Source organism: Amycolatopsis coloradensis (assembly GCF_001953865.1).
In the GTDB taxonomy this organism is placed as follows: Bacteria; Actinomycetota; Actinomycetes; order Mycobacteriales; family Pseudonocardiaceae; genus Amycolatopsis; species Amycolatopsis coloradensis.
On the sequence record NZ_MQUQ01000021.1, the window covers coordinates 55,340 to 109,378 of the forward strand.

Below are 54,039 nucleotides of genomic sequence, written 5' to 3' on the forward strand. Positions count from 1 at the left end.
CGCTGCTCGCCGCGTTGCCCGGCGGCGTCGCCCAGCGCACGGCGGTCGACCGCTGAGCGACGGAATCCCCGTGCCCGAAGCGGGAGACACCCATTGCCGCGCACACGCACAGGCGCGGTGTGTAACCTCCAATCTCGAAATGGCGACCACGACAGACTCCCCGCAGATGCCCTCGGCCGGTTCGCTCGGCGAGCGGCTCCGGGTGCCATCCCGGTTCCCGTACCGCACGATCGCGATGGGAACCGTGGGCAGCACGCTGCTGATGCTGGCCGCGCTCGGCGCGGGCGGCATCCTCATCCGTGACCCCATCCTCGGCCACGGGCCGTTGTCGTGGATCCGCTACGGTCACGGCCGCATCCTGGCCGACGTGATGCTCTACACGGGCTTCGCGCTGATCATCTGGGCGTGGGTGCGGCTGGGCCGCTACGCGCTCGCCGGCCGGATCGGCAGCCGTCCGATCGTGATCGCCGCGGGCTGCTGGATGGCTCCGCTGCTGGTGTCGCCGCCGCTGTTCACCCGCGACGTCTTCTCCTACCTCGCACAGGGCGCGCAGCTGCTGAACGGACTCGACCCGTACGCCAACGGCCCGGCCGAGCTGGACGTGCTGCCGGACGTCGTGCAGAACGTCCACCCGCTGTGGCAGACCACCCCCGCGCCGTACGGCCCGCTGTTCCTGTTGGTGGCGAAGGGGATCGTCGCGGTCACCGGCAACGACATGATCTCCGGGGTCATCGCGACCCGCCTGGTGCTGATGATCGGCCTCGTCGGGATGCTGTGGTCGCTGCCGCGGCTGGTGAAACACCTCGGCGGCAAGCTGCCGATCACGCTGTGGCTCGCCATCGCCAGCCCGATGACGGTGATCCACCTCGTCGGCGGTCCGCACAACGACCTGCTGATGCTGGGCTTCCTCACCGTCGGTGTACTGGCCGCGTTGGAGCGCAAGCACGTCGTCGCGATCGTCCTGGTCACCATCGGCATGCTGATCAAGCCCACCGCGGCCTGGGCGCTGCCGTTCCTGGTCTGGGTGTGGGCGAACCACCTGCCCGGCGACCGCAAAGTGGCCAACTTCTTCCGCGCGGGCGCCGCGTCGGTCGGGATCTTCCTGCCGGTGTTCGTCGCGGGCACCTGGCTCTCGCTCGGCTCGGTCAACCTCGGCTGGCTGACCGGCCTCAAGGCGCCGACGCTGATCGCGAACTGGATGAACTTCCCGACCGGCATCGGTGAGGTCTTCTACTCGCTGGTGAACCTGGTGATCGACGTCGAGGTCTCGCCGTTCGTCACCGTGTTCCGGGCGATCGCGATGGTCGGCCTGTTCGTCTTCGCCGGCCGTCAGTGGTGGCTGGCCCGCGACGGCGGCAACCCCGCTATCCATCGGATGGCGATCGTCCTGCTGGCTGGTGCGATCGTCCCGCCGCCTTCGCTGCCGTGGTACCTGACCTGGGGTTTCGTGGTCCTGTCCGCCTTCGAATGGCGGCGCCGGAACCTCGCGGTCGTCGTCGCGGTCTCGGTGTTCGTGACGCTGGTGTACTACCCGACCGGCGAACAGGCACTGTACGACTGGTGGTTCATGGCCGGTGTCGTCGCCGCGAGCGTGTACGCGGCGGCTTCGCTGCTGCGGCCGGACCCGTTGGGTGTCATCGCGGCTTGGCGGGGGAAGCCGGTGGAGCAGTTCCTGCCCGCCGAGGCTCCGCGCCCCTGACTTGGGGGAGGGTGGTCGTTTCGCGTGTCCGGTCGGACGACACGCGTGTGCAGACGGACGACACGCGTGACGGGGTGGACGACACGCAGCGCAGCCGGGATCACGCGAGATGTCCATCTGGACACGCGTGTCGTCCACCTGATCACGTGTGTCGTCCCGCTGATCACGCGAAATCGCCACCCGCGCACCGCAGCAGGACTTCAAACTGTATAACGACCTATACGGCACGGCGAAGGCGCTGTTGCCGTAAAACGGCAATAGCGCAAAACCGCTAGGAAGCCCGCCACCCACTCCAAGAGTGAACCCACACGCTGACCACGGCATGCGGAGGAGGCTGCGCCTCGTACTGCGGATACTTCTCCCGCAGCAGCCGCATCAGTGGCGCCTGCTCCTCAGGATCGGCCAGCACCCGGGCGACCCCGTCGGCTCGCGCCCACCAGAGCCCGGCCCAGTCCTCGTCGTAACGGTCGGCCAGGAAGCTGACCGCGGGGTTCTCGGCGATGTTCTTCAGCCGCCGCAACGCCGTCGTGCTCTTCGGCTTGTGATCGATCGCGAACGCGACCGAATCACCCTCGACGACGAACGTCACCGGCACCAGGTGGGGCACGCCGTCCGAACCCGCCGACGCCAGTCTCGCGATCCGCTCTCCCTCGAACCGGGCGCGGGCTTCCGTCGGCGTCAACCGCATGCCCGCAACGGTACCTAGACCGAACGCCGGACGCGGAGCACGTTGTCCGAACGTGTTCCCCGCTGTCCTTCCGGGCCGGGGAAGTCGCGGGTGATCACTTCCTGGACGTCGACGGTCCATTCGCCGTCGGCCAGTGCCAGTGCTTCGAGTACCTCGGCGGGGGTCGGGAAGTGGACGTGCTCGTGTGGCGGCTCGTCCATCCACGTCGGCCAGCCCGCGTGGCCCGCGACCACCAGGGTGCCGCCAGGCGCCACGGCTTCGGTGGCGCGGCGGAGTGCCTTGTCCCGTTCGCCGTCCTCGGCGACGGGGGAGTGGAAGAACTGCGCGGAGACGAGGTCGAAGCGCCCCTCCGGGAACGACTTCGCCAGGTCGTGACGCTCCCAGACGATGCCGTCGACACCGGCTTCGGCCGCGTGGCCCGCGGCACGCTTCAGCGCGGTGTCGGAGATGTCGACGGCGGTGACGCGCCAGCCCTGCTGGGCGAGCCAGATCGCGTCGCCGCCCTCGCCGCATCCGAGGTCGAGTGCGGTCCCCGGCGCCAGCTCGGCGACTTCGCGCACGAGGAGCGGGTTCGCGTTCCCGCTCCAGACCTGGTCCTTGTCCCGATAGAAGTCTTCCCAGAACTGCTGTGTGGAATCCATGACCGTAAGATGCCTTCGATGCGGCCGAATCCGCCAGTTCCGTTGCCGTTATGGCAAAATCAGGAGCGTGCCCGCGTCCGCGTCGAGGGTGGCCCGCGCGCCGAGGGGGATGGTCGGCGACGCCGGAACATGACCGAAACCGAAGTCCCACACCATCGGTACCCCGAGCGGGCCCAGCCGGTCGAGCATCAGGTCACGGATCGCCTCGGGGGCACCGCAGTGGTTCCACGAGCCCAGCGCGACCCCTCGGACGCCGTCCAGCCAGCCGGAACGCAGCAGCTGGGTGAGCATCCGGTCGATCCGGTACGGACTTTCGGTGACGTCCTCCAGCAGGAGGATCGCCTCACGCGCCGAGCCCTGCTCCGGAGTGCCGAGACCGGAGGCCAGCAGAGCGAGGTTGCCGCCGATGAGGGTGCCGGTCGCGGTGCCCGGAACCAGCGTCGACGCCGTCGGCGAGGCGATCGTCCGTATCCCGTCCGGCTCGAACAACGACAGTCGCAGGTGCTCGGCGGCCACCTCGTCGAACAGTGTGGTCATGGGCAAGGGGGAGAACAGCGTCTCCAGTCCCAAGTGGACGTTCACGGCCCGGTGCAACGCGGTCACATCGCTCGACCCGGCGAACACCTTGGGACCGGCCGCGCGCAACTCCGCCCAGTCGACCAGGTCGAGCATTCTCTGCGAGCCGTAGCCGCCGCGGGCGGTGAGGACGCAGGTCACCCCCGGATCCAGCCAGGCTTGGGTGAACTCGGCGGCCCGCGCCTCGTCGGGTGCCGACAGATAGCCCGTGGACGCCGCCCGGACACACTCGCCGACGCGGATCTCGACACCCCAGCCGTGCAGCACCGGCAGCGTCTTCTCGAGGAGGTCCGCGGGGACCGGACTCGCCGGAGCGACCAGGGCGATCGTGTCGCCCGGACGTACTTTCGGTGGCCTCACCGGCTCAGCCGGAGCTTCGGAACGCCGGGCGTCTCGAACTCGAAAACCTGGCCATAGAACGAAAGTTCCGCTTCGAGTGCCGCCACGATCGTCTCCGCTTTCCGGAAGCCGTGCTGCTCGCCCTCGAACCTCAGGTAGGCGTGGTCGATGCCGCGCCCCGCCAGCCCGGCAACGAACCGGTCCGCCTGCTCCGGAGGGCAGATCTCGTCCTCCAGGCCTTGCAGGAACAACAGCGGGCCGGCGAGGGTGCCCGCGTTGTTGATCGGCGAGCGGTCCCGGTACCGCTGCTCGGTCTCCGGCAGCTGCCCGATCAGCCCGTCGAGGTAGCGGGACTCGAAGTCGTGCGTCTCGCCGCCGTCGCCGGTCCACTGGGAAAGATCGAGGATCGGGTACATCACGGTGCCCGCGCGGTAGGTCGTCGTGGTGGTCAGCGACGCGGCGGAGGTGTACCCGCCCGCGCTGCCGCCGCGGATCGCCAGCCGGTCACCGTCGACGGTGCCTTCGGCGGCGAGCGCTTCGGCGACGGCGACGCAGTCCGCGACGTCGACGACGCCCCACTGCTCTCGCAGCCGTTCGCGGTAGGCGCGGCCATAGCCGGTCGAGCCGCCGTAGTTCACCGTGACGACGGCGATGCCGCGGCTGGTGAAGTAGGCGATCTCGAAGTCGAGGACCGCGCTGTCCCGGCCGGTGGGCCCGCCGTGCGGGTACACGAACAGCGGCGGAAGTTCTCCGTCCGGCGCGGTGAAGTCCGCGTTCGCGGGCAGGTAGAGGAAGGCCGGGACCTGGTCGCCGTCGTCGGTCTTGAAGATCCGCTCCACGGGCGTCGACAGGTAGGCGGGCGACGGCGGTTCGGGCGTCGTCGCGAGTTCGGTCACCGTCCCGGCTTCGAGATCGACCTTCACGACAGCGCCTTCACGTTTCGGGCCTGCCGCGACGCCGACCACCTCGCCTTCGTGGATGGCGAAACCGTTGGTGGACCACGCGGTCAGGTCGGCGGCGGCCGTCACCGGGACCACTTCCCGGCTCGTTTCGTCGAGGATGGCGAGCTTGCCCGACGCGAGGACGGCGAACCGGCCGTCCCCGAGCGGCGTGAACCAGCGTGCGCCGAGTTTCCACTGTGCGCCGCCGATTTCCTGCTCCGTCGGCGCCAGATTCGTGATGCCGCCGTCGAGTCCGACGCGGTGCAGATTCCACCAGCCGTCGGGGTCGAGCAGCGCCAGCAGGCTGTCCGCCGACTCCCATGCGAACTGGCAGACGGCGACGTCCGCCGCACCCGCGAGCACGCGGTGGGGTCCGAACGTCCCGTCCTCGCGGAGGTCCGCGACGCACAGTTCCGTGCCGTCCCACGGCATCGCGGGGTGATTCCAGCCGACCCACGCCGCTCGCGCGCCATCGGGCGACAGCCGCGGCGCGGTGAGGAAGTGGTGGCTGGCGGTCAGCACCCGTTCCGGGCCGCCGTCGAGGGGAACCGCGATGAGGTCGCGGGCGATGTCGACGCGCCTGGCGCCGGTGCTGCGTTCGCGCACCAGCCACACTTCGCCGTCGCGGCCGGGTGTGAGGTCGCTGTAGCGGACGCCGTGCCGGGTCGCCGGTTCGGGGGTCAGGGGTGTCGTTTCGCCGGTGGTCAGATCGCGGAGGTAGACGCGCTGATCGGCCCAGTGGGTGAAGACGAGGACGTCGCCGAGCACGAGCCAGGGGCGGCCGCCGTACTCGTGGACGCGGTTCCGGACGTTCCAGGGAGCGGGAAGCACGTCTTCGACAGTGCCGTCGGCGCGTGACCTCACGAGGGTGACGCGGCCGCCTTCACCGGTTCTCGCTTCGGCCCACCAGACCTCGTCTCCCACCGTGTCGAGCCATTGCGCGCTGACTCCCGATGCCGCGACGTCAGCGGCCGACAGGGGAGACGTCCAGGTGCCGTAAGGGGCGATCTCAACCACGGTTGAAGACTAGGATCGGCTCTTTGCCCGTGGTGGCCCGGGGCACACCTGGCCCCGGCGGAGTTTCGCCCTTGGCGGAACCGTGGGGCAGTGGATGCCGATCAAGGGGCGGTGGCCTAGGGTCAAAGGTGCCATGTCTCGCGTAATCCACGTCTTCCGCCAGCCCGACCGGTTCGTTGCCGGGACCGTCGGTGAGCCCGGCGACCGCACGTTCTACCTCCAGGCGTCCGAGGACGTCCGCACGATCAGTGTGACGATCGAAAAACAGCAGGTCGTGGTCTTGGCCGAAAGGCTCGGCTCGCTGTTGGAAGAGGTCGCCAACCGGTTCGGCGCGGACGTACCGGACGACGCGCCCGACGAGCTGCTCGACGTCGACCCCCTGACCGTTCCGGTCGAGGAGGAGTTCCGCGTCGGCACGATGGGCCTCGGCTGGGATGCCGACAGCAGCGCCGTCGTGATCGAACTGCTCGCGATGACCGAGGGCGAGGTGGACGAAACGGTCGTTCTGGACGACACCGAGGAAGGGCCGGACGCCGTCCGTGTGTTCCTGACCCCTGGCGCGGCGCGCGCGTTCGCCGAGCGCGCCGACAGGGTGGTCAACGCCGGCCGCAAGCCGTGCCCGCTGTGTGCCGAGCCGCTCGATCCGGCGGGCCACATCTGCCCGCGGCAGAACGGGTACCGGCGCGACGTCGACGTCCTCGAGGACTGATCAGGTGGCGGAGACTTCGCTGGAGCTGGTGACGCGCGGCAAGATCGACGTCGAAGGCAGGCTCGTCGACGCCTCCAACGTCACGCTCTTCTGCAAGATCGAACTCGACGGAGTGACCGGCGACGTCGTATACAAGCCGGTGTCGGGCGAGCGGCCGCTGTGGGACTTCCCGGACGGGACGCTCGCCGGACGCGAGGTCGCGACGGCGATGGTCGCCGAAGCGTCCGGGCTCGGCGCGATCCCGCCGACTGTGCTGCGCGACGGGCCGTTCGGTCCCGGCATGGTGCAGCTGTGGATCGAGACCACCGAAGAGGAACTGGTCGACGTCCGATCCCCGGAGAGCCTGCCGGACGACTGGCGCGTCGTGCTGCACGCGCACGATCGTGACGGCGAGCCCGCGGTGCTCGCGCACGCGGACCGCCAGGGCATGCGGGAACTGGCCGTGCTCGACATCGTCGTCAACAACACCGATCGCAAGGGCGGGCATCTGCTCGCCGGCGTCGACGGCCGGATCTACGGCGTGGACCACGGGATCTGCCTGCACACCGACCCGAAGCTGCGGACGGTGCTGTGGGGCTGGATCGGCGAGCGGCTCACCGAGGCCGAGGTCGGCAAGCTGCGCGGCCTGCGTGAACGGCTGGACGGTGAGTTCGGTGAGGCGCTGAGCGAGCACCTCACCGGATTCGAGATCCGCGCGCTCGCCGAGCGCACCGACGCTCTTCTGACCGAAGGTGTCTTCCCCGCACCTGGTGACGACTGGCGCGCGATTCCGTGGCCGTTGTTCTGATCGACGATCAGGCGCGTGCACGCCTGATCACGCGATTCGGTGACGACGTCGCGAACTGGTGCGACGCTCTGCCCGCACTCGTGGCGCGGCTGGCGAAGCGATGGGGTCTCACCGTCATCGACGTGAAACCGGGCAACACCGGGCGCACCCTGGTCTGCGTCGGTGACGACGGTGCCAAAAAGGTCCTCAAGCTGACCCCCGAGCACGCGATCGCGGAATCCGAGGCCGCGGCGTTGCGGGCGTGGGACGGCTGCTCTCGCGTCGTCCAGGTACTCGCCACGGAACTCGCCGATGGGGCGATCCTGTTGGAAGGCATCGATCCGGGTACGCAGCTGCGGGAGTCCGGGGCGAAGGTCCCATGGGCCGAGGTCGGCGACCTGCTGACCCAGATTCATTCGGTGACCCCGCCCGCCGGCTTCTCGACGCTCGAGGACCGCGTCACCTTCATGTACGGGCTCGCGGAGCGGGGGCTGCGCGGCTCGGTGGCCGAAGCCACCCTCTCGCTGGAGACCCTCGACCGTGCCCGCCTGCGTGCGCTCGACCTCGCGACCAGCGGGGAAGGGAACTCGATCGTGCACGGCGATCTGCATCCGGGCAACGTCCTCGACGGCGGACCAGCCAGGGGAGCGGTCGCGATCGACCCGCGCCCCAGCGTGGGCGACCCGTCCTTCGACCTTCCCGACTGGGTCACGTTGCCGATGCGTGAGGGTGGCACGCTCGAAGACGGCTTCGACGCGATCGCACCGCATTTGCCGGGCTTCGACGCCGAGCGTGTCCGCGCGTGGTGCGTCGCGCTCTCTCCGCTGTTCGTGATGCCCCCGCTCGAACGCGGTGAGCGGACTCCGTTCGTCGAAGCGATGCTGTCTTTCTGTTGGCGAACCTGAGTCCGCGATCGACGTCGGCAGGGCGGTGGATGGCCGCTTGACCGGCGTGGCGGGGAGACGCTGACCCCCGGCCACCGCTAGCGTCGTCCGCCGTGCGCTCCCATTCGTACGACGACGTGCTGTCCGGCCCGCGTAAGCGGAAGATCCCCGAGGTGCCTGCCGAACCGGGCCTCGTGGTAGAAGACCCTGCCAGCGGGTACTGCGGCGCCGTGGTGAAGATCGAGTACGGCAACGTGGTGCTCGAGGACCGGCACGGCAAGCACCGGGTGTTCCCGCTGAACCCCGCGGGCTTCCTGCTCGAAGGGAAACCGGTCACGCTGGTGCCCGCGAAGGCGGCCCCGAAGACCCCTGCCCGGCGAATCTCCGCGTCCGGGTCGGTGCAGGTCCAGGGACTCAAGGCCCGGGTCGCGCGCGATTCGCGCATCTGGGTGGAAGGCAAGCACGACGCCGAACTCGTCGAGCGGGTTTGGGGCCACGACCTGCGCGTCGAAGGCGTGGTGGTCGAACCACTCGATGGGGTGGACGTGCTGTCCGATCGCATCGGCGAGTTCGGCACCGGACCCGGTCGCCGCCTCGGTGTGCTGGTCGACCACCTGGTCGCGGGCAGCAAGGAGTCCCGGATCGTCGACGGGATCCGCGACGAGAACGTGCTGATCACCGGGCATCCGTACATCGACATCTGGGAGGCGGTGAAGCCGTCGGTCGTCGGCATCCGCGCCTGGCCGAAGATCCCGCGTGGCACGGAGTGGAAACAGGGCATCTGCGCCGCTCTCGGCTGGGGCGAGCCGTACGAGGGCTGGCAGCGCGTCCTGGCGGCGGTCGGCAGCTACCGGGATCTGGAAACGCCGCTGATCGGAGCCGTGGAACGGCTCATCGACTTCGTCTCCGACCCGGGCGATGAGTCCTGAATGACCGGTTCGCGCGAGGTCACTCAAGGTCACGCGTCGGTCACGTCGGTTTCGCTTCTTCGGTATGAATCGGCGCGATCTGGGAGCATGAACGCATGACAGGCGCTCTCATCTGGCTGATCGCCGGCATCCTCTTGATCATCGCCGAGCTGCTCTCGGGTGACTTGTTCCTGCTCATGGTCGGAGCCGGAGCCCTGTTCGGGGCGGGCTCCGCCGCGCTGACCGGGAACCCGTTCATCGACGTCGCGGTGTTCGCCGTCGCCTCGGTCGGGATGCTCGCCCTCGTCCGTCCGGCCCTCAAGCGCCGGTTCCTCTCGGGACCGGACATCAAGACCAACACCGACGCGCTGATCGGCGCGCGAGCGGTAGTAGTGTCCACTGTGGACGTCGAAAGCGGCCGGGTGAAGCTGGCAGGCGACGTCTGGTCGGCACGATGCATGATCGATGGGGAACCGATCGCGCCGGGGACATCGGTGACGGTCGTCGAGATTTCGGGCGCCACGGCGGTCGTTTCGGCTGCGCTGTGAGCCGGACGGCCGTACAGCAAAGGGTTTCTACGTAAGGGGAAGGTAGTTGTCAGAGACAGTGGTGTTCATCGTCGTCGGACTGCTCGCGTTGTTCGTGGTCGTCGTCGTGGTCAAGGCGATCATGGTGGTGCCACAGGCGCAGTCCGCCGTGATCGAACGGCTGGGCCGGTTCCGGACGGTGGCTTCTCCCGGCCTGACGTTTCTGGTGCCCTTCCTGGACAAGGTGCGGGCGCGGATCGACCTTCGTGAGCAGGTCGTCTCCTTCCCGCCCCAGCCGGTGATCACCGAGGACAACCTGACCGTGTCCATCGACACGGTCGTATACTTCCAGGTCACCGACTCGCGGGCAGCGGTCTACGAGATCTCGAACTACATCGTCGGTGTCGAGCAGCTGACCACCACGACACTGCGAAACGTCGTCGGTGGCATGAGCCTCGAGCAGACGCTGACCTCGCGTGACTCGATCAACAGCCAGCTGCGCGGCGTGCTCGACGAGGCCACCGGCCGCTGGGGCATCCGTGTCGCGCGAGTCGAGCTGAAGGCGATCGACCCGCCGCCCTCCATCCAGGACTCGATGGAGAAGCAGATGCGCGCCGACCGTGAGAAGCGCGCGATGATCCTGACCGCCGAAGGTCAGCGCGAATCGGCGATCAAGACCGCGGAAGGTCAGAAGCAGAGCCAGATCCTCGCGGCCGAAGGGGCCAAGCAGGCCGCGATCCTGAGCGCCGAGGCCGAGCGGCAGTCGCGGATCCTGCGGGCGCAGGGTGAACGTGCCGCCCGGTACCTTCAGGCACAGGGGCAGGCGAAGGCGATCGAGAAGGTCTTCGCGGCGATCAAGGCGGGGCGTCCCACCCCCGAAGTCCTGGCTTATCAGTACTTGCAGACTCTGCCGCAGCTGGCGCAGGGCGACGCGAACAAGGTCTGGATGATCCCGAGCGACTACGGCAAGGCCCTGGAAGGCTTCGCCCGCGCGCTCGGCGCCCCCGGCGACGACGGTGTGTTCCGCTACGAGCCGCCGAAGGAAGACCCGGTGGAGAAGCCGGACCTGGAGGACGAAGAGGTCCAGGGCTGGTTCGACACCTCCAGCGACCCCAAGGTCGCCGAGGCCGTCGCGGCCGCGGAAGCCGTGGCGCGCAAGGAGGTTCCGGCGCTGGGTGTCGCGACACCGCGGCAGGAGCCGCCCGCTCCGCGACAGGTGCCCAAGGTCGCACCGGCTCCCGAGCCGGAGGCTGCCCCGGAGCCCCCGCAGCAGCAGGCGCCGCCGCCTTCCCAGCTGCCGCAGCCCCAGCCGCCCGCGGGTCCGCAGGGAGGCCCGTACCAGGGGCCGCCGTCGCAGGGGCCGCGCAATGGCCCGTTCCCGCAGCAGGGTCCATTCGGCGGGCCGCAGGGTGGACCGCCGCCGCAGCGCTGATCCGGAATCCGAAAGAGGGCCGCCCCGCGAAGGGACGGCCCTCTTTCGTTTCCGGCGCCCAGTGCACCGCCGCGATCAGTCACCTGGTCGCAGTGGCGCTTGCGCCCTTCCGACGTCACCGAGTGGCACCCCGGCGTGTTCAGACACGTAACTCACGTGTCTGAACACGTGAGTTACGGGCGAACGGGCTCGCCGCCGACGTCTGACGGTTTCGCCGGCTGAGCGTCACCGCCGAACGCTTCGGCGGCGGCCTGGGCACGGAACTCTTCGATTTCGTCGATCTGCCGCCGGGCCCGCTTGATCAGATTGTCGAGCCGGCCGGCGTCGATGCGTGGGTCCGAATCGGCGCGCACCCGCAGGGTTCGCCACCCGGCGGCCTTGCCCTCGACGCCCAGCCGCAAGGCCTCGAACTCCACGACCCGGCTCAGCGGGGATCTGGACACGAGCCGTCCGTTCGGCTTGAGTCGCGCCGCCTTCTCCACCGCCCAAGCCGCGATCGCCTTGTACCGGCGGACCGGGACGCCCAAAGCCGCCATCACCGTCAGCAACGCGGCGCGATCGTCCGCGATCTCCTGAGCCAGCTTGTCGAGTACGCCGCTGGGATCCCGGTCGCGTTCGGCGCCGGCGACGCGTTTGGCGAGTTCGGTTTCGGCGATCGCGCCCGCCAGGTGGTCGTTGAGGTAGATGCCCAGCAGGGCCGAGTCCGGGGGCGAAGTGTGCATATCCGACGCGTACCCGATCCCCGTACTCCGAAACCGGCCGCCACTGGACCTCGACAGGAGTCGAAGTTGCAGGGTGACGACATGGACTGCTCGCTTTCGCCGTGCAGGACTTCCGGGACGAGCAGTGCCTGCCAGTGTCGTCACCACCACCGGCCGCGGGGAACCCGGCCTTGGCGATGATGTGGTTCGTGGCCGCGGAGGGCAGGTTGTGGTCCACACTCCGGCGGAACCGTTCCTCGACGCGGCCCGGGACAACCGTGAGGTCGCTGTCATGGTTGCCACGGTCAACCCGCCCGACGACGTCCGGCAGGTGCGGATGACCGGTCCCGCGAAGCTGGAGACCAAGGACGTGGCGCGGGGCCGGGGGCTGGCCGTCACCTACCCCGGCCTGGCGAACGGTCCGTTCAACTTTTGAGGAGACCGGCCTATTCGGGACGTTCGGCGGCGTTCCACAGAATGGCGATGGGTGCCTGGCCGGGCTTCTCGCGTCCGGCGAATTCATCGAGGAGTGCGTCGACCCTGCTGTTCAGTTCCGCCTGGTCGCCGGGATCCAGCCGCAGAACCGCCCGGCGCGTGTGCTGGGAGGCCGACGGGTCGTTCTCGCTGATCTCCGCGCGGTGCGCGTCGAGGATGGCGAGGTCGACCTTGGCCGTGAGGTGACGGTCGTTCGGCGGCTCGAGGTTGAGCCGCCAGGTCTTCTTGGTCGCCCGATAGGGATGTTCCCAGGCCCCTTTGTCTCCTCGCCGTGGCGTCTCGGCCACGAGAAAACCGGTCGCGGTCAGTGCCCGCAGCCTGCGTAGCAGCGTGGCCGGCGCGACGTCGAGACGTTCGGCGAGTTGCTGGTTGGTCCAGGCTGTGTCGAGGCACAGCCGCAGGATGCGCCAGCTCAACGGGTGGGAGAGCGCACGCAACTCTTCAGGCGTCGCGGCGGGTTGCTCGATCTGTCCGGCCATTGACAGCACGGTAATCGATTTGCATACTCAAAATCAATTTCATCCAGTGAAATCGATGGGAGTCGGCGTGGACTCGGTCAAGGAATACGTGCAACGGCACCGGTTGAGACATGAGCGGGAACTCGCCGACTGGATCGCGGTGCCCAGCGTGAGTGCCACGGGGGAGGGCATGGAACGCGCGACGCCGTACGCGCTGGAGTTGCTGGAACGCGGCGGGCTGAGCGCGCGGGTCGTGGAAACCGGAGGCTGGCCGCTGGTCGTCGGGCACACGGCAGGTCCGGCGGACAGCCCGCATGTGGTGATCTACGGGCACTACGACGTTCAGCCGGCGGGACCGCTGGAGGAATGGCACAGCCCGCCGTTCGAGGCGAGCGTGCGCGACGGCCGGATGTACGGACGCGGCACTGGAGACAACAAAGGGCAGCACCTCGCCCAGCTCCTCGCCCTCCGCGCGCTGCGTGACACCCAAGGGGGACTGCCGTGTTCGGTGACCGTCGTGCTCGACGGCGAAGAGGAGATCGGCAGCCCTCATCTGACCGGCACCCTCGCGGCGATGCGGGAAGAGCTGGCCGCCGACCTCGCGCTGTGGAGCGACGGGCCGGTCCACGACAGCTACGAGCCGACGGTCATGCTCGGAGTGCGCGGTGTGGTGGCCTTCGAGATCACCGTGCGCGGCGCGGACAGCGCGTTGCATTCCGGGAACTGGGGGAACGTCGCGCCGAACCCGGCCTGGGAGCTGACCTGGCTGCTGTCCACCATGCGCGCACCCGACGGCCAGGTGACCATCGACGGCTATGACGCGGGCGTGACTCCCTTGACCGACGCCGAAATCGACGCGGTCCGGGCCTTGCCGGTCGACCCGGCCGCGATGCTGGCGGGAGCGGGGCTGGACCGGATGGACGCCGGCCACGGTGGGGACGTCAACGAACGCCTCGCGATGCCGACGTTCAGCATCAACTCGCTGACCTGTGCGGACAACAACGAGCACCGGACGGTCATCCCGTCGGTCGCGATCGCCCGGTGCGATATGCGGCTGGCCTGCGGGCAGCGGGCGGAGACGGTCATCGACGCGGTCCGCGCACACGTCCGGAAGCACCTGCCGCACGCCGAGGTGCGGTTCGGGGCGACCATGGAGGCGTCCCGAACCCTGCCGGACGCGCCGTACGCCGATCTCGTACTGCGTGGCGTGACCGAAGCACACGGGAAGCAGGCGCTGGCCGTCCCGGCACTGGGCGGCAGCCTGCCGATCGCGGCGCTCACCGACGGGCTGGCCCTGCCCTGCTACGGCATCGCGCTGGCGAATGTCGACGAGCGCAACCACGCGCCCAACGAGAACTTCGAGCTCCATCGGTTTCACCAGGGCATCGTGACCGCGGCCAGTGTCCTCTCCAGCATCGGCCGCCGATGAACGCCACGGTGCGGATCGTCGCGGCCGCCTCGACCGGGAACATGCTGGAATGGCTGAGTTTCACGGCCTACGCGCTGGTCGCCGACGTCATCGCGCGGCAGTTCTTTCCCTCGGCCGATCCGGTGACATCGCTGATGTTGGCGCTGGGAACGGCCGTCGCCGCCTACCTGGTCCGGCCGCTCGGCGCGGTGCTGCTCGGTGTCTACGCCGACCGGGCCGGACGGCTGGCGGCACTGACCGTTGCCATCCGGCTGATGACCCTCGGCTCGTTCCTGATCGTGGTCCTGCCCGGCTATCACCAGATCGGCGTGCTCGCCCCGATCGGGATGCTCGTCGCGCTGGTGATCCAGGGCTTTTCCGCGGGCGGAGAGTTCGGCTCCGCCACCGCGTTGCTCGTCGAGAGCCACACCAGGCGACGTGGCTTCATGGGCAGCTGGCAGACCGCGAGCCAGGCGTTCGCGGTCCTGCTCGCGACAGGCCTCCTCGCGACCACGAGCAGTCTCCTGAGTCCCGCGCAGTTCGACGCGTGGGGCTGGCGGATACCGTTCGTGGTCGCGTTGCTCCTCGGCCCGGCCGGTTACTACATCCGCACCAGGCTTCGGGACTCGCCCGAGTTCACCGCCGCGCGTGCCGCGTCCGACTCCGCACCGCCTCGCCCGCTGGCCACCCTGTTGCGCAACGACAAGGCGCGGGTTCTGCTGGTGATGGGCATGATCGCGATCTCGACGGGATTCTCGTACCTGATCACCTATATGCCGACGTTCGCCATCCGGCAGCTCGGCATGTCCCCGTCGACGAGTTTCACCGCGACCTTCGTGACCGGTGTCGTCCTCACCGTGCTCACCCCCGTGGCCGGACATCTCTCCGACACCTTCGGGAGAACCCGGATGCTCACCGCGGCCGCCGCCGTCATCGCGCTCATCAGCATCCCGTTGTTCCTGCTCATCCGCGCCGTACCGGATCTGGTGGCCCTCGTCCCGGCCCTGGCGCTGATGGGCCTGGTCAAAGCCTGGTACGCGGGCCCACTGCCCGCGTCCATGGCCGAGATGTTCCCGGTCGGCAACCGGGGCACCGGGCTGTCGATCAGCTACAACCTCGGCGTCATCCTCTTCGGCGGCCTCACCCCGCTGGCCATCACCCTGCTGATCGCGGCCACCGGATCGACGCTCGCACCCAGCTATTGGATCACCGCGCTCGCCCTGCTCAGCGGTGCCTGTGTGCTGCTCGCCCGTCGATACCGGCAACCCGATCCCGTCGCCGACCAGCCCGTGGTCACGCCGGGAGCCGAGGCTCCGTTCGGCTCGTGAGGAAATCGAGCGTCCGGTACTCGTCGACCACCGCGGCGAGTTCGGCGATGCGGGCCTGCCCGGCCTCGATGAGCCGTTGCCCGGCGGCCGTCCACTGTTCGAGGTCGGGGGCCATCGGCGGGATCCGGGCCAGGATCTCCGCGCTTTCGGCGAGGCTGAGCCCGACCCGCTGGGCGGCGACCGCGAGCCGGATCCGGCAGATGGCGTCGATCGTGAACCGGCGTGCGTTGCCCGCGGTGCGCTCGGCGGTGATGACGCGGTAGCGCTCGTAGTACCGGACGGCGTTGGCCGACACTCCCGCCTTGCTCGCGACCTCGCCGATGGTCAGCGTGGCGTCGGCCTTCGCCGTCATACCGCACTCCGTACCGTGGCAGGTTCCGCCACCGGGACGGCCGGAGCGGGCCGGGTCCTCAGCCGGACCACCAGTGCGAGCACCATGACCGCGAGGACCCCGACGAGGGTCACACGATACGCGGAGACGACCTCGGCGATGAGCGTCGTGCCTGCCCCCGGCTCGCTCAGCGCCGCGAGACCCCGCCCTCCGGTGGCCGACGCGGTGAGCCCGGTGAACACCGCGCTCACCGCCGCGGTGCCGACCGCGGTCGCGATGGTGCTGGCCAAGGGGAGGATCGCGGAACCGGACGCGAGATCCGGACCGTGCAGGTTCCGGCCGGCGCTCACGATGGTGGGCATCATGATCGCGCCGGTGCCCGCTCCCTGGAGCACGCCCAGGATCGCCAGCACCGTGTACGACGTGTCCGGCGTGAGGACGAGCATGGTCAGTCCAGTCGAAGCGATCGCCAGGCTCAGCCCGGTCCCGACGACGATCCGCGGGCCGAAGCGTTCCAGGACACGGGCGGCGAGTTGGATGCTCAGGCCCATCCCGATCGTGGCAGGCACCATCATCAACGCGCTGACCAGGGTCGAATCGCCGCGCATGAGCTGGATGTAGGCGGGCATCAGCAGCATCGAGCCGAAGTACGGCGCGGCGTACAGGACGAGGACGACGGTGTTGCGCCCGAATGTCCGGTCACTCAGCAGACGGACGTTCAGCAGCGGCGCGTGATGGCGCCACGAACGGCGCGCGAACACGGCCATGAGCGCCAGCCCGGCGACGACGATCGCCACCCGGGCCACCACGCCGGTCGTCTCCTCGGTGAGGCCGTAGGCCACCGCGACGACACCGGGGACGAGCAGCAGGCCGCCCACGAAGTCCATCGGCGTCCGCTCGGCCGACGGTGCCCCGGCCGGCACCCAGCGCAGCACGCCCACGACGGCGAGCAGGGCGGGCGGGACGGTGATGAAGAACAGCGCCCGCCACGACAGGCTTTCCAGCAGGACGCCGCCGAGCAACGGGCCGAGGATCGGCCCGATCAGCAAGGGGAGCCCGGTGATCGTGGTCATCCGGCCCCGGCGTTCCGGGGCCACCGCGCCGAAACCGATGGTCATCCCGAGCGGATTGAGCAGGCCGCCGGCGAGGCCCTGTACCGCCCGTGCGGCGATCAGCCATCCGAGATCGCCTGCCGCTCCGGCGCCCGCCGACGCCGCCGCGAACACGAGCAGCGCGACCAGGTACACCCGGCGCGCTCCCCAGCGTTGCGCGAGAGTCGCCGCGAGCGGCATCGCCGCGATCATGCCGAGTGCGTAGGCGGTCACGATCCACTGGATAGTGGTGAGTGACGCGGAGAAGGTCGTCATGAACTGGGGCAGTGCGACGGCGACGATCGTGGTGTCGAGAACGGCCATCAACCCGCCGAGCGCGATCACCGCGGCGATGCGCAGTTCCTGTCCGGTCAGCCGGTTCATGCCGCACTCGCCTGTTCCGCGACGCGGCCGGCGCGCAGAGTGCGGGCCCACCAGCCCAGCTCGGTCATCGTGGCGGACAGCGCGCCGCGCTCGCCTTCGGTGGCTTCGTACCCGTTCGGGCCGAGGCGGGTCCACGGGGCGTTCAACAGCACCGCGTCGCGGGTGGTGGTGGCCCTCAGTTCGGGGAAGATCAACCGCAGCTGCTCGATCGCGCGGATGCCGCCCGAACCGGCGCCATAGCCGACGAACGCGACGGGTTTGTACGCCCATTCCTCGTAGTGCCAGTCGATCGCGTTCTTCAGCGCGGCCGGGAAGCTGTGGTTGTACTCCGGGGTGACGACGAGGTAGGCGTCGGCGGCGTGCAGCCTGTCGCTGATCACGGTCGCGGTGCCGCCGGGCTGTGTCCCTTGCAGCGGGAGATCGACGTCGGCGAGGTCGATCGGGTCGACCTCCAGACCGTCGATCGCGGCGAGTTCGGTCAGCAGCCAGCCCGTGATGGCGTCGGCGAATCGCTCGTGCCGGACGCTGCCGATGATCACGGCGAGGCGAAGTGGGGACTGTGCGGTGGTTTCTGTGTTCATGCCGATGACGCTAAAAGCTCGCCTATAGGTGAACTCAAGCCGTTGCGGGCCTGGTCACGATCCCTGGACCTCCATTTTGATGGAGGTTGTACGGGTTGACATGTAGGTAAATTCCTACGTATTGTGGCGGGATGAACATCGACCGGATCCAGTTCCTCACCGTGCCCGTCTCCGATCAAGCCAAGGCGCGGGACTTCTACGTCGGCAAGCTCGGTTTCGCCCTGCTCGTCGAGGTCAGCGGGCCGCACGGGCCGTTCGTCATGGTCGGCCCGAAGGGTGGCGAGACCGGGATCGTCCTGGCCGACCGGCCCGTCGGCGATCTCGATCACGACGCGCGAGTGCATCTCCAGCTGACCACCACCGACGTCGACGCCGACATCGGGAAGCTGCGCGCGCAGGGTGTCGAAGTGGACGACTCCGAGGAGATGCCTTGGGGGCGGGTGACCTCCCTGAAGGATCCGGACGGCAACGGAATCGGGTTGCTCGAACCGTCGGGCTACGGCAACTGGCCACGCTGATGCCGGTCAACGACGACGTCTTCGCCGCGCTCGCCCATCCGGCCCGGCGCGAGGTGCTGGGCATCCTCCTCGACGGCCCGCGGGCCGCGGGGGAGATCGCCGAACGCTTCGACATGCGGCGCCCGAGCCTGTCGGAACACCTTCGGGTGTTACGGGAGGCAGGCCTCGTGCAAGAACGGAGACAGGGCCGCAATCGCGTCTACTCGCTGGAAGCCGCGCCGCTGCGAGAGGTTTCCGACTGGCTTTCGCCATACGAGCGATACTGGCGCGGCAAACTCGGCAACCTGCGTGACCTGCTCGACGAGGAGGACTTCTGAACGGCGAAGATCCGACGGCCATCCACGTCGACCAGTTCCTGGCGCATCCGCCCCGCAAGGTGTGGCGCGCCTTGACCGAACCGGACCTGCTCGAACGCTGGCTGCGGATGCCGAACGACATCGAACCCGTGGTGGGTCACCGGTTCGAACTGCTCGCGGATCCGGTGCCCGCCGCGGGATTCTCGGGCGGCCCGGTGGCTTGCGAAGTGCTGGTCGTCGAGCCGGAACGGCTGCTCAGCATCAGCTGGGGTCCGGAATGGACGGTCACCTGGCGGCTCGAACCGGAAGGGCGGGGCACCCGGCTGGTCCTCAGTCACGAAGGTTTCGATCCCGACGACGAGTTCCAGCGGATGTCACGCCGGATCATGGGCGGCGGCTGGCGCACCGGAGTCCCGAAGGCACTGGCGCGCGTGCTGGACGAGATGCCGGACTAGGGGAGTGGCGATTCGGGTTGGGGTCAGCGGCGTGTCGTCCATTCCATCACGCGTGTCGTCCGTCTGATCACACGTGTCGTCCCACTAATCACGCGAAACGGCCGCCGGTGCGCGCGTCCACCGGAACCGTCTGCCGTTCACGACCCGGCTGCCTGACCGGGCGTAGACCTCGGGTCTAGGATCCCCGCTGTGACGGACGAGAAACCGCTCCGAGCCGATGCCCGCCGTAACCGGACCAGGGTGTTGGAGGCTGCGGAGCGCGTCTTCACAGCCAAGGGCACCAGTGCGCCCACCGAGGAAGTCGCCCGCGAAGCAGGCGTCGGGGTCGGCACGGTGTTCCGGCACTTCCCGACGAAAGAAGCTCTGTTGGAGGCGGTTCTCTACGCGCGCCTGCATCGCTTCGTCGACGAAGCGGAAGCTACCGTCGCAGCCGAATCTGCGGATCCGGGTGCGACGTTCTTCGGGTTCCTGACCGGCTGGATCGAGATGGCGGGTGCCAAGAACGCCTACTTCGAAGCCCTGTCGGCGGCCGGAGTCAGCGTCCCGTCGCCAGGATCGGTCATCGGCGTCCGACTGAAGGACGCGCTGGGCGTTCTCCTCGGCCGCGCACAGGACACCGGCGATGTCCGCAAGGACCTCGCCGTCGACGAACTGATCCCGGTGATCATCGGGACGGCGAAGGCGGCGGAGCACGCCGGGCCCGAGTTCCGGACCCGGACGATCTGCATCCTCTTCGACGGCCTCCGGCCGCGTCAGGCGTAAGGGTCCATCGTCGGCCACTTCGGCGCGAGCGCGTCACCAGAGGACTCGCCGCGTAGCCGGCGCTTGATCCACGGCACGGCGTGTTCCTTGCCCCACTGAAGGTTTTCGGTGCGCCGCGTCCGCGGGCTGAGCCGCGGTCGCGGCCCGAGTTCGGCGGGCGTCAGCTTGTGCGGTTCACCGAGTGCGTCGAGGACGGCGATGGCGACTTCGTTGTGCCCCGCGGAGTTCAGGTGCAGCCGGTCGGGAGCCCAGAGGCGCCGGTCCCGGAGCTGCCGCATCGCCCACATGTCCACGAGCAGCGCCCCGTGCCGCGCGGCGATGCCGCGGACGTGCTCGTTGTAGATCGCGACGCGGCCCCGGATCCTGCGGAACAGCGCGTCTTCGACCCCGTCGACACCGGTGAAGAGGACGACGCGCGCTCCGACGGCGACGATCGTGGCGACCGCGGAGTCGTAGTCGTCGAGGAGCGCGTCGATGTCGACCTTGGGGCGCATCAGGTCGTTGCCACCGGCGTACAGCGTCACGAGGTCCGGGTTCAGCGCGAGCGCGGGGGAGAGCTGCTCCGCGAGGACCTGCCCGAGGACCTTGCCGCGGATCGCGAGGTTGGCGTAGCGGAAGTCCTGGTGGTTGCCCGCGAGCTGGCCCGCGACCCGGTCGGCCCAGCCGCGGACGCCGTTGGGCGACGAGGGGTCGTCGTCACCGACCCCTTCCGTGAAGGAATCTCCGAGACTGACTAAGCGCTTAGTCATCGCGATGCACACAGGTGGTGTCCGTCAAAGGGCGAAGGCATAGCCGGATGCTACCCAGACGGATGGGCGCGGCCGGTGCTGGGTTCGCCGACGACCTGCCGGCGGACGAGTCCTACCGCGAGCGCGGGACCCAGACGTCACCAAAGCACGCATCACGTCCCCCTCGTGTCGGCTCGCGGAACTCAAGTCGTGACGAGCCGGGAACGTTACGGACAGGGCCGGAGGGGTGACAGCGGGTTGGCCTCCAGTATTCTGGAGGTTCTACCGTTTTCTCATGACAATGCAGCTGAATCACACGATCGTCAACGCCACCGACCGGGCCGCCACGGCGGGCTTTCTGGTCTCGATCCTCGGGTTGCCCGAGCCGGCCGAGTTCGGCCCGTTCCTGGTGGTCCAGACCGCCAACGGGGTCTCGCTCGACGTCATGCACACCACCGAGGAGTTCTCCCGGCAGCATTACGCGTTCCTGGTCGAGGAGCACGAGTTCGACACGATCTTCGAGCGTATCCGTGAAGGAGGCCTGTCCTACTGGGCGGGGCCAGGGCATCGCGGCGCCGGCGCGATCAACACCAATGACGGCGGCCGGGGCGTGTACTTCGACGACCCCGACGGTCATGTGCTGGAGATCCTGACCCGCCCGTACGGCTCCGGAGTTTCTTAAGCCGAACTGGGTTTTTTGCGCTGGTTGGCGGTGAAGCGCGCCTTCTTCTGGCGATTCCCGCACGTGTTCATGTCGCACCATCTGCGGGTGCGGCTCTGGCTGGTGTCGAAGAAGGCCGCTTGGCAGGTCGGCGAGGCGCACAGAGCCAATTTTCCGTCGCGTTCGCCTGAGATGACGTCGATCGCGTCGGCCGCGATCACGCCGAGGGCGTCTTCCACGCAGGAACCCGAGCCGAGCCGCCATCGCCGGGTGCCCTCGGGCGTCAGGACGGCCGCGGCCCGGCCCTGGACGCTGCACTCGTTGATGACTTCGACAGCAGACGCCGGGAGAGCGTCCTGGTTCGCGGCCGCGGTCGCGGCGGCGTGAATCGACTCCCTCAGTTCCCGGGCGAGGTCGAGCTGGGCGGTGGTGCAGGAGTCCACGGCGAGGCCGTTCACCGTCAGCCAGTCAACGAGTCGGTGTGGCACGGGAATGCGCTCCACGGCGTTGCCATGACGCTCCGAAAGCGTCCCCGTGAAGCTGGTCGCGAGCACGGTACCGAGGCGGAAGTCGGGGAACCCAGCAGACATGGAACCACCTTAGCCGGTTGCCTGGCGGCAGGAAGGTCTGATAGAACCGTCTTAGCCGGTTCCGCGATGGCCAGGAGGTCTCATGCCCCGTTCGACCAGCGACGTGCGAGCGTTCGAAGCCCACGCGACTGACGCCGACCTCGAAGATCTGCGCGCACGTTTGGCCGCCGCGCGGCTACCGGAGGCCGAGACGGTCCAGCGCGCCGCGCCCGATCCTCGCCGATGGCACCAGGGCGTTCCTCTCGCAGACCTCGTCGATGTCGTGGACTACTGGCGCACCGGGTACGGCTGGCGGTCGTTCGAAGAGCGCCTCGATCGGATCGGCCAGTTCCGCACGACCATCGATGGTCTCGGAATCCACTTCCTGCACCGCCGATCTCCGCGCGCGGAGGCCACTCCGCTGGTCTTGACGCACGGCTGGCCGGGCAGCGTCGCCGAGTTCGTCGACGTAGTGGACGAGCTGGCGGAGCCGGAAGACCCGGACGCGCCGGCTTTCCACGTCGTGGTCCCGTCGCTGCCGGGCTTCGGTTACAGCGACAAGCCGGCCACCACCGGGTGGGGGACCGAGAAGATCGCGGCCGCGTGGGTGGAGCTGATGGGAAGGCTCGGCTACGGGAAATTCCTCGCACACGGTGGCGACTGGGGAGGCAATATCACCACGGTTCTCGGTGGCAGGTTCCCGGCGCACGTTCTCGGTATCCACACGACGTTCGCGGAGGCGCCAACCGGGTTGACCACGGACGGGCTGACGGCGGCCGAGCGCGAGTGGACCGTGGAAACCCGCGATTTCTGGCGTCATCGCGCGGCGTACGCGAAGCAGCAGGCGACCCGCCCGCAGACCATCGGCTACTCGCTCGTCGACTCACCGGTCGGGCTTCTCGCCTGGATCCTCGACAAGTTCGCCGAATGGTCGGACACCGAAGACAGCCCGTTCGAGAGGATCTCCAGGGACCGGATCCTCGACGACGTCACCCTGTACTGGCTGACGCGGACCGGCGCCTCGTCGGCCCGCATCTACTACGAGAGTCACAACTCGCTCGATCCCGGGCTCCGGGTCGACGTCCCGTCGGCGATCACCATGTATCCCCGCGACATCGAGAAGTCCCCGCGCCCCTGGGCGCAGGAGCGATACCGGCGGATCGTCCGCTGGCGGTCACCCGAGGCCGGGGGACATTTCCCGTCACTGGAGGTCCCCGAGTATTTCGTCAAAGATCTCCAAGAAGGCCTCGCGGCGGTGCTGGCCGCAGCTTCCCCGCGCTAAGCCGGTGGCTGCTGAGTCGGTGGGTTCGGCTGCTGGGGACCAGGCTGGGGGTAGCCGGGCTGCGGACTCGGGAAACCCGGCTGCGCGGTCGGCGGGTAGTTGACCGGGCCAGGGTAGGGTGCCGGACCGGTTTGCCGAGGCGGACGGCCTGCCTTGTAGACCGCGAACGCGACCAGGAGCCAGGAAAGCATCGCGGCGAGGTCGAGCGGAATGCCGACCGCCATGAAGATCCAGCGGATCTCGTCGGCAGTGATGTCGCCGCCCCAGGACAGATTCGCCAGCACGAATTGCCAGATCATGCCTGCCACCGTCGTGACGAGCATGACGACGAAGGCGCCCACCATTAGGCCGGAGACTCCCCTGGAGCGCCCTTTGATGGAGAAGATCAGGCCCAGCAGGCCTACCACGAGCTGCAACAACCGTGGGATGGCCTCGATGCTCGTGAACCCTAGTTGTGACATGCCTGCCTTCCACAGTTCTCCGCCGGAGATCGAGACGCCCGGCCACGTGCGGTCGATCCTAGACGGTCGATCCCGTGAAAATCACGGGAAGCTCAGTGAGGTGCCGTGACTGTCCACAGAGGACGCTTTACGAGTCGAATCGTCTGATTGGATGCCATATGTCCGTATGGCCAAGGTTCGTGCCGACAGGGCGTCCTTCCTCGGTGTCGCGCTTCATGCGATCTTCACGAATCGCTCATGTAGGCGGTGACAACGTCCGCGTGGTGGGTTCAGCGAGGAACACGAATTCCGTGGACCTGAGAACGTGGTGTGTAAAGGCGATGCATGAACAGTTCGAGCGGGCCGCGGTCGAAGCGCCGAAGCCACAGGACGGCGAAGGCGACGTTCACCAGTCCGCCGAACGCCCAGAGGCCGACGATCCACCACGGACGGGCATCCGCGAAACGCTCGGCGAGTCCGAGACCCCAGCCGTAGCACACGGCACCGGCCAGCAAATTTTGGAGTACGTAACAGGAGAGCGCGGTACGACCGACCGCCCCCGTGAACGACTGCTGCTGGGAATAGGGCAGGCGAAATCGATGGGGAGCCGTTCCGAATACCTGGACGTGTCGTCGCGTTGTTCCTCGCCGGACTCCGCGGCTCGCGCTGACCACCGGCCATCCCGACGTATAACGACATATACGTCGGGGTGGTGATCATCATTCTTCGGTATCCGGCGCGTTCTCTCGTCCTTCCTTCGTATAGAGCAAAAGAAATGCAAGGATGCCCGCGACCCCGGCGATGACACAGACGTTGTCGGCGACGTCGGTGCCGAATGTCGTCACGATCGGCCCGGAACCGGCGACGATGCCGATCGTCTGCCCGGTGACGACCACGAAGCCGCCGATGAGGAAAGCGAACAGGCAGACGCGGGTCGCGGCCAGCAAGATCCGATACACGGTGATCACGCTCCAGGCAGCCACAGCACGCCGACGGCCATGAGCACGCCGAACAGCAGTGTGGGCAACAGGTAGTAGAGGACGACCGGGACGAAGATCCGCACCGGGTTGATCTCGGCGATACCGGCCGCGACGTACAGCGGTGCCGCGCCGGGTGGAGAACATCCCTCCGACGACGCCCATACGAGGATGGCGGCGAAGGCGACGTGTGGAGGGATGCCGGCGGCGGTCAGCGCGGCGAACGCGACCGGGCCGACCGCGGCGATAGTTGACGTCGTGTTGAGCGGCCCCGCGACGAGCACGATGACGACACCGACCACGATGGCCGCCACCAGCGGGGAGACGCCGGTGAGTCCTTCCAGGTACGGCTTGAGCTGATCGTCCAAGCCGAGGGTCTTCAGCACGTTCGACGCGGCGAACGCGGAGATCATCGTGACTCCGACCAGGCCGAGTTTGGGCCCGACCGCGCCGAACAGGTCCCACCACCGCGCCCGGCCCTTCGGCAGCAGCTTCCGCTCGACGAGCAAGCCGACCAGCAGCATGACGATCGGCAGCCAGATGAGCAGCGGGATCGCGTCGGGGGCGTCGATGCCGATGCGGGCCGAGACGAAGTCCGCCGTCGGCGGGGCGGTGAGCAGGATCGGGACGGCGATCGAGCCGAGGACGACCAGTGAGGGCCAGCCCACCTTGAACGACGCGCGCAGCGGGTGGATGTCCTGCGGTTCCATCGCCTGTACGCCACGGCGTTTCACGATGACGTAGGCCATGATCAGCCGCATTCCCACCATCCACGCGCCGGTGACGAAGATCGTCTCGACGATGTCGCCCGCGCTGAGCACCGGCAGCACGGTCGGCGCGGCCAGGAGGATGAAGAACGCGCCACTGAAAGGGAAGGTCGCGCCGACACCGGCGTTCCCGGACAGCACGAGCGCCGCGGTCTCGCCGCTGGCTTTGGACCGCTTCATCCAGGGGATGGTGATCGAACCGACCGTGGCGACGATCGCGGCGCCGTTGTGGGCGACCGCGCCGAACAGACCGGAGGCGACGGTCGCCGCGTAGGCCGATCCGCCTCGGCGGCGGCCGAGGAACGAACTGAGGATGTCGACCATTCGCTGCACCAGTCCGGTCCTGGTGAGCAGTTCGCTGACGAAGACGAACGCCAGCGCGGCGAAGGTGATCTCGGACTTGAGCCCGTCGACCAGGCTTTCCCAGGCGACGGCGAAGAAATCCGTGCCCGCGAACGCGGCGGTGACGAGGAAGCCGACCACCATCGCTTCGCCGATGTTGCGTTTGAAAACCGCGTTCCACACGACGATGGCGGCGATGAACGCGACCAGCGCCAGTATCGCGTTCATCTGCGAGTCCGTGGGGAGAAGTGCATGACGGGGAACCTCCGGTGACGTCGTTGGCAGAGGGGGAGATCAGTCGGTGACGAGGCCGGCGTCGCGGTAGGCGGCCTTCGCCTCCGGCCCGGAGAGGAACCGCAGCAAGTCCGCGGCCTCGGGCGGGGCCGAGCGGCCGAGCGCGGCGGACATTTCGCTGTAGTGCTGGGCGCCGTCGGGGAGCGGGCCGATGATCTTGGCCTGCGGGACGAACTTCAGTTCGCTGAGCTGCTGGACGGCGAGGTCGGCCCGGCCGTCGGTGACGGCGAGCGCGGTGAATCCTTTCTCGACGATGGTGGCCCGCGAATGCACCTCGTCGGCGATGCCCAGTTCCCGGACCAGGTCGGCGAAGTAGATGCCGCTCGCGCCGCTGCGTGAGTAGGCGACCGATCGCGCGGACGTGAGGGCTGTGCGCAGGGCGTCGACGGTGCTGATGTCCGGGCTGTCGAGTTCCGGCGCGGTGGCGATACCGATGCCGCTTTTCGCCAGCACCACCCGGGATCCGGGGGTGATCGCGCCGGCGGCCGCGAGGCCGGTGAAGGCACTGGACACGGCGATCACGACGTCGGGCTCGGCGCCTTCGCCGATCTTCTCGACCAAGATGGTGGTGGGGTCGTACGTGACGTCCACATCGACGCCGTGCTTCTTGGTGAACGCGTGCAGCAGCACGTCTTCGAGTGCCTTCTTGACGGAGAGGGCGGTGAAGAGGCTGATCATGGGGTGTTCCTTCGAGTGGGTGGGGAGCCGACGGCGTCGCGCTGGCGATCGGTCAGCGGACGAGGGGAGAGGCCTCGCAGGAGCAGGAAGATCTCCGCGGTGTGCTCGAGTTCTTCGAGTGTGTCCATGGCGGTGTCGAGATTCGTCCCGGCGGCAACCGGGCCGTGGTTGGCGAGCAACAGCGCCGGGTGGCCGACGGCGGCGCGAGCGATCGGCTCGGCGATGCCGGGGTCGCCCGGCGGGTGGTAGGGGAGCAGGGGGAGGCGGCCGACCCGCATCGCGAAGTACGCGGTCAGCGGCGGGATGGCGTCGTCCGGGTCGAGACCGTCCAAACAGGACACTGCCGCGGAATGGGCCGAGTGGGTGTGCACGACCGCGTTGTCGGACGGACGCTCCCGCAGCACGATCGCGTGGAAGAAGGCTTCCTTCGACGGCGGCGGCCCGGCGAGGTGGTTTCCGTCGGCGTCGACGACAGACAGATCCCCGGGCCGCACGGTGCCGAGGCAGGCTCCGGTGGGCGTGACGAGAATCTGCTCGCCGTAGCGCACGGAGATGTTGCCGGTGCGGCCGTGGGTGAGTCCGCGATCGTAGAGGGATCGCGCCGCGGCGATGACGCGTTCACGGTGGAGCCGGTCGGTGCTCATGAGCCGGACGCCGTCGCGAGAAGGTCCGGATCGCCGAAGTTGCCCGACTTGAGCAACAGGGCGGGATGACCGTCGCCGAGGGGGTGGATCCACGGCACCCCGGGTGCGGCCTCGGCCCCGATGACACCGCCGCGGACACCGAGCGCGGTGACGATCGCGCCGGAGGTCTCGCCGCCCGCGGCGACGAGTCGTCCGACCCCGCGTTCGGCGAGGCCGATCGCGATGAGACCGGTCGCCTTCTCCAGGATCCCGGCCGACCTCGCGACGCCCAGTTCTTCCTGGGTGCGCTTGAGATCCGACGGACTCGACGACGAGTAGACCAAAGGCGCGCCGACATCGGTCAAGGAGTCGTACCAGACGAGCGCTCCCGCCGCGAGGGTGTCCGGATCCGGCGTCGCCACCGGGTCGAGCCGGTATGCGGGACGGCCGAGTCGTGTCATGACGGCGACCTGCTCGAGTGTTCGCGCCGAGCAACTTCCGGACAGCACCGCCGCCGGGCCGGTCGGCATGCGTGCTTCGGTCACCAGGGAAGTGGCAGAGGCTCGCGCGGCGGCGAGTCCGGCCGCTAGACCCGCCGCACCCGCGACGAGCGGCGAGTCCACCACGACCCGGCCGAGCAGGCGCAGGTCGTCTTCGGTGAGCGCGTCGACCAGGACGTAGCCGGTCTTGCCGTCGACCGCTTCGCGCACGGCGGTCTCACCGCGGCGGACGACGTCGTGCGTGATCAGGGCGACCGGGGTGTCGGTCTGCGCCCGCAGCAACCGGGGCAGCTGCGAGTCCGTCATCGGGGTCGCGGGATGGTCGCGCATGGGCGATTCCGCCAGCAGGGTTTCGCCGACGAAGAGGTGGCCCTGGTACTGCGTGCGTCCGTGCTCCGGTGAACTCGGTGTCATCACGACACCGCGGTGCGGCAGAGCCCGCGACAGCGCGTCGAGGACGGGGCCGATGTTGCCGCGCGGCGTCGAGTCGAAAGTGGAGCAGTACTTGAAGTAGATCTGCTCCGTTTGCCGGTTTCGCAGCCACCGCAACGCGTCCAAGGACGACGAGACCGCGTCCGCGACCGGGATCGCGCGGCTCTTGAGGGCGATGACGATCACGTCGTGTGGTGGAAGTACCTCGGTTTCGGGCGGGACTCCGAAGAAAAGCAGGGTGCGTTGTCCGCCCCGGCGAAAGGCGATCGCGACGTCGGTCGCGCCGGTGAAGTCGTCGGCGATCGCGCCGAGCACGCCGGTCATCCCCCGATCACCGCCTTCAACCTCGCGGCGGCGCTGCGCGGTCCGGACACGACGGGCAGACCGAGTGCGGAAGACAGTTCCTCGGCGGCCGGGGCGAGCGAGTATTGGGCCAGCAGCACGAGATCCCAGCCGTCCGAGTGCGCCCGGCAGGTTTCGACGAGCTTGTCCGGCGCGAACACCCCGCCGACCTCGACGGTGATCCCCTTGTCGCGGGCCGCCTGCGCGAAACGCGCCGTCGAGTCGCTCAGCGCCGAGGCCAGCGAGGCGACCACGAGGATCCTGGTGTAACCGCTGGACAGCGCGTCGTCGAAGGCCGCTTCGTCCGGCGCCAGGAGCGGGACCGGTGCGTCGACCTGCCGGGTGACCTCGCCGTAGAGCGAGCACGTGAGCAGGACGCCATCGGCGCCGCCGGTGACGGCGTAGTCGATGAGACGGCGGATCCGGTCGTCCAGCGCGGGGGTGCGGCCGTCCTCGCCGACGTCGGCCAGCAGCCGATCGTCAAGGAGGTTCCACGGCTGGGCCTGCGGGAATCCGGTCGCCAGCGCGTTCACCGCGGGCGGGATCGCGGCCGGGGTGGCGCTGATCAGCGCGATGCGCGGGCTCATCGGATCTGCTCCTCGATCCAGTTCAGACCCGCTTCGGTGGTGGCGGCGGGCTCGTACTCGCAACCGATCCAGCCCTCGTACCCCTCGGCTTTCAGGGTGCCGAAGACGTCGGCCCAGTGGATGCCGCCGGTGCCGGGTTCGGCCCGGCCCGGCGAGTCGGCGACCTGGACGTGAGCGGTGCGGGGCAGGAACTCCCGCAGCGCGGCGACGACGTCGGTCTCGTCGATGGAGGCGTGGTAGACGTCGAAAAGCAGACTCATGTGGTCCTCGCCGATGGCGTCGGCGACCGCGGCCGCGTGTGCTTGGCCGTCGAGGACGAAGCCCGGCGCGTCCTGCTTGTTCTGTGCCTCCAGTAGGAGCCGGACACCGCTGCCACGCGCCTGATCCGCCGCCCACGCGAGGTTCGCGACGTACTGCGCGAAGGCACGGTCACGGGAGACCTCGGCGGGACGGATGCCGGCGGGCAGGTGCAGAAAGGTACTGCCCAGGGCCACGGCGTACTCCAGGCCAAGCCTTACTCCGTCGCGGAATTCAGCCGCGCGGGCGGGCAGGCACGCGTAGCCGAGCCGTTCGGGGGAGCCGGGTTCGCCGGTGGGGGAGTTGATGAGGACCTGGGTCAGGCCGGCGTCGGCGAGGCGCCGGACGAGCGTGGCGGTGGGGAAAGGATACGGCGAGGCGTACTCGACGCCGGTGAAACCGGCCGCCGCCGCCGCGTCGAAGCGCTGTTCGAAGGGGAGTTCCGTGAACAGCCACTTGAGGTTGGCGTCCAGGCGAAGTCCATTGTGGAGGATCATCGGCGGGATCCGGGGTTGACGAGGTTGCCGGGGACGCGCCCTTGCAGGGCGTCGATCACCTGCTGGGCGGCCATCAGGCTGGAACGGGACCGGGCCTGTTCCGTCGCGGCGCCGATATGCGCGGTGACCAGGACGTTGTCGAGCCGCCGCAGCCTGCTGTCGAGTGGCAAGGGCTCCTCCGTGAGCACGTCCAGGGCCGCGCCCGCCAGCGCGCCGTTCTCCAGCGCGTCGGCGAGGGCGTCCTCGTCCACCACTTCTCCGCGCGCCGTGTTGATCAGGAAAGCCCCGTGCTTGACCTTCCGCAGTGCGGAGGCGTCGATCAGGTGACGAGTGGAGTCGTCGAGGAAGAGGTGCAGGCTGAGGAAGTCGGCCTCCGCCAGGACCTCGTCGAAGGTGCGCCCTTCGACGCCTGTTTCAGACAGGAAGTCCTCGTCCGGGTACGGATCGTGAGCGACGACCCGCATCCCGAGGGCCAGCCCGAGCCGTGCCACGGTCTTGCCGATCGAACCCAGGCCGATCAGGCCGAGCACCGCGCCGTCGAGTTCCCGTCCGCTGCGCTGCTCCCAGCGACCAGCCTGGATGCTCGCGATGTTCTGCGGGATCAGGCGAGCGCAGTTGAGCATGAGCGCCAGGACGTGCTCGGCGACCGACCGGCGGTTGGCGCCGGGGGTGTAGGTGACGGCCACGCCACCCCGGGTCGCCGCGTCGAGATCGATGTTGTCGTAGCCGACTCCGCAGCGGCCGAACACCTTGAGCCGGGTCGCGGCCTCGATGACGCCGGCCGGGAAGGCGTCGGTCCCCGCGACGATCCCGTCGGCGTCACGGACGAGGTCGGCCAGGGGAGTGCCGGTGGCCTCGCGCTGTGCGGGGGTGGTGAAGACGGTGTCGAATCCCGCGTCCGACAGGAGCTTGTCGACCTCGCCGCCGGGTTTCAGATACGGGGTCGTCACGAGTACGTGCATGGTCATCCGGGTCGTTTCTCCTGTTCGAAGCTGCCTGATGGAAATACTATAGGATTCATGTCAATACTATAGCGAGGCAAGATCAAGGCGGCCGGGAGCGCGGGATATCGTGATGCGACTAAGGAGGGATCTATGACTTCCCCGCGGGGGTCCGGACGACGACAGCCGCTCGCCGACCGGATGTACGAGGTGCTGCTGGGGCAGTTCACCGACGGCCGATGGTCCGCGGGCGAACCGGTCAACATCGGCGCGTTGTCACGGGAACTCGACGTCAGCCAGACACCGCTGCGGGAAGCGCTGGCGCGGCTGGAACACACCGGGCTCGTCCGCCGCGAGGCGCTCAAGGGCTACCGGGTCGCCCCGCTGCTGACCGAGTTCGAACTGGTGAAACTGATGGACGCGCGCCTGGTCCTCGAACCCGCGCTCGCCTACGAAGCCGCCCGCCGGACGACGCCCGAGTTCCTCGGGGAGCTTTTGGAGAGCGTCGACGACCTCGCGCGCGCGGCCACCTCGCCGGACACCGCGGCCTTCAGCGCGTACTGGACCATCGACGAACGGTTCCACCTGCTCATCGCCGCCCAGGCGGACAATCCGTTCCTGGAGAAGGCATACCGGTCACTCGGGGGACAGGTGCAGCGGTTCAGGTTCTTCGCGAAGCTCGGGTCCGCCAGGGGAGCGCCCGGACTCGCGGCGGAGGAGCATCGCGCCGTCTACGACGCTCTGGTGGCGGGGGAGCCCGACGAGACGGCCGCTCGGATGCGCCGGCATATCGAGAACGCCAAACAGCGCGTCCTGGAAGACCGGAAGTCGGTCGAAGCGGCCGGTCGCTGACCCTTTTTAAGTGTATAACGACTTATGCACCGGGGCAAAGTTCAAGAAACCTGGATTTTTAGAGAAAAACTCGCTAAGACCGACACAGATCAAGCCATCCTCCGACAGGTAGGACATGGGCACGCCGTCCGGCATGCTCGCGGAACTCGCTTTCCGGGTCGGCGACTTCGACGTAGCCCGCGCTCTTGTCCGACTGCTCCTGCTCGTAGTGCGTCGGCACCGCGTACCTGGCGTCGAGGATCTCCGCGGCCGCGGCGGACTGCCTCGGGTCCATCGCGGCGGGCAGCGGGCTCGGCGGCTGGAGGTGCGGCGCGTCGACCACCGCGCCGTTGGCGGGCAGGAACGCCGCGTCGAACGGGCCGAACCGGCGCGCGATGAGCCACCAGTAGCCGTGGAACATCGTGTCGCCGCCGTGGAAGACCCGGTGCCCGTCGGCTTGTACCACCCAGTTCAGCTGGGGGTCGCCCAAACCGTCGACAGCGGGGACCGCGGTGACGAGGAACGGCCCGATTTCGCGAGCGGACCAGGGATCCACGGTCTCGGCGGTCAGTCTGTGCAGGACCAGCTCGCGCTCGGCCGTCAGCGTCGTCAGGTTGTCCACGTCGTCACCGTGGCCGGGTGCCGGCCGGAGCACCGGCGCTCCCGGTGCCAGCACGTCGGCGAGCGCGGCCGCGTCGGTGTGGTCCCGGTGCAGATGGGTGACCAGCGCGGCGGTGGCCGTCCCGCTCGGAGCTGTCAGTCCGTCGCCGGGCTTCCATTCGGTGAACAGCGGCGAGAGGTCTCGCACGTAGTCGATCACCAGTCGTTCGCCGCCCGCCTCGATCTCCAGTCCGGCCCAGCCCAGTCGTCGCGTTCGCATCCTGTACTCCTTCTTCACGGTGGATGCGGCGAAATTTAGCGTACGGACGTTCTCTAAAGCAATAGCGAACGGCCGTACGCTATCCTGGCTACATGTCACCCCGACGCTCAGCGGCCGAAGCGCAGGCCACCAGGGGTCGGATCCTCGGCCGTGCCGCCGAGATCGCCTCCGAGGAAGGGCTGGACGGCATCACCATCGGTCGGCTCGCGGAGGAACTGGAGATGAGCAAGTCCGGAGTGCACAAGCACTTCGGCACCAAGGAGACCTTGCAGATCTCCACGATGGACAAGGCGTTCGTGGATTTCTGGCACCGGGTGGTCGAGCCCGCGCTGGCCGAGCCGCCGGGTCTGCGGCGGTTGCGCGCGGTGTGCGCGAACTCCGTGGGCTACCTGGAAGCGCCGCTGCTGCCCGGCGGCTGCCTGATGACCGCCGCGCTCAGCGAGTACGACGGCCGCCCCGGACGGGTCCGTGACGCGGTGGCCGAGGTGTGGTCGCGTTGGCAGGACCAGTTGCGGGCGGATCTCGCCGCGGCGGTGGAGAACGGCGAGCTGCCCGCCGGGTTCGATATCGAACAGGCGTTGTTCGAGATCGTCGCTGCCGGCCTGGCACTGAACGCGGCCATGCAGCTCCAGCACGACCGGGCGGCGGCGGGCCGGGCCCGGCGGGCGATCGAACGGGCGTTGGATCAGGCCTGATCCACGGTCCGAGCCGGCAAGGGGCAACTCGCCCAGAACGTCGCCGCCCTGGAGCGACGACGCACGTGGTGATCACGCACGGCCGAGATCACGGCGAACATGCGTCGTCAGCCCGGACAGTCCCTATCCCGCGGCGAGAAGCTTGAGGAAGAAGACGCGGATGTCCTCGGCGAGCAGGTTCGGTACCTCCATCGCGGCGAAGTGGCCGCCGCGCTCGAACTCGGACCAGTGTCTGATGTCGTAGAGCCGCTCGGCCAGCGGCCGCACCGACTGCGTGATGTCGTACGGAAGGACGGCCACGCCGAGTGGAACCGGACACGGCGCGATCCCGCTCAGCGTGGCGTCATGATGCAGTCGCGCCGAGGAGGCCGCGGTCGCGGTGAGCCAGTACAGGGAGATGTCGGTGAGGATCCGGTCGTCGCTGACCGGTGAGCGGGGATCCGTCCACTGCGCGAAGCGCTCGGCGATCCAGGCCAGCTGGCCGACCGGTGAGTCGGTCAGCGCGTAGCCGATGGTCTGCGGGGTGGCGACTTGCAGGGCCTGGTACGGCGGGCGATTCGCCATGAGCTGACGGATCTTGTCGAGCCGTGCTTCGTCCTTTTCGGACAATTCGAGGCCGGCGTCCGGATCCGGCCGGGTCGGCAGGTAGTTGACGTGCACGCCGACGACCTGTTCGGGAGCGACCGCGCCGAGTGCGGTCGAGATGCCCGAGCCGAAGTCGCCGCCCTGTGCGCCGTAGCGCTCGTATCCGAGTCTGTGCATCAGTTCTGCCCAGGCTCGTGCGATGCGGAGGACGTCCCAGCCGCGTTCGTGGGTCGGACCGGAGAACCCGTAGCCCGGGATGGACGGGATCACCAGGTGGAAGTCGCGTGCCAGCGGCTCGATCACGTCGAGGAACTCCAGGAACGAACCGGGCCAGCCGTGGGTGAGGACCAGTGCGAGCGCGTCCGGGTTCGCGGACCGGACGTGGACGAAGTGGATGTTCTGGCCTTCGATTTCGGTGGTGAAGTGTGGAAGCTCGTTGAGCTCGGCTTCGTGTGCGCGCCAGTCGTAGCCGGTGCGCCAGTGTTCGGCCAGTTCCTTGAGGCGTGCCAGCGGGAAGCCGTAGTCCCAGCCGGCGTCGGTGACCTCGTTGGGCCAGCGGGTGCGGGACAAACGGTCGTGGAGATCGTCGAGGTCGGTCTGGGGGATGTCGATGCGGAAGGGCTTGATCACGGCCTTGGCTCCCAGCTGCTCATTCGGCGCCTAAATGTTCGGGCGACTAACGTTTGGTACCCGAACGATACCGCAATCGTTCGGGCTCCCAACGATTGGTTAGACTCGTCACATGGAGAACTCGTCCCAGGAGAGGGCCGCCCGGTGGCAGGGCCTGCCCAGCTGGCTGCTCACCCAGACCGCGAACCACGCGCATCGCCTGGTTACCGACGGGTTTTCCGCCGTCAACGCCCGGGGTTACCACTACCGCGTGCTGGCGACACTGGAGGAGTTCGGGCCCGCCAGTCAGGCGACGCTGGGCCGCCGCAGCGGAATCCACGTCAGCGAGATGGTCGCGACGATCAACGAACTCGCCGAACGTGAACTGGTCGAGCGCGCGCCGGATCCCGCCGATCGGCGGCGCAACGTCATCTCGCTGACCACCGCGGGCAAGCGGCAGCTGCGACGGCTGGAGAAGCAGCTGGCCGAGCGCCAGGACGAGCTGCTGGAACCGCTGTCACCCGGCGAGCGGGAGCGGTTCACCGAACTGTTGTCGAAGCTGCTGGGTCACCACGATCGGCGAACCGGCGAGGCCTGGGCCGACCAATCACAAGCCTAGACGATGGATTCCGTGGAAATCATGTGAAGCTCAGTGAGGCGCCCCGGACGAGGAGAAGAGGCCTGGCCCCGTTCCTCGTCGAGGTGGTCGCTTATCAGGCTGGCAGGGCGATCACAGGACGAGCATGAGTTTGCCGCCGGGCCGGCGTGATCGGCTGAGCTTGGCCGCTTCCTGGATCTGGTCGAGTGTGTAGGTGTGGGCGACCGGTACGACCAGGATGCCTTCGCCGGCGAGCCTGGCGAACTCATTCATCTGGTCGTAGCGGATCTCGGTGGTGATCCGGACGCCCAGTTCGGCCGCGGCGGCGAAGTCCGAGACGGTGAGGACACGGTCGGGATCCCCGGTCAGCTCGATCAAGGTCGGTAGCGAGCCGCCGACCGGACTGGGCTGGTCGGCGCGGTCGATCCGGCCCCCGGTCGGCGCGGTGTCCAGGGCGCGGTCCACGGGGCCCGGGGTCAATGCGCTGACGCGTTCGGCCATGCCCTCGCCGTAGGCGGTCACCTGGGCGCCGATTTCCTCCAGGGCGGCGGCCCGAGTCGGCCCGGCTGTGGCGATCACCCGAATACCCCGGTGCAGCGCGAAGCGCACCGCCGCTTCGCCCACGGTAGTGCCCGCACCGTGGACGAGCAGCAGTTCGCCCGGCTGGACGCCGAGGTCGTCGAGTGCGCGCCACGCCGTCTCGGCCGCCATCGGCAGCGCGGCGGCCTGCTCGGCGGTGACGCCCTCGGGAATGCGTGCCCAGGCCGGCATCAGCGCGTACTCGGCGGCGCCGGCGGTCGGTCCGTCGAAGGTGGCCGGGCCGAACACGCGGTCGCCGACCTGGACGCCGGTGACGCCCTCGCCGAGCGCCTCGACGGTGCCGGCGACCTCGAGGCCGAGCCCGCGCGGCAGCGGTGGCAGCTGGTCTGCGAGGAGACCGTCGACGACGTGCCAGTCGGCCGGTGTCAGGCCGCACGCCCGCACGGCGATGCGGATCTGGCCGGGCCCCGGCTCCGGCTGTGGGACGTCGCGGAGCACGATCACGTCCGGGGAGCCGAACCGGTCGAATTGCAGAGCCTTCATGACGATCTCCTACCTGATGACAGCATCTGTTGTCATTGGACCGTACCAGCTGATAACAGCTCCTGTTGTCGTATCCTGGTGGGTATGCCGCGATGGGAATCCGACGCACAGGGCCGACTCGAACGCGCGGCGCTCGAGCTGTTCGAGACGCAGGGGTTCGAGCGCACCTCGGTCGCGCAGATCGCAGGCGCCGCCGGTCTGAAGGAGCGCTCCTTCTATCGATATTTCCCCGACAAGCGGGAAGTCCTCTTCGCCGGCAACGAACTCGAGGCCCACCTTGTCGCCCAGGTCGAGGCGGCCGACCCGGGCCTCACCCCGATTGAGGCGCTGCTGACCGCGCTGGGAACCGCCGAGGAGATCTTCCGCCCACGCGAGTTCCTGCTGCGCCGGGGAAGAGTGATCGCCGCCAACCCGGCACTGGCCGAGCGCGATCTGATCAAGCTCGCCGACATCGCCGACGCGCTGGCACCGGCGCTCGAGCGCCGCGGCGTCGAGCGCGGCAAAGCACGCTTCATCATCGACGTGGTGCTGGCAATCCACCGGCGCGCCATGCCCCGCTGGCTGGCCGAGCCGGACACCACCCTCGCTCAGCTCATGGCCCAAGCCGCCGCCGAGCTGCGTGAGGCGGTCACACTGCCGGCTCCGAGAGTCCGCTGAGCCGACTGTTGCCTGCAGGTCAGGACCCCGGGTAGCGCTGGTTGACGTCGATGATCAGTCCGGGGTCGGCTGGTGTTCACGCAGCAGCGCGGTGACTTCGTCGCCGGTGACGGCGGGATGTGGCCGATGTGCCGGGCGCGCTGGACGGCGGCCTCGGAGCCCGCGCCGCGAACGGCTTCGACGGTCTTCTCGGCGTCGGCCGCGGAGCGCCGGCCTCGGCGAGGGTGGTGGAAGTTTCGACCGCAGGAGCGGGGGCGGTCGCTGGGAAACACAAGACCAGGTGGGGTCACAAACCTGGTTTGTGGTCTTCCCCACGTGCGTTGAACTGCGATTATCCACGATCGAACAGCGAAATAACTTCACATTGTGGACACTCTGAGCGTGCTCCGAGAAGTCGACGATCTTGATCAGCCCGCCGGTCCCGGGACGGCGCCCCGGCAGGGGCGTCCGGCGCGTGTGTTCGAGAGAGTTCTCGACCGGCTGGCCTGGTCGCCGTATCCGCGGGCGATCCTGCTGTATCTCGTGATCCGCACGGCCAGTGTCCAGTTGCTCGCCCTGCTGGCCGCCCGGCGCGGCGGGACGCTGACCGATCGGCTGACCGCGTGGGACGGGCAGTGGTATCTACGGTTGGCGGTGCACGGATACGCCGATCTGCCGGGGACGCTGGACGCGGCGAGGCAGCCGTATTCGGATGCGCCGATGGCGTTCTTCCCGCTGTATCCGAGGCTCGTCGAGGCGGTGATGTGGATCGGGCTCGACGTCGTGACGGCGGCGCTGGCGGTGTCGGTGCTGGCCGGTCTGGTGCTGGCGTGCGGGCTGATCCGGATCGGGCGGGCGGTGTCGGCGGATCGGGGTGACCGGACCGGTCTGCTGCTGGTGGCGTTGTGGGCCGGGGCGCCGATGGCGATCGTGTTCTCGATGGCTTACACGGAGGCTGTCTTCTGCGCGCTGGCGGTGTGGGCGCTGGTGTGTGTGCTGGAGCGGCGCTGGTTGTGGGCCGGGGCGTGCGCGTTCGCGGCCGGGTTGTCGAGGTCGACGGCGGTGGTGCTGGTCGCGGTGGTCGTCGTCGCGGCGCTGATCACGGCCTTCCGGCGTCCTGAGGAGCGGGTTCGAGCGCTGGCGGGCGCGGTGATCGCGCCGCTGGGGGTGGCGAGCTATCTGGGGTTCGTGGCCTACCGGACGGGGAGCTGGACCGGGTGGCAGGACATCGAGCTGCGGGGCTGGGACACCGAGTTCGATTTCGGGGCGGAGACCTGGGATTCGGTGCTGACGCGGTTGACCGCGGACGAGTCGGTGTTCTCCACGCTGACGGTGTTGTTCCTGCTCGGGGCGGTGGCACTGGCCGTGGTGGCGGTGTGCCTGCGGGTGCCGTGGCCGTTGACGCTCTACGGCGTCGGTGTGCTGTTGCTGGCCATCGGGACGCGGGGGCTGCCGGACGCGAAGATCCGGTTCATCCTGCCCGCGTTCCCGGTGCTGATCCCGATCGCGATCGGGCTGTCGAAGCGGCGGACGGCGACGGCGGTGGTGGCCGGGGCGGTGTGGGTGGTCTTGGGCGCGTGGTTCTCGGCTCACGCGCTGACGGCATGGCGCTACGCGATCTAGGCGGATTTCGGGGCTTCTTGGCCGGCAGGGCTCTGCCCGAAGAAGCAGTCCTCGATCCGATGCCCGTCGGCGATCTGGACGATGTCCGGGGTGTGGAAGAAGCGACGGAGGCACTCCACATCAGCATGTTCGGCGTGCCGGTCTAGCTCGCCTGCCTGGTCCGATGGTCGGCGACGTGGACCCGGGTCGCGCAGCGGGTGGAGCAAAACCGGCGGCGTCCGTTGCGGGAGACGTCGACGTAGACCGTTTCGCAGCCTTCGCGGGAGCAGACGCCGAAGCGGTCCGGGGCGTCGCAGACCAGATGCGCGAGCCCGCCCGCGGTGTAGGCGTGGACCCGGGGGACGGTTCCGGCGTGGGCGTCGACGTAGTGCAGGTGGGGAGCTTTGCCGTCGTGAGTGGAGATGTACGGCTTGGACGCGGAGTCGAACAGCAGGGCGTTGACGAGGTCGACACGCTCGGCCGCGTTCGCTTCGAAGACATGGCGGAGACGGCGGGTCCAGGCGAAGATTTCGGTCGCTTCGTGCTCCTGGACCGCGGCGACCGTCATGCGGTCCTTGAAGATCGCGGTCAGCTCGGCGGGGCCGGCGGCGTCGCCGAGGTTCACCAGTTCGGCGGCGATCTGCGCCGCCGCCCCGCCGTAAGGGTTGAAGTGCATTAACTCATTACAGCACGATGGGGGCATGGAAGCGAACAAATGCCCGCGGTGTGGGTGGCCGCTGGCCGAACTGCCCAGGAACGCGACGAATTCCCAGCGGGTCTCCCAGGGGAGCCTCGACTACATCCGGTGTCTGTGCGGGAGCTGGCTCGCTCGCGTCGACGGTGTCGTGCTCGGCGCGACGAAGTCCCAGCTGGGGCAGCCTCAGCTCTGACGGTGGCGCGCGTCGGCGAGCAGTTGCGCGAGCGCGTGCACGGGAGAGGTCTCCAGTTTGTGCCGGTGTGCGTCGTAGCGGTCGCGGGTGGTGCGGATGTCGGCGTGCCCCAGCAGGTCCTGGACCTTCTGGACCGGGACGTCGTTGGCCAGCAACAGGGTTCCGGTGGTCCGCCGCGCGGTGTGCGGGGAGATGGTGTTCGCTTCGCTGAGTCCGGCGGCGCGGGCCTGCGCGCGGAGGAGGAACCAGACATCGCGCTGTGCCAACGGTTTTCCGCCGGGTTTGGTGCTGTCGTAGCGGTGCGGCATGGTCGCGAGCAGTGGGCCGGTCAGCTCGTCGGGGCGGACACCGGTCCGGGCGGCACGCAGGTCGAGGTAGCGGCGCAGCGGATGCTGGGCGGCGGGGACGAGCGGGACGAAGTCGCGGTGGCCGCCTTTGGCGGTGTAACGCAGGATCGTGTGCCCGGCGTCGGTGTCGAGATCGCGCACGGTGGCGGTGGTCAGGCCGGAGACGCGCAAGCCGGTGTAGAACAGGATCGCGACGACGGCGGCGTCGCGCCAGGACGGTTCGGTGTCGTTGGCGCGGGCCCGGTTCTCCATGTGGTTGAGCAGTTTCGCCGTCGACTCGCCGCCCAGCGCCGGCAGCGGCGGGGTCTTGCCGGTCTTGGGCCGGTTGACCGCGGACACCGGATTGCGGTCGGCGATGTCGTTGGACTGCAGGTACCGGTACCAGCTGGAGATGCCGGCGAGGGTGCGCGCGACGGTCGAATCGGCCGCGGGCCGGGGCAGGCCATCCCTTCCGGTCACGGTGAGGGTGTTCTTCCAGGCGTCGACGTCGGCACGCCGGGCCGTCAGCGGGTCGAGCCCGGTGCGGGCGCACCAGCCGAGCCAGGCGGAGAGGTCGGCGTAGTAGGCGCGGCGGGTGTGGTCGGTCTTGTCGGTTTCGAGCCAGAGCGCGGTGATGTGCCGGATCGCGTACCGGTCGAGCGGGTCGGCAGGGGGGAGCGCGGGCAGCAGCGCGACGGCTTCGGCGAGGACCTGCCGCCGGTTCTCGGCCCTGGTCTCCGGCAGCCCCCGCGAGGTGGGCACGAGTTCGGCGGACATCGTGATCATCCTAGTCGCGGGGCGATCCCAGGCCCCGGCTCGTGACCGGCGTTTCGTCCTCTGGTTGCGGTCGTCGCGCGTGCGAGTACCGCAACTAGAGGACGAAACGCGGGAGGGGTCAGGTGTAGTACCCGGCTACGGGGACGCGGGCCTCGTCGAACAGCGCCGGTCCTTCCAGGCGCACCGACGGCGCGGTGGACGGCGGCTTGAGCGCGGTGATCTGCTCGGCCGACAGCGCGAACACGACTCGTCCCAGACCGGAGCGTTCGATGGCGCCCTGGCACATCCCGCACGGCTGGCAGCTGGTGTACATCGTCGTCCCCGCCGCGACGGCCGGTTCCAGCTCCCGCGCGGCCCAGACGGCGAGCTTCAGCTCCGGGTGCAGGCTGATGTCCGATTGCGACACCGTCGTGTTGTGGTCCTCGGCCAGCACCGTGCCTTCGGGGCCGACGAGGAGCGAACCGAACGGCGGGTCGCCGTCCACACGGGACTTGGCGGCCAGTTCGATGGCGCGGCGGAGGAATTTCTCGTCTTCTTCGGTCATCATCGGTCCTGTTCGGTTCGGTATCGGCCCAGTTCCCAGTGTGCGGCCACGGTCGCCAAAGCCTGCCAGGCGGCTTCCGGACGGAGGGTCTCTTCGGGGTCGCCGGAGAACGGGTCGAGCACGACCGTCTCGGCGCCGAGGTGGCGAAGCCGGTCGAGGTCGTCGACGATCTGCTCGATCGTGCCCTCCCCGGCGAGGCGGTCCGGCCCGGTGACCGGACGTCCGGTGATGTTCAGCAGGATCCGCGGGGTGAACGCGGGGACCGGCCGGTCGTGGGCGTCGGCGATGGCCTTGACCCTGGTGAGCGCTTCGGTGAGCCAGGGGAGCGTGGCCCGCAGCGGATGCCACGCATCACCGACCCGGACGGCGCGGCGGATCCCCGCGTCACTGTTTCCGCCGACCCAGATCGGGATGTCACCCGCCCGGTAGTCGGCGTCGTTCGCCCACGCCTTCCGCACGGTGTCGAGATGGCCGTCGGTCAGCCGTCCCCGCTGCTCGAACGGGACGTCGAGCGCTTCGAACTCCTGGCGGGCCCAGCCGGACGCGACGCCGAGCACGAGCCGTCCGCCGCTGAGCTGGTTCAGGTTCGCGGCCATCCGGGCGATCAGCAGCGGATGCCGGTACGGGACGATGAGCACGGTCGTGCCCAGCCGGATCCGGCTCGTCACGCCGGCGAGCCACGACAGCGTCGTGAACGGCTCGTAGAACGGCGCCGGGTACTGCTCGGCGACGTCGGGAGTGATGGCGACGTGGTCGGACACCATGAGCAGGTCGTAGCCGAGACCTTCGACCGTGGCGGCCCAGCCGCGGAGGATTCCGGGGTCGGCCCCCGGTCCGAAATTCGGGACGTTGACACCTATTCGCACAGGTCAAGGCTATCGGCGCGGCGGAAGTCCGGGAAGAGATCTTTCCCGGCGTAACGGGCTTCGCGCCGTGGATCTGCCGGTATTCTGGCCCGATGGCCGAGACTCTCGACGCGACGGACTGGGCGATCCTGGTCGAACTCCAGAAGGACGGGCGCCTCCCGCTCACCGAGCTGGGCAAGCGGGTCAGCCTGAGCGCGTCGGCGACGACGGACCGGGTCAAGCGACTGGAGTCGGCCGGGGTGATCACCGGCTATCGCGCCGACGTCGACCTCGAAAAGGCCGGGTACGTGGTGCTCGCGGTGGTGCGGCTGAAGTACCCGGGCAGTAAGCACGCGCCGCTGCACAAACTCCTGGCTGAACGGACCGAGATCCTCGAATGCCTCCGTACGACCGGTGACGACTGCTATTCGCTGAAGATCGCGGCGCCGTCGATGGGAAGGCTGGAGGAGATCGTCAACGAGCTGGCGCTGTTCGGGAGCACGAACACGAACATCGTCTACAACCAGACGCTGCCCTACCGGGGGCCGCAGGGCCCGTGACCACGACGGCCACGGGCCCCCGGATGTCAGCCTTGGGCGGATGAATTCCTTCGCCACCCGAACCATCGGCGCAGCGCCACGAGCAGCTCCTGCTGGTCTTCGCCCGCCCACGCCACGTGACCGTCCGGGCGCAGCAGCACGGCGGGCACCTCCAAGTCCCCACCGGCGTCGACGACATGGTCGACCCGATCTCCCCAGTCCTGTACCGAAAGCCGGCCGGTCCGGTCGAGCAGCAGGCCGCGGCCGCCGCGCATGAGCCCGTAGAGCCGCCCCAGGCCGAGTTCGAGGTCCCGCATCCGGCGGCCGAGCAGTTCGTGCCCGTCGCCGAAGTCGTAGCGGATCCCGGTCGCGGTGATCTTCTCGGTCAGGTACCGATTCACCTCTTCGAAGTCCATCAGTTCCGACAGCAGCCGCCGCACCGCCCGGGCGCCCGGATCGAGCGACATCAGCAGCATCTGCGCGCGAGTGTTGTTCAGGACGCCGTCGGCCACCGGATGCCGTTCGGAGTGGTAAGTGTCCAGCAAGTCCTCCGGCGCCCAGCCATCGATCGCCGCGGCCAGCTTCCAGCCGAGGTTGAAGGCGTCCTGAATACCGAGGTTGAGTCCTTGCCCGCCGACGGGCGGGTGGACGTGCGCGGCGTCGCCCGCCAGGAACACGCGGCCGACCCGGTAGCGCTCGGCCAGCCGGGTCGCGTCACCGAACCGGGACAGCCAACGTGGGGAACGCACGCCGAAGTCGGTCCCCGCGGTGGCGACGAGTTGCCGTTTGAACTCGTCGAACGACGGCGGGACCCGGGGATCCTCGCTCACTCCGTCGGCGGGAACGACGACCCGGTACACCCCGTCCCCGATCGGGCCCGCGCCGAAACGCAACTGGGTCTTGCGGACCTCGGTCATCACCGCGAGCACGGTCTCCTGGTCCGCGGTCAGCTCCATCTCGCCGAGCAGTGTCTCGACCGTGGTCGGCTCGCCGGGGAACTCGACGCCGAGGAGCTTGCGCATCGTGCTGCGGCCGCCGTCGCAGCCGACGAGGTAACGCGAGCGCAGCCGCGTCCCATCGGCCAGTTCGACGTCCACCCCGTCTTCGTCCTGGCTCAGCCCGGTCACCTCGCGCCCGCGCCGGATCTCGACGCCCACCTCGGTGGCGTGTTCGAGCAGCAGCCGGTCGGTGACGGGCTGGGGAATACCGAGGACGTAGGCGTGCGTGCTGTCCAACGACGACGACGGTTTGACGATGCCCGCGAAGTACCCCCTGATCGGCGCCTGCTTGCCGTGCTCCAGAAATCGCTCCAGCAGACCCCGCTGGTCCATCACCTCGATGCTGCGCGCGTGCAGGCCCAGCGAGCGGACGACCTTGGTCGGCTCCGGATCCCGCTCCAGGACGACCACCCGGACACCGTGCAGCCGCAGTTCGGCGCCCAGCATCATGCCGGTCGGCCCGCCACCGGCGATGATCACGTCGATCAAAGTTTCCCCCTGTGTTCTCGTTGCCACGGCGGGAGATTCTGCGGTATGCCAGGGGGCTTGCCGCAAGCCCCGGGGTGCGCTATACGTTGGAAGTGGCAGGGAGAGGCCCTTCCAAGCAGTCTCCTTACGCAGGCCGCGCACTCGTCATCGGGACAAAAGCCGACCGCCTCGATGTCGGCGTCCACGCCAAAGCAGTCGGGATCCAACTCGATCATCATCGTCGTTCCGCGGCGACGGGACGCGGTGACTGCCTCGGGCGGGCTGATCGGGCGCAGTCCTGCCAGTTCCTGGCGCAGGCAGCGCCCGCCACACCTCCATGACGGTTCGGCGACTCAAGGCCGCGGCGGCCATCAGTTCGCCCCAGCAGCGCTCCGCCCGGCAGACTTGGTCGTCGGTGATCGAGAAGGAGAGATCACCGAGGATCTCGACTACCACCTCGGCTCGACGAGGGAGACACCGAACGAAGTACATTCCCGGTCAGCGGTGAACAGACTCGTCTAATCCGACGACCGTGATGTCGGCACCGCGGTACCCGCCCTGTCGCACAACACAATTCCACGTCGTCCGACCGTACGGCAGGTCGAGAAGAACGCGTCGAAAGGCGGCGTGAAGCGCATACGGGTTGGTTTCACAACCTGAGGGCGATGGTGGCGACCGACACCGAACGGCACATCCCCGCAGTCATCACGAACTTGTTCGTAACGAACATGTTCGTTACAGTGGTCGTATGGCACCAGACAAGAGCCGCCGGGAGCGACCGGCCAAACCCGCGCTGAGCCGCGACGGCATCGTGGCCGCCGCTGTCGGGATCCTGCGTGAGGAAGGCCTGCGGAAGGTCACGATGCGCCGCCTGGCACAGGAACTCGACACCGGCGCGGCCTCCCTCTACGTCTACGTCCGCAACACCGCCGAACTGCACGCGGCGATCCTGGACGAACTCCTCGGCACGATTCCCGAACCGTCCTCCGAAGGCGGCTGGCGAGACCGGCTCGAGCGACTCCTCGCGGCCTACACCTCGACACTGCTCGAATACCCCGGGCTCGCCCTGTCCGCATTGGTGGCCCGCCCGAGCGGCGAGAACTATCTCGCCCTGGTCGAGAACCTGCTCGCGCTCCTCGCCGAGGGTGGCGTGCCGCCCGAACGCCGCGCCTGGGGCATCGACATCCTCTTGCAGCACGCCACGGCGACCGCGGCCGAGCACGCCGACCAGGAATCCCACGACGACTGGGACGCACTCGCCCGCGCCGTGCGGGACGCCGACGAGACGACCCATCCACAGATCGCCGCCCACGCGGCCGACCTGCTCGCCGGACATCCCGCGCAGCGGTCGTCCTGGGGCTTCCAGGTGCTGATCACCGGAATCACCCGGACCGCCGTGCCACCCGAAAGGAACCCGGAATGACCACACGTCACCCCATCGCGATCATCGGCGCGGGACTCGGCGGGCTCACCCTGGCCCGCGTCCTGCACGTCAACGGCATCGAAGCCGCCGTGTTCGACCTGGACGCCTCACCGTCCGCCCGGACGCAAGGCGGCATGCTCGACATCCACGAGGAATCCGGTCAGGAAGCACTCCGGGCCGCCGGTCTCCACGAGGAATTCCGCGCGCTCGTGCACCCCGGTGGCGAGGCCATGCGCATCCTCGACCAGCACGCCGTCGTGCATCTCGACGAGGCCGACGACGATGACGGCGGCCGTCCCGAAATCGCCCGTGGAGACCTGCGTGACCTCCTGCTCGGCTCACTGCCCGAAGGCACGGTGCGCTGGGGCGCCAAGATCACCGGTGCCCGCCCGCTCGGCGGCGGCGAGCACGAGGTCACCCTGGCCGACGGGACGACCTTCACCACGGGCCTGCTGATCGGCGCCGACGGCGCGTGGTCCAAGGTCCGGCCCCTGGTCTCCGACGCGGAACCGGCCTACGAGGGCGTTTCCTTTGTGGAGGTCCACCTCCACGACGCCGAGAACCACCACCCCGCGAACACCGCGCTCGTCGGAGGCGGCATGTTCTTCGCACTCGGTGCGGGCAAAGGTTTCCTGGCCCACTACGACTCCACGGGCAGCCTGCACGTCTACATCGCGCTGAAGACCGCCGAAGACTGGATCTCCACGATCGACTTCAGCGACACCGCCGCCGCGAAGACCGCGGTGCTGGAGCACTTCGGCGACTGGGACGCGCGACTGCGGGCGCTGATCACCGACGCGGACGGCGCCCTCACCCCGCGGCCGATCCACGCGCTGCCGACCGGCCACCGCTGGGACCGCGTCCCCGGCGTCACCCTCCTCGGTGACGCCGCCCATCTGATGTCGCCGTTCGCCGGTGAGGGCGCCAACCTCGCCATGCAAGACGGCGCCGAACTCGGCCTTGCCCTCGCCACTCATCCCGGTGACGCCGAAGCCGCGCTCGGCACGTACGAGCAGGCGTTGTTCCCGCGCAGCGAGGCCTCGGCGACCGAGTCCGCCCAAAGCCTGCTCGTCTGCTTCGCCGAAGACTCCCCGAAGCCCCTGCTGGAATTGTTCGCGTCGTACCGCTGAGGGGGAGCCAGTGATGGACACTGGGTGGCCGGAAGAATGCCGGCGGGCTCCTCACCGACGGCGAGGCGGACCGATCGGAGTTCCTGGCAGGCATCGCGGCGCAGTGGTCACGGCTCGATCTTGGCGAATACCCGTTCGTGCACAAGGTGGCGACACAGCTCCGCGAGCAATCTTCGCTAAACCGGATCGAGCCTCATGCCGGTTCGTGCTGGGAGCGCCGGGCGTAGGCGCGGGCGGCGCGAGCCCGGTCCCCACAGCGGACCGAGCACCACTGACGCCGTCCGTTGCGCAGGAAGAACCGGGTACAGGGAGCCGATCCGCAGGCGGCGATCCGCTCGGCGTCGGGCCCGGTGAGCAGGTCCGCGGCGTTGGCGGCGAGCGTTGCCAGCGCGTGTTCGACGATCTGCGTGATCGGATGCGACGCGGTGCGGTACAGCCCCCGGGCCGGGTCCCAGTGCAGGAGTTCCGCCGTGGGGGCTTTGCTCAGCGCGTCGTTGACGGCGTTGAGCGCGCTCTGCGGAGCCGGTTCCGAGCAGGACCGCGCGGCGAGCAGCACCCGCACCTGCTCGCGCAGCGAACGGACCAGCGACGCGCACATTTCCCGCAGCCCGGCGTCGATCGGCGCGAGTCCCCTGTCGGCGAGCCAGCCCGTCGCGGCGGACGGGCTGCCGAGGAGATCGACGAACTGCCCGCCGGGTAGCGCGATCGCGGTGTTGGCGAGGGCGAGCGCGGCGTACTGTTCCGCGCCCGGCGCGGGCGGCGGGACAGCGGCGTCGAGATCGGTACCGGCGGTGTCGTCCACGGCCTCATGGTAGGCGTCCGCCATGTCCTCACGGAAACAGTTGCACTCTTCCGTGAGAACAGGCTAGCGTCGCTCACGGAAAGCACCCAGTCTATCCGTGAGGTGAAAGATGGCAGCCAGCGAGCAGTTCTCCGTCCGGGTCTTCGGCGGACCGACCGCGCTGATCGAGTACGGCGGCCTGCGGTTCCTGACCGACCCGACCTTCGACGAGCCCGGCCACTACGAGGGACCCGATGGAAGACCCGGCCTGACCAAGACGGCCCCGCCTTCGGCGAAACCCGCCGACCTCGGCCGCGTCGACGCCGTCCTGCTGTCCCATGACGAGCACCCCGACAACCTCGACCACTCCGGCCGGGCGCTGCTGGCCGACGTGCCGTTGACGCTCACCACGCCCAGTGGCGCGGGACGGCTGGGCGGCACGGCGAAAGGGCTGGAGACCTGGGAGGCGGTCGACCTGCCCCGGCCGGACGGGGCAGTGGTGACCGTGACCGCCGCGCCGGCGCTCCACGGACCGGAAGGCGCGGAGAAGGCCACCGGCGAGGTCGTCGGCTTCGTGCTCACCGCGCGGGACCTGCCGACCGTCTACGTCAGCGGCGACAACGCCTCGCTCGACGCCGTCCGGCAGGTCGCCGACCGGTTCGGCCCGGTCGACGCCACCGTGCTCTTCGCCGGGGCCCCGAGGCTGAAGCCGGTTTTCGACGGCGCCCTGCTCGTGCTCGACAGCGCTCTGGCCGTCGAGGCGACGAAAATCCTCGGCGCCCGCACGGTCTTCCCCGTGCACATCGACAGTTGGGGCCACTTCACCGAAAGCCGCGACGACGTGGTGGCCGCGTTCACCGCCGCCGGTCTGGCGGATCGGCTGCGGTTCGGCTGACAGGGGAGACGACGACGCCGAGCCGGACCTGCGCACCCACGAGGGATACGACTGGGTCTACGTTCTCAACGGCACGCTCCGCCCGGTCCTCGGCGAGCACGGCCTCCTCCTCGAAAGGAAGTACCGTCATTCCCACCACGACAGTGCAGATCCCCACCCCGGACGGTCAGGCCGACGCCATCGCCGCCTCCCCGGACGGCGACGGGCCGCACCCGGGCGTCCTCCTCTACCCGGACGCCTTCGGGCCGCGACCCGTCCTCCGGGAGATGGCCACCGAACTGGCCGGGCACGGCTACTACGTCCTCGTCCCCAACGTCTTCTACCGCCACCGCCCGGCACCGGTATTCGACCTCCCCGAGCACATCACCGCCGAAAACCGGTCCGGGCTCTTCGGCGAGATCATGCCCTTGGTCGACGCGCACACCGCCGAACGCACCCTGCGCGACGCCGAGGCCTTCCTCCGCTTTCTCACCACCCGGCCCGACGTCGGTGCCGGACCTGTCGCCGCGATCGGCTACTGCATGGGCGCCGTCCTCGCGATGCGCACCGCGACCGCCCACCCCGGCCAGGTGGCCGCCGTCGCCGGATTCCACCCCGGAGCACTGGTCACCGACGCACCCGACAGCCCGCACCGCCAGATCCCGAACCTCACCGCCCAAGTCCACCTCGGCCTCGCCGAGAACGACATGACGCCCGAAGCCATCGCCGAGATCAGCCAGGCGTTCGACACCGCAGGCGTCGGCTACACCTGCGAGATCTACCCCGGCACCGTCCACGGCTTCACCATGTCCGACACCGAAGCCTTCGACCCCGAGGGATCCCGGCGCCACTGGGACCGGCTGCTCGACCTCCTCAGCCGCACTCTGACCTAGAGCCGTTCGATCCAGACATCGCGGAACCCGGGTTCTCCGTTCCTGGAGGTAGACGCCGCCGGTCACGGAAGCCGCCTCGCTGCGGTCTCGCGTTCACCACGAGTCCGGGCACCGACGCTCGCGTTTTCGTGGCGCGGAACCAACCCGATCGAGCGACCCGGACCGCGGCTACCGGCCGACGGACACTTCGCGAGCGGGGCTTTCCTCGAAGGGGAACCGGTCACCGAAGGCGGGTTTGAGATCACTCAGCCAGACCGCGGCAGGGTCGTATTCGGCGTAGAAGGGCTTGCCGACCAGGTCGGGATCGCGAGCCTGGATCAAATGCAAGGCGAACACCTTACGGCCCGCCAGTTCGGCCACCCCGTCCACGCAGACCTTGCCCGCCGTGGTCGACATGGAGGGTCCCCGCACGGTCCGCGCCAGGCCGGAGACCGCGGCATAGGCACCGCGGAATATCTCGTGCGCGCGCACCAGCGGCACCGCGAAGTAGTCCGCAGGACCGGTGTCGCGCTCCACGAACATGTAGTACGGGACCATGCCCAGGCGCACCTGCCTGCGCCACATCGATTCCCACACCTCCGGCGAATCGTTGATGGACCGGATCAGCGGTGCCTGGGTGCGGACGACGGCCCCGGTGCTCCGGATCCTGGCGATCGCCTGCTCCACGATCGGGGTTTCGAGCTCTCGCGGATGAGAGAAGTGGGCCATCAGGGCCAGGTTCTTGCCCGAGCGGACGACCTGCTCGAAAAGCGCGAGCAGGTCCGCGGCGTCCGGGTCGGTCACGAACTTGCGCGGCCAGAACGCCAGAGCCTTGGTACCGACCCGGACAGACTCGATCTGCCCGAGCGCGAGCAAAGGTTCCACATACTGCCGCAGCACCGACGCGCTCATGATCATCGCGTCGCCACCCGTGATCAGCACGTTGGTGACCTCGGGGTGGGCGAGCAGGTAGTCGACGAGTGCCTGGACGCCACCGTCGGCCGCGATCCGCAAGCCAGGTTCACCGACGAACTGCGGCCAACGAAAGCAGTACGTGCAATAGGCGTGGCAGGTCTGCCCCTGGCGGGGGAAGAACAGCACCGTCTCGCGGTACTTGTGTTGCATGCCCTCCAGCACGTGCCCGTCCATGACCGGGCTGTTGAGCTGCACCTGACCCGCCGGATGCGGGTTGAGCCGCATCCGCACCCGATGGGCGGCCTGCTGGACCTCGTGTTGCGGTGCGGCGCGTCGCAGCAGGCCGGCGATATGGGCGACGTCCTCCTCCGGCAGCATGTCCTTCTGCGGGAACATCAGCCGGTATATCGGGTCGTCGGGGGCCGACGACCAGTCGATCAGCTCATCGACCACGTAGTTGTTGGTCCGGAACGGCAAGACTTCCGCCACGGCTCGCACCGCCAGCCGCTCGTCGGGCGGCAGCCCCGCCCGGGCGGTCAGCTGGTCCAGGTGTCTCGCGGTGAAGGCACGGAATCCGCGCTTCATGGAGGTTGTCTGGGTGGTATCCATCAGGGTCACGTGCGCACCTTCACTCCGCTGACGAAGGCCGCGAAGCCCTCTTCAATCCTGGACGGCTCCCGCGCCACGTGGGGCAGGGTCGGCGAGTCGGCGCAGTGAGAGCGTCTTCGCTGCTCAGCGTTCATGGTCGTCGTGTTCCTCCTCGAGAAAAGAGCGTCAAGAAAGCCATCGCGATAGCCGCCGCGCGGCGACCCGCCGGAAAGGCCTTGCTGGTCAGTCGACTGACAACGACACCAGCGGTATCAGCGATGCTTGAATTGTGGAGTGCGTTTGGCGAGGAAGGCGTCCATACCTTCGTGCTGGTCTTCCGTGCCGAACAACGCATGGAACATGCGCCGCTCGTAGGTCAGCCCCTCGGACAGCGCGCCTTCGAACGCCCTGTTCACGCATTCTTTGGCGAGCATCACACTGGGCATGCCCAGGCCGCAAATGGTGTCGGCCGCGCTCAACACCTCCTGCATCAGCTCGTCGGCGGCCACCACACGCGACACGAGCCCGGCGCGCTCGGCCTCGGCGGCATCCATCATCCGGCCGGTCAACACCATGTCCATCGCCTTGGCCTTGCCGACTGCCCGCGGAAGCCGCTGCGTCCCGCCGGCGCCAGGCACGAGGCCTACCGTGAGCTCGGGCTGCCCGAACCTGGCTGTATCGGCGGCGATGATGAAGTCCGCCATCATCGCCACCTCACAGCCGCCGCCGAGTGCGTAGCCGGCCACCGCGGCGATGACGGGCTTCCTTACTCGGCCCAGCGTTTCCCAGTTGCGCGAGATGAAGTTGGCTTTGTAGACCTTAATGAAGTCGTAGTCCGCCATCTCCGCGATATCGGCTCCAGCGGCGAATACTTTGTCGGTACCCGTCAGCACAATGCAGCCGATGCTCTCGTCCTGGTCGAAGGCCAGCAGCGCCGCCCCCAGCTCGTCCATGACCCGGTCGTTCAGGGCATTCATCTGCTTCGGCCGGTTGAGCTGGACCAGGCCGGTCTTCAGCGGACCTTCGCCGTGCACACTGACGAGTAGGTGTTCGTAGGGCATGCCGTTCCTCCTGGGCTCCGGGGTCAGGCGGGCCGACCGCTATATCCGTCGTACGATCGGCTCACGATCAGCGGCCGGACGCTGCATCAGGTTCACTCCCGCGGCGGCCGCCAGCAATACCGGCGACACCCAGAAGCCGGCAGAGATGTTCCCGGTGGCGTCGGAAATCGCCCCCGCCAACATCGGGGAGACGGCCTGCCCGAACGCGAACGCGACAGTCAGCAACGCGATGGCCGCCGTCCACGACGAGACCGGCAGCTGCCGCTGTGCCACGATGGTGATCGCGGTCGGACCTGCCAAGAAGCTGCCCCCGAAAAGAATCGCGGACAGGAACATCGCCGCCGGACTCGTGGGAAAGACAAGAACAGGCAACGTGCCCAGCATGACCGTCGCGAACACCATGGACGGCCCCCGGGACTCCCGAATGGCCCCGAGCAACTTTCCCCACAGCAGGGTCGCCACGGCCGACACAAGCCCCAGCACGGACCAGAACCAGATCACCTGTCCGCTGCTGCGGCCCTGCTCCTGCAACAGCGCGATGATGAACGTCATGTAGCCGACATAGCCGGCTCCGAACAGCCCGTACCCGATGAACGTGGGCGCGATCCGGCGGAATTCCCGGCCTCCCAGCAAGGCGATGCGGCCGCCCGCAGGTTCTCGCACACTACGGGCGGCCCACCAAGCTGCCGGCAGGCACGCGGCGCCGATGAGGCCGAGAACAATCCACCCCTCTGGCCACTGCTGCACGCCGCTGCCCAGAACGATGGGAATGGCCACGCCGGCCAGGAGAATGCCGACACCAACGCCCGCGACATAGAGACCGACAAGGGTGCCGCGTCGGCGCGGATCCTGCGCCGGGCAGATCGCGGACGCCAATCCGGCACCCAGGATGAAGGTGAGAGCCGTCGAACCGCCTCCGATGGTCCGCAAGGCTATGAGGGCGAACACATCTGTGGTGGTCGCGGTCACCAGCAGAATCACGACACTCACGGCGAAACCCAGGAGAAACGCACGCGCCATGCCCCAGCGATAAGCGATCCATGCCGCTACGAGTGCACCCACGATGTACCCCGCGCCGTTCGCGGTGTTCATCGCGCCGGCTTCGACGTACGTCCATCCCAGATCCGCACGCATCGGCGGCAGCAGCAAGCCGTAAGAGAACCGGGAGAGCCCTAAAGCGACCGCCGCACCCCCGGACAACCCCAGCGCTGTGATGACCTCCCTCCGCATTCGCTTTCGACTGTCGTCGGCTTTCGGGGGTGAATCTGCTGCCACTGCCCATTACCTCAAGACACGGTTCGAAGAAATATCACCAGGCTTGACGAAATATTACCGCTCGCCGTTACGGAGCGGTCTTTTCCACTGTGGCGAGGGGCTTGGTGTCGTTCACGACGAAGAAGCACAGCACCTTCAACGGATCAGGGCCGGGCACCTTCGCGTAATGCACGGCGTCGGCGGGAATCGTATAAGAACTGCCGAGTACTTGATGCTGGTCAGGCTGGCCTTCGATGCACAAGTAGAACTCGCCACCGATCACGTAGCCGGTCTCGATACCGGGATGGGTGTGCGGAGACGCGCTCGTGCCGGCCGGGACCTCGATGATGCTCGTGTTGAGAACGTAGCCATCGGGGAATTCGGTCTTCTCCAAAAGCGTCCGCTTGATGTTTCCCTGGACATGTACAGCGTCTGTCGTTGTCCCGACGTTCGGTACGTTGGATGCTTTGACGTCTGGCATGCTTCTCCTCCTGGGGCGGTTGCCTGCATTCTCTTGTCAGTCACTACGTCGTCACTACTTCTTGACGCCGGTTGCCACCAGCGCGGTGCGCGGGACTTCCGCGATGTAGTGCTCTTGCTCGCGTCGAACCGAGATCGGTCCGAGCGTCTCCTCGACGAGAGCTTCGAGCTTCGCCTCGACGTCTTGCTGTGAGCCCGAGATCTTGCAGAGGTCGTATGCGCTATACAGATGCATGAGTGCGTTGCGTCGTGCCTCCCCAGCCGTCGGCGCCTCCACTATAAACGGATCATGCATATCACACATTCGCATATCGCGAAAGCCGGCGTCGGCGAAGAGACCGTCGATCTCCGCGCGAGTGAGGTGTTCGTGGGGGTGACCTGTGCGCGAATACGGATGCACGACATCGTCGAAGAACCGCGCGGCGGGCTGACCGGCCTCGAACGCGTGCAGCACGAGCAGGGATCCGGGCTTGAGTGTGCGGTATGCTTCCAAAACGGCCAACTGCCGGGCCTGCGGACTCAGAAGTTGCGTGCCGTAGCCGATGAGAACGCCATCCAAGGAGTCGTCTCGGAACAGGCTTCTGGTCGCGGACTGGCGGATGTAGGGCAGATCATGTGCGCGACAAGAGCTTATCATCAGGTTCGAGATATCGGCCGTGAACACGGTGGGGGCATTGTTTCCGAGGGTCGCGGACAACCGTGCGACGGTGCCGCTGCCGCCCAGGACGTCAAGCACCCGAAGGGCCGGTCCGGGAGTTTCGCCAGACGCAGTTTCGCCAGAATCAGGAGAGAACCACTTCATGAGGCTCGTCATGCCGACTCGTCGGCTGTTCGAGCTGTTCTGCGCTTGACTCCAAGCCAGC

Annotated in this window: 64 protein-coding genes (2 of these 64 only partly in view); 29 read left to right on the top strand and 35 right to left on the bottom strand. The window is 68.6% G+C overall.

Annotated elements, in window-relative coordinates; genetic code table 11:
* Both nikE and mptB read left to right on the top strand, forming a co-directional pair.
* Positions 1-56 carry the end of a nickel ABC transporter ATP-binding protein NikE gene (gene nikE, locus BS329_RS34670; protein WP_076166807.1) on the top strand. It extends 1,594 nt beyond the left edge of the window, so the window shows 56 of its 1,650 coding nt (coding positions 1,595-1,650); its start codon lies beyond the left edge, outside the window; its stop codon occupies positions 54-56.
* A gap of 83 nt (positions 57-139) precedes the next feature.
* The gene (mptB, locus tag BS329_RS34675) at positions 140-1,699 is read left to right on the top strand and encodes a polyprenol phosphomannose-dependent alpha 1,6 mannosyltransferase MptB (protein WP_076166809.1); all 1,560 of its coding nucleotides are present in this window, start codon (positions 140-142) and stop codon (positions 1,697-1,699) included.
* A 271-nt stretch (positions 1,700-1,970) separates the two neighbouring features.
* Here mptB and BS329_RS34680 read toward each other — a convergent pair whose 3' ends face one another.
* Genes BS329_RS34680 through BS329_RS34695 form a run of 4 tightly spaced genes read right to left on the bottom strand, consistent with a single transcriptional unit; the run spans position 1,971 to position 5,901 of the window.
* Positions 1,971-2,387: a TIGR03668 family PPOX class F420-dependent oxidoreductase gene (locus BS329_RS34680; RefSeq protein ID WP_076166811.1), complete on the bottom strand. Its 417-nt coding sequence runs from the start codon at positions 2,385-2,387 to the stop codon at positions 1,971-1,973.
* Positions 2,388-2,401: 14 nt separating this feature from the next.
* On the bottom strand, positions 2,402-3,028 hold the full coding sequence (locus BS329_RS34685; RefSeq protein WP_076166812.1) for a class I SAM-dependent methyltransferase: 627 nt from the start codon (positions 3,026-3,028) through the stop codon (positions 2,402-2,404).
* Between the two features lie 48 nt (positions 3,029-3,076).
* Positions 3,077-3,964 (bottom strand): S66 peptidase family protein, encoded by an 888-nt coding sequence (locus tag BS329_RS34690; RefSeq protein WP_076166814.1) that lies wholly within the window; start codon positions 3,962-3,964, stop codon positions 3,077-3,079.
* A complete protein-coding gene (locus BS329_RS34695; RefSeq protein WP_076166817.1) occupies positions 3,961-5,901 on the bottom strand; it encodes a S9 family peptidase in 1,941 nt (646 codons plus the stop codon). The genes BS329_RS34690 and BS329_RS34695 overlap by 4 nt, the downstream gene beginning before the upstream one ends.
* Positions 5,902-6,034: 133 nt before the next feature.
* Here BS329_RS34695 and BS329_RS34700 point away from each other — a divergent pair, with 133 nt between their 5' ends.
* The 6 genes from BS329_RS34700 (at position 6,035) to BS329_RS34725 (ending at position 11,127) form a co-directional block, all read left to right on the top strand.
* Positions 6,035-6,610 (top strand): DUF3090 domain-containing protein, encoded by a 576-nt coding sequence (locus tag BS329_RS34700; protein ID WP_076166819.1) that lies wholly within the window; start codon positions 6,035-6,037, stop codon positions 6,608-6,610.
* Between the two features lie 4 nt (positions 6,611-6,614).
* On the top strand, positions 6,615-7,397 hold the full coding sequence (locus tag BS329_RS34705) for an SCO1664 family protein (RefSeq protein ID WP_084750555.1): 783 nt from the start codon (positions 6,615-6,617) through the stop codon (positions 7,395-7,397).
* Positions 7,382-8,281 (top strand): aminoglycoside phosphotransferase family protein, encoded by a 900-nt coding sequence (locus BS329_RS34710; protein ID WP_076166822.1) that lies wholly within the window; start codon positions 7,382-7,384, stop codon positions 8,279-8,281. Before BS329_RS34705 ends, BS329_RS34710 begins: the two co-directional genes overlap by 16 nt.
* 92 nt (positions 8,282-8,373) lie before the next feature.
* Positions 8,374-9,189 (top strand): DUF3097 domain-containing protein, encoded by an 816-nt coding sequence (locus BS329_RS34715; protein ID WP_076166825.1) that lies wholly within the window; start codon positions 8,374-8,376, stop codon positions 9,187-9,189.
* 95 nt (positions 9,190-9,284) lie between these two features.
* Positions 9,285-9,716: an NfeD family protein gene (locus BS329_RS34720; protein WP_076166827.1), complete on the top strand. Its 432-nt coding sequence runs from the start codon at positions 9,285-9,287 to the stop codon at positions 9,714-9,716.
* 58 nt (positions 9,717-9,774) lie between these two features.
* A complete protein-coding gene (locus BS329_RS34725) occupies positions 9,775-11,127 on the top strand; it encodes an SPFH domain-containing protein (RefSeq protein ID WP_084750557.1) in 1,353 nt (450 codons plus the stop codon).
* Positions 11,128-11,300: 173 nt separating this feature from the next.
* On the opposite strand, the gene BS329_RS34730 is transcribed toward BS329_RS34725, so the two are convergent.
* Entirely contained in the window at positions 11,301-11,849 is a 549-nt protein-coding gene (locus BS329_RS34730; RefSeq protein WP_076166833.1) for a hypothetical protein, read from the bottom strand.
* Positions 11,850-12,057: 208 nt separating this feature from the next.
* Here BS329_RS34730 and BS329_RS44870 point away from each other — a divergent pair, with 208 nt between their 5' ends.
* Positions 12,058-12,264 carry a hypothetical protein gene (locus BS329_RS44870; RefSeq protein ID WP_244197409.1) on the top strand — a complete coding sequence of 69 codons (207 nt, stop codon included), beginning with the start codon at positions 12,058-12,060 and terminating at the stop codon, positions 12,262-12,264.
* Between the two features lie 10 nt (positions 12,265-12,274).
* On the opposite strand, the gene BS329_RS34740 is transcribed toward BS329_RS44870, so the two are convergent.
* The gene (locus BS329_RS34740) at positions 12,275-12,802 is read right to left on the bottom strand and encodes a winged helix-turn-helix domain-containing protein (protein ID WP_076166836.1); all 528 of its coding nucleotides are present in this window, start codon (positions 12,800-12,802) and stop codon (positions 12,275-12,277) included.
* A 55-nt stretch (positions 12,803-12,857) separates the two neighbouring features.
* Here BS329_RS34740 and BS329_RS34745 point away from each other — a divergent pair, with 55 nt between their 5' ends.
* On the top strand, positions 12,858-14,210 hold the full coding sequence (locus BS329_RS34745; RefSeq protein ID WP_076166839.1) for a M20/M25/M40 family metallo-hydrolase: 1,353 nt from the start codon (positions 12,858-12,860) through the stop codon (positions 14,208-14,210).
* Positions 14,207-15,517 (top strand): MFS transporter, encoded by a 1,311-nt coding sequence (locus tag BS329_RS34750; protein WP_076166843.1) that lies wholly within the window; start codon positions 14,207-14,209, stop codon positions 15,515-15,517. Before BS329_RS34745 ends, BS329_RS34750 begins: the two co-directional genes overlap by 4 nt.
* On the opposite strand, the gene BS329_RS34755 is transcribed toward BS329_RS34750, so the two are convergent.
* Genes BS329_RS34755 through BS329_RS34765 form a run of 3 tightly spaced genes read right to left on the bottom strand, consistent with a single transcriptional unit; the run spans position 15,483 to position 17,904 of the window.
* A complete protein-coding gene (locus BS329_RS34755; RefSeq protein ID WP_076166846.1) occupies positions 15,483-15,869 on the bottom strand; it encodes a MerR family transcriptional regulator in 387 nt (128 codons plus the stop codon). The two genes, BS329_RS34750 and BS329_RS34755, sit on opposite strands and share 35 nt — an antisense overlap.
* The gene (locus BS329_RS34760) at positions 15,866-17,323 is read right to left on the bottom strand and encodes a DHA2 family efflux MFS transporter permease subunit (protein ID WP_076166848.1); all 1,458 of its coding nucleotides are present in this window, start codon (positions 17,321-17,323) and stop codon (positions 15,866-15,868) included. The genes BS329_RS34755 and BS329_RS34760 overlap by 4 nt, the downstream gene beginning before the upstream one ends.
* The gene (locus tag BS329_RS34765) at positions 17,320-17,904 is read right to left on the bottom strand and encodes an NADPH-dependent FMN reductase (RefSeq protein ID WP_076166851.1); all 585 of its coding nucleotides are present in this window, start codon (positions 17,902-17,904) and stop codon (positions 17,320-17,322) included. Before BS329_RS34765 ends, BS329_RS34760 begins: the two co-directional genes overlap by 4 nt.
* 131 nt (positions 17,905-18,035) lie before the next feature.
* Between BS329_RS34765 and BS329_RS34770 the strand changes: the two genes are divergently transcribed.
* From BS329_RS34770 to BS329_RS34785, 4 genes are all read left to right on the top strand, one after another.
* Entirely contained in the window at positions 18,036-18,422 is a 387-nt protein-coding gene (locus tag BS329_RS34770) for a VOC family protein (protein ID WP_076166854.1), read from the top strand.
* Complete coding sequence (locus tag BS329_RS34775; RefSeq protein WP_076166857.1) at positions 18,422-18,739, top strand: metalloregulator ArsR/SmtB family transcription factor; 318 nt, start codon at positions 18,422-18,424, stop codon at positions 18,737-18,739. Before BS329_RS34770 ends, BS329_RS34775 begins: the two co-directional genes overlap by 1 nt.
* A gap of 38 nt (positions 18,740-18,777) precedes the next feature.
* Positions 18,778-19,173 carry an SRPBCC family protein gene (locus BS329_RS34780; protein WP_279628243.1) on the top strand — a complete coding sequence of 132 codons (396 nt, stop codon included), beginning with the start codon at positions 18,778-18,780 and terminating at the stop codon, positions 19,171-19,173.
* Positions 19,174-19,362: 189 nt separating this feature from the next.
* A complete protein-coding gene (locus BS329_RS34785; RefSeq protein ID WP_076166863.1) occupies positions 19,363-19,935 on the top strand; it encodes a TetR/AcrR family transcriptional regulator in 573 nt (190 codons plus the stop codon).
* On the opposite strand, the gene BS329_RS34790 is transcribed toward BS329_RS34785, so the two are convergent.
* On the bottom strand, positions 19,926-20,684 hold the full coding sequence (locus tag BS329_RS34790) for an SGNH/GDSL hydrolase family protein (RefSeq protein ID WP_076167166.1): 759 nt from the start codon (positions 20,682-20,684) through the stop codon (positions 19,926-19,928). The two genes, BS329_RS34785 and BS329_RS34790, sit on opposite strands and share 10 nt — an antisense overlap.
* A 274-nt stretch (positions 20,685-20,958) precedes the next feature.
* Between BS329_RS34790 and BS329_RS34795 the strand changes: the two genes are divergently transcribed.
* Positions 20,959-21,345: a VOC family protein gene (locus BS329_RS34795; RefSeq protein WP_076166865.1), complete on the top strand. Its 387-nt coding sequence runs from the start codon at positions 20,959-20,961 to the stop codon at positions 21,343-21,345.
* Here the strand turns inward: BS329_RS34795 and BS329_RS34800 are convergent.
* A complete protein-coding gene (locus tag BS329_RS34800; RefSeq protein ID WP_076166868.1) occupies positions 21,342-21,914 on the bottom strand; it encodes a CGNR zinc finger domain-containing protein in 573 nt (190 codons plus the stop codon). The two genes, BS329_RS34795 and BS329_RS34800, sit on opposite strands and share 4 nt — an antisense overlap.
* Positions 21,915-21,996: 82 nt before the next feature.
* Between BS329_RS34800 and BS329_RS34805 the strand changes: the two genes are divergently transcribed.
* Positions 21,997-23,175 (top strand): epoxide hydrolase family protein, encoded by a 1,179-nt coding sequence (locus tag BS329_RS34805; RefSeq protein WP_076166871.1) that lies wholly within the window; start codon positions 21,997-21,999, stop codon positions 23,173-23,175.
* Here the strand turns inward: BS329_RS34805 and BS329_RS34810 are convergent.
* The 10 genes from BS329_RS34810 to BS329_RS34855 all read right to left on the bottom strand — a co-directional run bounded on the left by BS329_RS34810 (position 23,172) and on the right by BS329_RS34855 (position 30,919).
* A complete protein-coding gene (locus BS329_RS34810) occupies positions 23,172-23,636 on the bottom strand; it encodes a hypothetical protein (protein WP_076166874.1) in 465 nt (154 codons plus the stop codon). The two genes, BS329_RS34805 and BS329_RS34810, sit on opposite strands and share 4 nt — an antisense overlap.
* Positions 23,637-23,905: 269 nt before the next feature.
* Entirely contained in the window at positions 23,906-24,289 is a 384-nt protein-coding gene (locus tag BS329_RS34815) for a DUF418 domain-containing protein (protein ID WP_425266391.1), read from the bottom strand.
* 45 nt (positions 24,290-24,334) lie between these two features.
* The gene (locus tag BS329_RS34820; RefSeq protein ID WP_244197411.1) at positions 24,335-24,562 is read right to left on the bottom strand and encodes a hypothetical protein; all 228 of its coding nucleotides are present in this window, start codon (positions 24,560-24,562) and stop codon (positions 24,335-24,337) included.
* Positions 24,563-24,579: 17 nt separating this feature from the next.
* On the bottom strand, positions 24,580-25,929 hold the full coding sequence (locus tag BS329_RS34825; protein WP_076166877.1) for a TRAP transporter large permease subunit: 1,350 nt from the start codon (positions 25,927-25,929) through the stop codon (positions 24,580-24,582).
* Between the two features lie 66 nt (positions 25,930-25,995).
* The gene (locus BS329_RS34830) at positions 25,996-26,673 is read right to left on the bottom strand and encodes a molybdate ABC transporter substrate-binding protein (RefSeq protein ID WP_076166879.1); all 678 of its coding nucleotides are present in this window, start codon (positions 26,671-26,673) and stop codon (positions 25,996-25,998) included.
* The gene (gene otnC, locus BS329_RS34835; RefSeq protein ID WP_076166882.1) at positions 26,670-27,317 is read right to left on the bottom strand and encodes a 3-oxo-tetronate 4-phosphate decarboxylase; all 648 of its coding nucleotides are present in this window, start codon (positions 27,315-27,317) and stop codon (positions 26,670-26,672) included. The genes BS329_RS34830 and otnC overlap by 4 nt, the downstream gene beginning before the upstream one ends.
* Positions 27,314-28,552, bottom strand: a complete 1,239-nt coding sequence (gene otnK / locus BS329_RS34840; protein ID WP_076166885.1) for a 3-oxo-tetronate kinase — start codon at positions 28,550-28,552, stop codon at positions 27,314-27,316. The genes otnC and otnK overlap by 4 nt, the downstream gene beginning before the upstream one ends.
* Positions 28,549-29,157, bottom strand: a complete 609-nt coding sequence (locus BS329_RS34845) for a hypothetical protein (RefSeq protein ID WP_076166886.1) — start codon at positions 29,155-29,157, stop codon at positions 28,549-28,551. Before BS329_RS34845 ends, otnK begins: the two co-directional genes overlap by 4 nt.
* Positions 29,154-29,951: a hydroxypyruvate isomerase family protein gene (locus BS329_RS34850; protein WP_076166889.1), complete on the bottom strand. Its 798-nt coding sequence runs from the start codon at positions 29,949-29,951 to the stop codon at positions 29,154-29,156. The genes BS329_RS34845 and BS329_RS34850 overlap by 4 nt, the downstream gene beginning before the upstream one ends.
* Complete coding sequence (locus BS329_RS34855; RefSeq protein ID WP_076166893.1) at positions 29,948-30,919, bottom strand: phosphoglycerate dehydrogenase; 972 nt, start codon at positions 30,917-30,919, stop codon at positions 29,948-29,950. The genes BS329_RS34850 and BS329_RS34855 overlap by 4 nt, the downstream gene beginning before the upstream one ends.
* 126 nt (positions 30,920-31,045) lie before the next feature.
* On the opposite strand from BS329_RS34855, the gene BS329_RS34860 reads away from it, so the two are divergent.
* Entirely contained in the window at positions 31,046-31,744 is a 699-nt protein-coding gene (locus BS329_RS34860) for a GntR family transcriptional regulator (protein ID WP_076166896.1), read from the top strand.
* A gap of 73 nt (positions 31,745-31,817) precedes the next feature.
* Here BS329_RS34860 and BS329_RS34865 read toward each other — a convergent pair whose 3' ends face one another.
* Positions 31,818-32,603: an MBL fold metallo-hydrolase gene (locus BS329_RS34865; protein ID WP_076166898.1), complete on the bottom strand. Its 786-nt coding sequence runs from the start codon at positions 32,601-32,603 to the stop codon at positions 31,818-31,820.
* A gap of 92 nt (positions 32,604-32,695) precedes the next feature.
* Between BS329_RS34865 and BS329_RS34870 the strand changes: the two genes are divergently transcribed.
* Complete coding sequence (locus BS329_RS34870; protein ID WP_076166901.1) at positions 32,696-33,298, top strand: TetR/AcrR family transcriptional regulator; 603 nt, start codon at positions 32,696-32,698, stop codon at positions 33,296-33,298.
* A gap of 123 nt (positions 33,299-33,421) precedes the next feature.
* Here the strand turns inward: BS329_RS34870 and BS329_RS34875 are convergent, their stop codons facing one another.
* The gene (locus tag BS329_RS34875; RefSeq protein WP_076166904.1) at positions 33,422-34,513 is read right to left on the bottom strand and encodes an epoxide hydrolase family protein; all 1,092 of its coding nucleotides are present in this window, start codon (positions 34,511-34,513) and stop codon (positions 33,422-33,424) included.
* 112 nt (positions 34,514-34,625) lie between these two features.
* Here BS329_RS34875 and BS329_RS34880 point away from each other — a divergent pair, with 112 nt between their 5' ends.
* Positions 34,626-35,111: a MarR family winged helix-turn-helix transcriptional regulator gene (locus BS329_RS34880; protein WP_076166907.1), complete on the top strand. Its 486-nt coding sequence runs from the start codon at positions 34,626-34,628 to the stop codon at positions 35,109-35,111.
* Positions 35,112-35,222: 111 nt separating this feature from the next.
* Here the strand turns inward: BS329_RS34880 and BS329_RS34885 are convergent, their stop codons facing one another.
* Complete coding sequence (locus BS329_RS34885) at positions 35,223-36,173, bottom strand: NADP-dependent oxidoreductase (RefSeq protein ID WP_076166910.1); 951 nt, start codon at positions 36,171-36,173, stop codon at positions 35,223-35,225.
* 84 nt (positions 36,174-36,257) lie between these two features.
* On the opposite strand from BS329_RS34885, the gene BS329_RS34890 reads away from it, so the two are divergent.
* The 3 genes from BS329_RS34890 (at position 36,258) to BS329_RS45270 (ending at position 38,578) form a co-directional block, all read left to right on the top strand.
* Positions 36,258-36,830, top strand: coding sequence for a TetR/AcrR family transcriptional regulator (locus tag BS329_RS34890; RefSeq protein WP_076166913.1), 573 nt, complete (start codon positions 36,258-36,260; stop codon positions 36,828-36,830).
* A gap of 366 nt (positions 36,831-37,196) precedes the next feature.
* Positions 37,197-38,432 carry a hypothetical protein gene (locus BS329_RS34895; RefSeq protein WP_076166915.1) on the top strand — a complete coding sequence of 412 codons (1,236 nt, stop codon included), beginning with the start codon at positions 37,197-37,199 and terminating at the stop codon, positions 38,430-38,432.
* Positions 38,433-38,449: 17 nt separating this feature from the next.
* Complete coding sequence (locus BS329_RS45270; protein ID WP_279628239.1) at positions 38,450-38,578, top strand: hypothetical protein; 129 nt, start codon at positions 38,450-38,452, stop codon at positions 38,576-38,578.
* Here the strand turns inward: BS329_RS45270 and BS329_RS34900 are convergent.
* Positions 38,575-39,087 carry a CGNR zinc finger domain-containing protein gene (locus tag BS329_RS34900; protein ID WP_076166918.1) on the bottom strand — a complete coding sequence of 171 codons (513 nt, stop codon included), beginning with the start codon at positions 39,085-39,087 and terminating at the stop codon, positions 38,575-38,577. The two genes, BS329_RS45270 and BS329_RS34900, sit on opposite strands and share 4 nt — an antisense overlap.
* A 25-nt stretch (positions 39,088-39,112) precedes the next feature.
* Between BS329_RS34900 and BS329_RS34905 the strand changes: the two genes are divergently transcribed.
* Complete coding sequence (locus tag BS329_RS34905; protein WP_076166921.1) at positions 39,113-39,301, top strand: hypothetical protein; 189 nt, start codon at positions 39,113-39,115, stop codon at positions 39,299-39,301.
* Here the strand turns inward: BS329_RS34905 and BS329_RS34910 are convergent.
* The 3 genes from BS329_RS34910 to BS329_RS34920 form a co-directional block, all read right to left on the bottom strand.
* Positions 39,292-40,404 carry a tyrosine-type recombinase/integrase gene (locus BS329_RS34910; RefSeq protein WP_158075856.1) on the bottom strand — a complete coding sequence of 371 codons (1,113 nt, stop codon included), beginning with the start codon at positions 40,402-40,404 and terminating at the stop codon, positions 39,292-39,294. The genes BS329_RS34905 and BS329_RS34910 overlap by 10 nt on opposite strands.
* Before the next feature lie 118 nt (positions 40,405-40,522).
* Positions 40,523-40,948 carry a nucleoside deaminase gene (locus BS329_RS34915; RefSeq protein ID WP_076166928.1) on the bottom strand — a complete coding sequence of 142 codons (426 nt, stop codon included), beginning with the start codon at positions 40,946-40,948 and terminating at the stop codon, positions 40,523-40,525.
* Positions 40,948-41,814, bottom strand: a complete 867-nt coding sequence (locus BS329_RS34920) for a TIGR03619 family F420-dependent LLM class oxidoreductase (RefSeq protein ID WP_076166931.1) — start codon at positions 41,812-41,814, stop codon at positions 40,948-40,950. Before BS329_RS34920 ends, BS329_RS34915 begins: the two co-directional genes overlap by 1 nt.
* A gap of 92 nt (positions 41,815-41,906) precedes the next feature.
* On the opposite strand from BS329_RS34920, the gene BS329_RS34925 reads away from it, so the two are divergent.
* Positions 41,907-42,353, top strand: coding sequence for an Lrp/AsnC family transcriptional regulator (locus BS329_RS34925; RefSeq protein WP_076166934.1), 447 nt, complete (start codon positions 41,907-41,909; stop codon positions 42,351-42,353).
* Between the two features lie 26 nt (positions 42,354-42,379).
* Here the strand turns inward: BS329_RS34925 and rox are convergent, their stop codons facing one another.
* Entirely contained in the window at positions 42,380-43,819 is a 1,440-nt protein-coding gene (rox, locus tag BS329_RS34930; RefSeq protein ID WP_076166937.1) for a rifampin monooxygenase, read from the bottom strand.
* A 727-nt stretch (positions 43,820-44,546) separates the two neighbouring features.
* Between rox and BS329_RS34935 the strand changes: the two genes are divergently transcribed.
* Positions 44,547-45,221: a TetR/AcrR family transcriptional regulator gene (locus BS329_RS34935; protein ID WP_076166940.1), complete on the top strand. Its 675-nt coding sequence runs from the start codon at positions 44,547-44,549 to the stop codon at positions 45,219-45,221.
* Entirely contained in the window at positions 45,218-46,351 is a 1,134-nt protein-coding gene (locus BS329_RS34940) for an FAD-dependent oxidoreductase (RefSeq protein WP_076166943.1), read from the top strand. The genes BS329_RS34935 and BS329_RS34940 overlap by 4 nt, the downstream gene beginning before the upstream one ends.
* A gap of 193 nt (positions 46,352-46,544) precedes the next feature.
* On the opposite strand, the gene BS329_RS34945 is transcribed toward BS329_RS34940, so the two are convergent.
* A complete protein-coding gene (locus BS329_RS34945; RefSeq protein ID WP_076166946.1) occupies positions 46,545-47,177 on the bottom strand; it encodes a CGNR zinc finger domain-containing protein in 633 nt (210 codons plus the stop codon).
* Between the two features lie 85 nt (positions 47,178-47,262).
* Here BS329_RS34945 and BS329_RS34950 point away from each other — a divergent pair, with 85 nt between their 5' ends.
* Entirely contained in the window at positions 47,263-48,027 is a 765-nt protein-coding gene (locus BS329_RS34950; protein ID WP_076166947.1) for an MBL fold metallo-hydrolase, read from the top strand.
* 128 nt (positions 48,028-48,155) lie between these two features.
* Entirely contained in the window at positions 48,156-48,899 is a 744-nt protein-coding gene (locus BS329_RS34960; protein WP_076167169.1) for a dienelactone hydrolase family protein, read from the top strand.
* A gap of 168 nt (positions 48,900-49,067) precedes the next feature.
* Here the strand turns inward: BS329_RS34960 and BS329_RS34965 are convergent, their stop codons facing one another.
* From BS329_RS34965 to BS329_RS34985, 5 genes are all read right to left on the bottom strand, one after another.
* Positions 49,068-50,378, bottom strand: a complete 1,311-nt coding sequence (locus BS329_RS34965; protein ID WP_208619322.1) for a KamA family radical SAM protein — start codon at positions 50,376-50,378, stop codon at positions 49,068-49,070.
* A 275-nt stretch (positions 50,379-50,653) separates the two neighbouring features.
* On the bottom strand, positions 50,654-51,442 hold the full coding sequence (locus BS329_RS34970; protein ID WP_076166950.1) for an enoyl-CoA hydratase: 789 nt from the start codon (positions 51,440-51,442) through the stop codon (positions 50,654-50,656).
* Between the two features lie 39 nt (positions 51,443-51,481).
* Positions 51,482-52,672 carry a YbfB/YjiJ family MFS transporter gene (locus BS329_RS34975; RefSeq protein ID WP_076166954.1) on the bottom strand — a complete coding sequence of 397 codons (1,191 nt, stop codon included), beginning with the start codon at positions 52,670-52,672 and terminating at the stop codon, positions 51,482-51,484.
* A gap of 112 nt (positions 52,673-52,784) precedes the next feature.
* Positions 52,785-53,177, bottom strand: coding sequence for a cupin domain-containing protein (locus BS329_RS34980; protein WP_076166957.1), 393 nt, complete (start codon positions 53,175-53,177; stop codon positions 52,785-52,787).
* 54 nt (positions 53,178-53,231) lie between these two features.
* On the bottom strand, positions 53,232-54,039 hold the 3' portion of the coding sequence (locus BS329_RS34985; RefSeq protein ID WP_076166959.1) for a class I SAM-dependent methyltransferase. It continues 188 nt past the right edge of the window; the window shows 808 of its 996 coding nt (coding positions 189-996); the start codon falls outside the window, past its right edge; it ends in the stop codon at positions 53,232-53,234.

Bases quoted from the DNA above. Each gene is read 5' to 3' on its own strand.
- BS329_RS34760 (WP_076166848.1), bottom strand. From the start codon at position 17,323: ATGAACCGGCTGACCGGACAGGAACTGCGCATCGCCGCGGTGATCGCG.
- BS329_RS34700 (WP_076166819.1), top strand. From the start codon at position 6,035: ATGTCTCGCGTAATCCACGTCTTCCGCCAGCCCGACCGGTTCGTTGCC.
- BS329_RS34975 (WP_076166954.1), bottom strand. From the start codon at position 52,672: ATGCGGAGGGAGGTCATCACAGCGCTGGGGTTGTCCGGGGGTGCGGCG.
- BS329_RS34970 (WP_076166950.1), bottom strand. From the start codon at position 51,442: ATGCCCTACGAACACCTACTCGTCAGTGTGCACGGCGAAGGTCCGCTG.
- mptB (WP_076166809.1), top strand. From the start codon at position 140: ATGGCGACCACGACAGACTCCCCGCAGATGCCCTCGGCCGGTTCGCTC.
- BS329_RS34945 (WP_076166946.1), bottom strand. From the start codon at position 47,177: ATGGCGGACGCCTACCATGAGGCCGTGGACGACACCGCCGGTACCGAT.
- BS329_RS34755 (WP_076166846.1), bottom strand. From the start codon at position 15,869: ATGACGGCGAAGGCCGACGCCACGCTGACCATCGGCGAGGTCGCGAGC.
- BS329_RS34950 (WP_076166947.1), top strand. From the start codon at position 47,263: ATGGCAGCCAGCGAGCAGTTCTCCGTCCGGGTCTTCGGCGGACCGACC.
- BS329_RS34885 (WP_076166910.1), bottom strand. From the start codon at position 36,173: ATGAAGGCTCTGCAATTCGACCGGTTCGGCTCCCCGGACGTGATCGTG.
- otnC (WP_076166882.1), bottom strand. From the start codon at position 27,317: ATGAGCACCGACCGGCTCCACCGTGAACGCGTCATCGCCGCGGCGCGA.
- BS329_RS34680 (WP_076166811.1), bottom strand. From the start codon at position 2,387: ATGCGGTTGACGCCGACGGAAGCCCGCGCCCGGTTCGAGGGAGAGCGG.
- BS329_RS34795 (WP_076166865.1), top strand. From the start codon at position 20,959: ATGACAATGCAGCTGAATCACACGATCGTCAACGCCACCGACCGGGCC.
- BS329_RS34935 (WP_076166940.1), top strand. From the start codon at position 44,547: ATGGCACCAGACAAGAGCCGCCGGGAGCGACCGGCCAAACCCGCGCTG.
- BS329_RS34860 (WP_076166896.1), top strand. From the start codon at position 31,046: ATGACTTCCCCGCGGGGGTCCGGACGACGACAGCCGCTCGCCGACCGG.
- BS329_RS34830 (WP_076166879.1), bottom strand. From the start codon at position 26,673: ATGATCAGCCTCTTCACCGCCCTCTCCGTCAAGAAGGCACTCGAAGAC.
- BS329_RS34770 (WP_076166854.1), top strand. From the start codon at position 18,036: ATGAACATCGACCGGATCCAGTTCCTCACCGTGCCCGTCTCCGATCAA.
- BS329_RS34900 (WP_076166918.1), bottom strand. From the start codon at position 39,087: ATGCACTTCAACCCTTACGGCGGGGCGGCGGCGCAGATCGCCGCCGAA.
- BS329_RS34855 (WP_076166893.1), bottom strand. From the start codon at position 30,919: ATGACCATGCACGTACTCGTGACGACCCCGTATCTGAAACCCGGCGGC.
- BS329_RS34775 (WP_076166857.1), top strand. From the start codon at position 18,422: ATGCCGGTCAACGACGACGTCTTCGCCGCGCTCGCCCATCCGGCCCGG.
- BS329_RS34890 (WP_076166913.1), top strand. From the start codon at position 36,258: ATGCCGCGATGGGAATCCGACGCACAGGGCCGACTCGAACGCGCGGCG.
- BS329_RS34865 (WP_076166898.1), bottom strand. From the start codon at position 32,603: ATGCGAACGCGACGACTGGGCTGGGCCGGACTGGAGATCGAGGCGGGC.
- BS329_RS34825 (WP_076166877.1), bottom strand. From the start codon at position 25,929: ATGAACGCGATACTGGCGCTGGTCGCGTTCATCGCCGCCATCGTCGTG.
- BS329_RS34790 (WP_076167166.1), bottom strand. From the start codon at position 20,684: ATGACTAAGCGCTTAGTCAGTCTCGGAGATTCCTTCACGGAAGGGGTC.
- BS329_RS34810 (WP_076166874.1), bottom strand. From the start codon at position 23,636: ATGTCACAACTAGGGTTCACGAGCATCGAGGCCATCCCACGGTTGTTG.
- BS329_RS34845 (WP_076166886.1), bottom strand. From the start codon at position 29,157: ATGAGCCCGCGCATCGCGCTGATCAGCGCCACCCCGGCCGCGATCCCG.
- BS329_RS34870 (WP_076166901.1), top strand. From the start codon at position 32,696: ATGTCACCCCGACGCTCAGCGGCCGAAGCGCAGGCCACCAGGGGTCGG.
- BS329_RS34880 (WP_076166907.1), top strand. From the start codon at position 34,626: ATGGAGAACTCGTCCCAGGAGAGGGCCGCCCGGTGGCAGGGCCTGCCC.
- BS329_RS34925 (WP_076166934.1), top strand. From the start codon at position 41,907: ATGGCCGAGACTCTCGACGCGACGGACTGGGCGATCCTGGTCGAACTC.
- BS329_RS34910 (WP_158075856.1), bottom strand. From the start codon at position 40,404: ATGTCCGCCGAACTCGTGCCCACCTCGCGGGGGCTGCCGGAGACCAGG.
- BS329_RS34805 (WP_076166871.1), top strand. From the start codon at position 21,997: ATGCCCCGTTCGACCAGCGACGTGCGAGCGTTCGAAGCCCACGCGACT.
- BS329_RS34905 (WP_076166921.1), top strand. From the start codon at position 39,113: ATGGAAGCGAACAAATGCCCGCGGTGTGGGTGGCCGCTGGCCGAACTG.
- otnK (WP_076166885.1), bottom strand. From the start codon at position 28,552: ATGACCGGCGTGCTCGGCGCGATCGCCGACGACTTCACCGGCGCGACC.
- BS329_RS34765 (WP_076166851.1), bottom strand. From the start codon at position 17,904: ATGAACACAGAAACCACCGCACAGTCCCCACTTCGCCTCGCCGTGATC.
- BS329_RS34940 (WP_076166943.1), top strand. From the start codon at position 45,218: ATGACCACACGTCACCCCATCGCGATCATCGGCGCGGGACTCGGCGGG.
- BS329_RS34745 (WP_076166839.1), top strand. From the start codon at position 12,858: ATGGGAGTCGGCGTGGACTCGGTCAAGGAATACGTGCAACGGCACCGG.
- BS329_RS34720 (WP_076166827.1), top strand. From the start codon at position 9,285: ATGACAGGCGCTCTCATCTGGCTGATCGCCGGCATCCTCTTGATCATC.
- BS329_RS34740 (WP_076166836.1), bottom strand. From the start codon at position 12,802: ATGGCCGGACAGATCGAGCAACCCGCCGCGACGCCTGAAGAGTTGCGT.
- BS329_RS34915 (WP_076166928.1), bottom strand. From the start codon at position 40,948: ATGACCGAAGAAGACGAGAAATTCCTCCGCCGCGCCATCGAACTGGCC.
- BS329_RS34730 (WP_076166833.1), bottom strand. From the start codon at position 11,849: ATGCACACTTCGCCCCCGGACTCGGCCCTGCTGGGCATCTACCTCAAC.
- BS329_RS34965 (WP_208619322.1), bottom strand. From the start codon at position 50,378: ATGAAGCGCGGATTCCGTGCCTTCACCGCGAGACACCTGGACCAGCTG.
- BS329_RS34685 (WP_076166812.1), bottom strand. From the start codon at position 3,028: ATGGATTCCACACAGCAGTTCTGGGAAGACTTCTATCGGGACAAGGAC.
- BS329_RS34750 (WP_076166843.1), top strand. From the start codon at position 14,207: ATGAACGCCACGGTGCGGATCGTCGCGGCCGCCTCGACCGGGAACATG.
- BS329_RS34850 (WP_076166889.1), bottom strand. From the start codon at position 29,951: ATGATCCTCCACAATGGACTTCGCCTGGACGCCAACCTCAAGTGGCTG.
- BS329_RS34800 (WP_076166868.1), bottom strand. From the start codon at position 21,914: ATGTCTGCTGGGTTCCCCGACTTCCGCCTCGGTACCGTGCTCGCGACC.
- BS329_RS34980 (WP_076166957.1), bottom strand. From the start codon at position 53,177: ATGCCAGACGTCAAAGCATCCAACGTACCGAACGTCGGGACAACGACA.